This is a genomic window from Flavobacterium sp. NLM, from assembly GCF_002210235.1.
GTDB classification, from domain to species: Bacteria; Bacteroidota; Bacteroidia; order Flavobacteriales; family Flavobacteriaceae; genus Flavobacterium; species Flavobacterium panici.
On sequence record NZ_LIAC01000027.1, the window covers coordinates 1 to 57671 of the forward strand.

General features: G+C 34.5%; 44 protein-coding genes, 1 pseudogene and 1 riboswitch (1 of these 46 running past the window's edge). Of the genes and pseudogenes, 15 read left to right on the top strand and 30 right to left on the bottom strand.

The genetic code is table 11. The annotated features are described in order from the left end of the window. Positions 1-484 precede the first annotated feature (484 nt). The 5 genes from APR43_RS23485 to APR43_RS23505 form a co-directional block, all read right to left on the bottom strand. A complete protein-coding gene (locus tag APR43_RS23485) occupies positions 485-2077 on the bottom strand; it encodes a solute:sodium symporter family transporter (RefSeq protein WP_053474447.1) in 1593 nt (530 codons plus the stop codon). A gap of 3 nt (positions 2078-2080) precedes the next feature. Continuing rightward, complete coding sequence (locus tag APR43_RS23490; protein WP_053474448.1) at positions 2081-3097, bottom strand: GntR family transcriptional regulator; 1017 nt, start codon at positions 3095-3097, stop codon at positions 2081-2083. A 68-nt stretch (positions 3098-3165) separates the two neighbouring features. Beyond that, on the bottom strand, positions 3166-5367 hold the full coding sequence (locus APR43_RS23495) for an alpha-galactosidase (RefSeq protein WP_053474449.1): 2202 nt from the start codon (positions 5365-5367) through the stop codon (positions 3166-3168). Positions 5368-5386: 19 nt separating this feature from the next. Continuing rightward, on the bottom strand, positions 5387-7357 hold the full coding sequence (locus APR43_RS23500; RefSeq protein ID WP_053474450.1) for a sialate O-acetylesterase: 1971 nt from the start codon (positions 7355-7357) through the stop codon (positions 5387-5389). 10 nt (positions 7358-7367) lie between these two features. Continuing rightward, positions 7368-9416, bottom strand: coding sequence for an alpha-galactosidase (locus tag APR43_RS23505; RefSeq protein ID WP_053474451.1), 2049 nt, complete (start codon positions 9414-9416; stop codon positions 7368-7370). A 540-nt stretch (positions 9417-9956) separates the two neighbouring features. On the opposite strand from APR43_RS23505, the gene APR43_RS23510 reads away from it, so the two are divergent. Next, the gene (locus APR43_RS23510) at positions 9957-12638 is read left to right on the top strand and encodes a T9SS type A sorting domain-containing protein (protein ID WP_053474452.1); all 2682 of its coding nucleotides are present in this window, start codon (positions 9957-9959) and stop codon (positions 12636-12638) included. 164 nt (positions 12639-12802) lie between these two features. Then, positions 12803-13060 (top strand): hypothetical protein, encoded by a 258-nt coding sequence (locus APR43_RS23515; protein ID WP_053474453.1) that lies wholly within the window; start codon positions 12803-12805, stop codon positions 13058-13060. 67 nt (positions 13061-13127) lie between these two features. On the opposite strand, the gene APR43_RS23520 is transcribed toward APR43_RS23515, so the two are convergent. The 5 genes from APR43_RS23520 to APR43_RS23540 all read right to left on the bottom strand — a co-directional run bounded on the left by APR43_RS23520 (position 13128) and on the right by APR43_RS23540 (position 20039). After that, entirely contained in the window at positions 13128-16784 is a 3657-nt protein-coding gene (locus tag APR43_RS23520; protein ID WP_108422097.1) for a DUF2339 domain-containing protein, read from the bottom strand. Positions 16785-16972: 188 nt separating this feature from the next. After that, on the bottom strand, positions 16973-17725 hold the full coding sequence (locus APR43_RS23525; protein WP_053474455.1) for an SDR family oxidoreductase: 753 nt from the start codon (positions 17723-17725) through the stop codon (positions 16973-16975). A gap of 12 nt (positions 17726-17737) precedes the next feature. After that, the gene (locus tag APR43_RS23530) at positions 17738-18208 is read right to left on the bottom strand and encodes a DUF1097 domain-containing protein (protein WP_053474456.1); all 471 of its coding nucleotides are present in this window, start codon (positions 18206-18208) and stop codon (positions 17738-17740) included. A gap of 16 nt (positions 18209-18224) precedes the next feature. Further along, positions 18225-18965 carry an SDR family oxidoreductase gene (locus APR43_RS23535; protein WP_053474457.1) on the bottom strand — a complete coding sequence of 247 codons (741 nt, stop codon included), beginning with the start codon at positions 18963-18965 and terminating at the stop codon, positions 18225-18227. A 108-nt stretch (positions 18966-19073) separates the two neighbouring features. Next, positions 19074-20039: a helix-turn-helix domain-containing protein gene (locus tag APR43_RS23540; RefSeq protein WP_240514989.1), complete on the bottom strand. Its 966-nt coding sequence runs from the start codon at positions 20037-20039 to the stop codon at positions 19074-19076. Between the two features lie 117 nt (positions 20040-20156). Between APR43_RS23540 and APR43_RS23545 the strand changes: the two genes are divergently transcribed. The 8 genes from APR43_RS23545 (at position 20157) to APR43_RS23580 (ending at position 27860) form a co-directional block, all read left to right on the top strand. Next, positions 20157-21197, top strand: a complete 1041-nt coding sequence (locus APR43_RS23545; RefSeq protein WP_053474459.1) for an SDR family oxidoreductase — start codon at positions 20157-20159, stop codon at positions 21195-21197. A gap of 3 nt (positions 21198-21200) precedes the next feature. After that, a complete protein-coding gene (locus tag APR43_RS23550) occupies positions 21201-21848 on the top strand; it encodes an epimerase (protein WP_053474460.1) in 648 nt (215 codons plus the stop codon). A 2-nt stretch (positions 21849-21850) separates the two neighbouring features. Next, positions 21851-22987, top strand: coding sequence for an MBL fold metallo-hydrolase (locus tag APR43_RS23555; protein WP_053474461.1), 1137 nt, complete (start codon positions 21851-21853; stop codon positions 22985-22987). Positions 22988-22994: 7 nt separating this feature from the next. Further along, complete coding sequence (locus APR43_RS23560; protein WP_053474462.1) at positions 22995-23795, top strand: helix-turn-helix domain-containing protein; 801 nt, start codon at positions 22995-22997, stop codon at positions 23793-23795. A gap of 91 nt (positions 23796-23886) precedes the next feature. Beyond that, on the top strand, positions 23887-24429 hold the full coding sequence (locus APR43_RS23565; protein ID WP_053474463.1) for a DUF3592 domain-containing protein: 543 nt from the start codon (positions 23887-23889) through the stop codon (positions 24427-24429). A gap of 43 nt (positions 24430-24472) precedes the next feature. Beyond that, positions 24473-25237: a type I methionyl aminopeptidase gene (gene map / locus APR43_RS23570; protein WP_053474464.1), complete on the top strand. Its 765-nt coding sequence runs from the start codon at positions 24473-24475 to the stop codon at positions 25235-25237. 803 nt (positions 25238-26040) lie between these two features. After that, positions 26041-26856, top strand: a complete 816-nt coding sequence (locus APR43_RS23575; protein WP_053474240.1) for an SDR family oxidoreductase — start codon at positions 26041-26043, stop codon at positions 26854-26856. A gap of 92 nt (positions 26857-26948) precedes the next feature. Next, positions 26949-27860: a helix-turn-helix domain-containing protein gene (locus APR43_RS23580; RefSeq protein WP_053474239.1), complete on the top strand. Its 912-nt coding sequence runs from the start codon at positions 26949-26951 to the stop codon at positions 27858-27860. An 8-nt stretch (positions 27861-27868) separates the two neighbouring features. On the opposite strand, the gene APR43_RS23585 is transcribed toward APR43_RS23580, so the two are convergent. From APR43_RS23585 to APR43_RS23630, 10 genes and pseudogenes are all read right to left on the bottom strand, one after another. Further along, positions 27869-28330: a response regulator gene (locus APR43_RS23585; RefSeq protein WP_053474238.1), complete on the bottom strand. Its 462-nt coding sequence runs from the start codon at positions 28328-28330 to the stop codon at positions 27869-27871. 3 nt (positions 28331-28333) lie between these two features. Further along, a complete protein-coding gene (locus tag APR43_RS23590) occupies positions 28334-31024 on the bottom strand; it encodes a PAS domain S-box protein (protein ID WP_053474237.1) in 2691 nt (896 codons plus the stop codon). A 223-nt stretch (positions 31025-31247) separates the two neighbouring features. Further along, positions 31248-33533 carry a DUF5074 domain-containing protein gene (locus tag APR43_RS23595; RefSeq protein ID WP_053474236.1) on the bottom strand — a complete coding sequence of 762 codons (2286 nt, stop codon included), beginning with the start codon at positions 33531-33533 and terminating at the stop codon, positions 31248-31250. Positions 33534-33557: 24 nt separating this feature from the next. Continuing rightward, on the bottom strand, positions 33558-34775 hold the full coding sequence (locus APR43_RS23600) for a hypothetical protein (protein ID WP_053474235.1): 1218 nt from the start codon (positions 34773-34775) through the stop codon (positions 33558-33560). A gap of 25 nt (positions 34776-34800) precedes the next feature. After that, positions 34801-35946 carry a DUF5074 domain-containing protein gene (locus APR43_RS23605; RefSeq protein WP_053474234.1) on the bottom strand — a complete coding sequence of 382 codons (1146 nt, stop codon included), beginning with the start codon at positions 35944-35946 and terminating at the stop codon, positions 34801-34803. Then, entirely contained in the window at positions 35943-37991 is a 2049-nt protein-coding gene (locus APR43_RS23610; RefSeq protein WP_053474233.1) for a TonB-dependent receptor, read from the bottom strand. Before APR43_RS23610 ends, APR43_RS23605 begins: the two co-directional genes overlap by 4 nt. 103 nt (positions 37992-38094) lie before the next feature. Further along, positions 38095-38303: riboswitch (cobalamin riboswitch) on the bottom strand. Positions 38304-38389: 86 nt separating this feature from the next. Next, positions 38390-39193, bottom strand: coding sequence for a DUF2490 domain-containing protein (locus APR43_RS23615; RefSeq protein WP_240514990.1), 804 nt, complete (start codon positions 39191-39193; stop codon positions 38390-38392). 123 nt (positions 39194-39316) lie between these two features. Continuing rightward, positions 39317-39763 (bottom strand): annotated as a pseudogene (locus APR43_RS23620) (transposase); the annotation flags it as partial. A 124-nt stretch (positions 39764-39887) separates the two neighbouring features. Further along, positions 39888-40265, bottom strand: coding sequence for a hypothetical protein (locus APR43_RS23625; protein ID WP_053474230.1), 378 nt, complete (start codon positions 40263-40265; stop codon positions 39888-39890). Positions 40266-40463: 198 nt separating this feature from the next. Further along, the gene (locus APR43_RS23630; RefSeq protein ID WP_053474229.1) at positions 40464-42329 is read right to left on the bottom strand and encodes a TonB-dependent receptor plug domain-containing protein; all 1866 of its coding nucleotides are present in this window, start codon (positions 42327-42329) and stop codon (positions 40464-40466) included. 106 nt (positions 42330-42435) lie between these two features. On the opposite strand from APR43_RS23630, the gene APR43_RS23635 reads away from it, so the two are divergent. From APR43_RS23635 to APR43_RS23655, 5 genes are all read left to right on the top strand, one after another. Beyond that, positions 42436-43893 (top strand): PLP-dependent aminotransferase family protein, encoded by a 1458-nt coding sequence (locus tag APR43_RS23635; protein ID WP_240514991.1) that lies wholly within the window; start codon positions 42436-42438, stop codon positions 43891-43893. Positions 43894-43956: 63 nt separating this feature from the next. Beyond that, the gene (locus APR43_RS23640; RefSeq protein WP_053474227.1) at positions 43957-44790 is read left to right on the top strand and encodes an SDR family NAD(P)-dependent oxidoreductase; all 834 of its coding nucleotides are present in this window, start codon (positions 43957-43959) and stop codon (positions 44788-44790) included. A gap of 17 nt (positions 44791-44807) precedes the next feature. After that, complete coding sequence (locus APR43_RS23645) at positions 44808-45722, top strand: AraC family transcriptional regulator (protein ID WP_053474226.1); 915 nt, start codon at positions 44808-44810, stop codon at positions 45720-45722. 80 nt (positions 45723-45802) lie between these two features. Beyond that, the gene (locus APR43_RS23650; RefSeq protein WP_053474225.1) at positions 45803-46384 is read left to right on the top strand and encodes a TetR/AcrR family transcriptional regulator; all 582 of its coding nucleotides are present in this window, start codon (positions 45803-45805) and stop codon (positions 46382-46384) included. Between the two features lie 49 nt (positions 46385-46433). Beyond that, a complete protein-coding gene (locus APR43_RS23655; RefSeq protein ID WP_053474224.1) occupies positions 46434-47225 on the top strand; it encodes an SDR family NAD(P)-dependent oxidoreductase in 792 nt (263 codons plus the stop codon). A gap of 55 nt (positions 47226-47280) precedes the next feature. On the opposite strand, the gene APR43_RS23660 is transcribed toward APR43_RS23655, so the two are convergent. The 10 genes from APR43_RS23660 to APR43_RS23705 form a co-directional block, all read right to left on the bottom strand. Beyond that, the gene (locus tag APR43_RS23660) at positions 47281-48399 is read right to left on the bottom strand and encodes an ABC transporter permease (RefSeq protein WP_053474223.1); all 1119 of its coding nucleotides are present in this window, start codon (positions 48397-48399) and stop codon (positions 47281-47283) included. Beyond that, positions 48396-49502, bottom strand: a complete 1107-nt coding sequence (locus tag APR43_RS23665; RefSeq protein WP_053474253.1) for an ABC transporter permease — start codon at positions 49500-49502, stop codon at positions 48396-48398. Before APR43_RS23665 ends, APR43_RS23660 begins: the two co-directional genes overlap by 4 nt. Positions 49503-49698: 196 nt before the next feature. Further along, positions 49699-50439 (bottom strand): ABC transporter ATP-binding protein, encoded by a 741-nt coding sequence (locus APR43_RS23670; RefSeq protein ID WP_082356486.1) that lies wholly within the window; start codon positions 50437-50439, stop codon positions 49699-49701. Positions 50440-50697: 258 nt separating this feature from the next. Beyond that, positions 50698-51606: an ABC transporter ATP-binding protein gene (locus APR43_RS23675; protein ID WP_053474222.1), complete on the bottom strand. Its 909-nt coding sequence runs from the start codon at positions 51604-51606 to the stop codon at positions 50698-50700. After that, positions 51606-52505: an HlyD family secretion protein gene (locus APR43_RS23680; RefSeq protein ID WP_053474221.1), complete on the bottom strand. Its 900-nt coding sequence runs from the start codon at positions 52503-52505 to the stop codon at positions 51606-51608. The genes APR43_RS23675 and APR43_RS23680 overlap by 1 nt, the downstream gene beginning before the upstream one ends. A 7-nt stretch (positions 52506-52512) precedes the next feature. After that, positions 52513-53778 (bottom strand): TolC family protein, encoded by a 1266-nt coding sequence (locus APR43_RS23685; RefSeq protein WP_082356485.1) that lies wholly within the window; start codon positions 53776-53778, stop codon positions 52513-52515. Between the two features lie 65 nt (positions 53779-53843). Continuing rightward, positions 53844-54446, bottom strand: coding sequence for a TetR/AcrR family transcriptional regulator (locus APR43_RS23690; RefSeq protein ID WP_053474219.1), 603 nt, complete (start codon positions 54444-54446; stop codon positions 53844-53846). A 206-nt stretch (positions 54447-54652) separates the two neighbouring features. Beyond that, the gene (locus APR43_RS23695) at positions 54653-56023 is read right to left on the bottom strand and encodes a Gfo/Idh/MocA family protein (RefSeq protein WP_053474218.1); all 1371 of its coding nucleotides are present in this window, start codon (positions 56021-56023) and stop codon (positions 54653-54655) included. A 58-nt stretch (positions 56024-56081) separates the two neighbouring features. Beyond that, positions 56082-57179 carry an acyltransferase family protein gene (locus tag APR43_RS23700; RefSeq protein WP_053474217.1) on the bottom strand — a complete coding sequence of 366 codons (1098 nt, stop codon included), beginning with the start codon at positions 57177-57179 and terminating at the stop codon, positions 56082-56084. A 280-nt stretch (positions 57180-57459) separates the two neighbouring features. Then, positions 57460-57671 carry the 3' end of a PKD domain-containing protein gene (locus tag APR43_RS23705; protein WP_053474216.1) on the bottom strand. It continues 664 nt past the right edge of the window, so 212 of the gene's 876 nt are visible here — the last part of the coding sequence; its start codon lies off the right edge, out of view; its stop codon occupies positions 57460-57462.

Consider the following 57671-nt stretch of genomic DNA (forward strand, 5'->3'; position numbering starts at 1 on the left):
ACTGCTGTGCGTCTATACAAAAAATTGGAATGTTTGAATTGTCAATTTTATAATTAATTATATCCACAACGTATATCCGTAGAGGCGCACAGCAGTGCGTCTACGTCAAGTATATCAAATATTGTGGTTACGTTGCGCAAGACGCACTGCTGTGCGTCTCTACAAAAAATTGGAATGTTTGAATTGTCAATTTTAGAATTAATTATATCCACAACGTATATCCGTAGAGGCGCACAGCAGTGCGTCTACGTCAAGTAAATCAAATATTGTGGTTACGTTGCGCAAGACGCACTGCTGTGCGTCTCTACAGAAAATTGGGATGTTTGAATTGTCAATTTTATAATTAATTATATCCACAACGTATATCCGTAGAGGCGCACAGTAGTGCGTCTACGTCAAGTATATCAAATATTGTGGTTACGTTGCGCAAGACGCACTGCTGTGCGTCTCTACGTTAAAACCTTTGTCCCTTTGAACCTTTCCTCTAAGCTATTCCCCATTTCGAAAACAAAACAAAAATACTCACCATACCAATTATTAAAGCAGTAAAGTACCAATAGCGGTTTTTCCAAGGCGATAATTCAACCGATTCTAATTTTATTTCTACATAATTATATTTCGGATAAAACTTAGAAACCAGCAGCATACATACAGAAGTAAGCACAAATAAAAGTGCCAGCATGTGCAGATAATGTAATTTAATATCGAGTATGTAGTTAAAAGTAATATAACCTAAAATAAAAAATATCATTCCCATTTTTGCGGCCTGCGGCGGTACTTTTTTAAATACAAAACCAATCAGGATAATAGTAAAAATAGGCAGACAGAACATACCGCTCAACTGCTGTAAATAAGTATAAAAGCCAGCTTTACTGAATAATATAAACGGAGCCGAAAACATGGCCAAAGCCGATACAATGATTTCGAATTTACGCCCGGTATAAACCAAATGTTTTTCGGTTACTTCTTTATTTTTTTTCTCTAGCCACGGTTTATAAAGATTTAGCACAAATAATGTGCTGCTGCTGTTAAGTCCAGCATTAAAAGTACTTATTGCTGCTCCCAAAACAACTGCAGCCGTTAAACCAATCATAACTCCGGGCAATGTATCTTTTACAACAAGCGGGAAAACTTCGGCTGTATTTTCGAGATTTTGGTAAAGATGAACGCCAACTAATCCGGGAATATTGATGATGAAAGGACATAATAGTTTTCCTAAACAAGCAAGTCCCATTCCTTTTTGACTGTGTGATAAACTTTTTGCCGAAAGTGCCTGCTGTACAATAAACTGCTCCATTCCCCAATAATACAGATTCATGATAAACATTCCTGTAAAAATGGTACTTAACGGAATTTCATCCTGCGGTCCGCCAATAGAATTTAAATGTTCTTTATGTTCGGAAAGCAAAATATGAAGTCCTTTGAACCAGTCTCCGTTCCCTAAAAATTTAAATCCGAAGTAAGGAAACGCGATACCAATAGTCAATAAACCAATACTTAAAACCGTGTCACTAATCGATATGGCGCGTAAACCGCCTAAAACCGAATAAGCGCAGCCTGTAAGTCCTATCAGCCAAACCATAACCCAGATATTCTGCCAATAGGTTAATTCTAAAGGATACAAGAAATTGAACATTCCGGTTAGGGCAACTGCACCGCCATATAATACTGCAGGAAGTAAATTGACAATATAACTGCATAAAAATATAATCGATACGAGTCTTTTAGTCGAATCGTCATACCGTTTTCCCAGATAATCCGGAATTGTCATGGCACCTGTACGAAAATAAATGGGCAGAAAAAACTCGGCAACAAGCAGCATGGCAAGTACAGAACTTACACCCCAAGCCATAACGCTCATGTTGTTGGTGTAGATAGATTCGTTTTCGCCTATAAACTGGTTGGCGCTTATATTGCTAAGCAATAAAGCGCCTCCAACTATAAAAAAGTTATTGTTATGATCTGCAAAAAAAAGTCCGCTTGTGGTTTGTACCTTTCTTTTTCGTGTTTTTATGGCTGAAATAACAGCGACTAAACCTGTAATCAGTAAAAAACTAACAATGGATAAAACATTCATAAATTACAACGAATTTCTATCAATAAGAATTGTCGGGATAATCACTTGTGTCTTTTTTCTGTTCAGCACAAAATCAGCGGCTCTTTTTCCCATTTCAGCGAAATCTGTAGAAAATGTAGTTACGCCGTCAAAAATGATTTCTTTTACAATATCATCGTTGTGCGAAATAAAACCAATGTCGGCACCAATCTTAAGTCCTTTTATTTTAGAGTCTTTCAGCATTTCCCAAAGTTCCAGATTGTGAATCGTAAAGTATACTTTTCCTTTTTCCAGAGAACCTGCCGTGTATTCTTCTTTTATAACGCCTTTAATATCATAATCCTTCATGAATCTTTTAAATGAATTTAAAATTTCATTAGGTTCTGCAGATGATGGCTTGAAAAAGAAAACAAGTTCATCGTACTTTTTAATTTTATCTTTAAGCTGTACAAAAGCATTATAAGACGAATCTCCAAACTCTTGTGCAACATAATTATAATCTTCATCTGTTTCTATAAAACGGTCTACCAGCAATACTCTGTTTGTTGGCAATTGTTTTAAAACACCCGGTGTTTTTTTATTCGGAATCGGAGCGATAACAAACATTCCGTATTTTCCTTTTATACTTTGAATAATATTTTCGAACGTATCAAAATTATTGTGATGGAAAAAGATATCCAATTGTACATTTTTTCCAAGTCCTTTTCTGAAATTTTCATAAAACGTTTCCTGAAAAATATCAAATGCAAATATCAGCAGTGCCACTTTTAATTCTTGTTTTACATCGTTTGTAGCAACGAAATATCCAAGTCTATTTTTTGATTCGATAATTCCTCTGTGAACAAGTTCTTTATAAGCTTTGGCAATAGTTTCTCTTGCAAAACCCAATTCGCTTATAAAAGTATTTACAGATGGAAGCAGATCACCTTTTGTTACTACCTTTTCATCAATGGCATTAATTATTCCCTGAACCAGCTGCTCGTGTTTGGATAGGGAATTAATTGATTCAAGGTTTTTTATCTGTTGAATAATTTGCTTCATAAACGTTTTAATAGGTATTTATTTAGAAAATATATAGTACAAATATATACTAATGTTTGAAATTTATTTTAGGCCTTCGTGATTTTTAAAACAACGCTGTTATTTGATACTGTTACATTTGGATTAATTCCAACCTGCATTAAAAAATCTCCTGAATATACTGCTGTTTCTACAGAAGCTTTTTTATCTGGATACACGTTGATTTCTTCTACTTTGTAGTTTTGTCCTGCTTGCAATCCTTTTAATTTTATAGGAAGATGTGTTCCGGCTTCGTATCTTGAATTAACTGAGTAATTAAAGACTACAGCTTCGTTTCCGTTTTTATTCACAAACATTACCGATGCCGCGTCATTGCCCCACGGATTTTGCAGACGATATTGATCTCCCTGCCAGATTGTTCCGCTTAATGCATTGTAGTTTTTGATGGCTTGCTGTGTAAAGGCTAGGTCTTTTTCGTTTAAATCTTTCACCACAATATCAAAACCTAGTCTTCCCATCATGGCAACATCTGTACGGTATTTTATAGACTGTTTTCCCCAGTCTGTAACGTGCGCTGCAATGGTAAGTGATGGATAAAAATACGAGTATTCCCATTGCATGTATACACGCTCTAAAGGATCTGTATTATCACTTGGCCAGAATTCAGTAAAGTATTTTAAAGCTCCGTAATCTACTCTTCCGCCGCCGCCAGAGCAAAGCATCATTGGCACTTTTGGATATTTTACACGAATACGTTCCAATACTTTGTAAAGTCCGTTTACATAATCCGTGTAGAAATTATTCTGATTGTCTTTTAAGTTACCTGAATACGCGTTATAAATAACTGCGTTACAATCCCATTTGATGTAAGCCAATTCTGGATTTTGAGTAAAAAGATTATCAACAACTCCATAAACAAAATCCTGAACTTTTGGATTTGATAAATCTAAAACCAATTGGTTACGGAAATAATGTTCTGCTCTTCCCGGTTGTTTAATTACCCATTCTGGATGTTTTTTATACAAATCACTCGCCGGATTTACCATTTCAGGCTCAATCCATATTCCGAATTTTACCTGATTATCTTTGGCTGTTTTTACCAAAGTTCCAATTCCGTTTGGTAATTTCTTTTTATTAACGTCCCAATCTCCTAAAGCTGCATCATCATTGTTACGAGGATAAGTATTTCCGAACCATCCGTCATCTAATAAAAACATATCAACGCCCAGTTTTTTACTATCGGCGATAAGCACTTTTAGTTTTTCTTCGTCAAAATTAAAATAAGTCGCTTCCCAGTTATTTAAAAGAGTTAAACGATCTCCTTTTCCATCAAGGATTTTATGACTTCTTGACCAGTCGTGCAAATTACGGCTTGCAGTTCCTTTTCCTTTTGATGAAAAAGTGTACCAAAATTTAGGTGTTGTAAATACTTCGCTTTTAGCCAGTTTATAAGCTGCCGCAGCATTATTAATTCCCGAAATAACACGAAGATTATTTAAAGGATCTAATTCTAAATCGGTTCTAAAATTTCCTGACCATTCTAAACCTGCAAACAAAACTTTTCCTTCATCTTCTGAAGCCGGTTTATCTAAAGAAACCATAAATACAGATGGCTGAAATAAATTAGTACGTGATCCTAATTTAGAATCTAAAACTTTGATTCCGTGCGTTAATTTAGTTTCTTCCGGCTGCATTTCTTTTGCCCAGTCACCATGATATTGGTTCAGGTAAAAGTTATTATATCCTTTAAGATATAAATTAGCCGAAGCATATTTATTCAAAGTAATACTTGCTTTTTCATTATGCTGAATGGTTGTCCACTGCTCGATTACATCATTATCAAAATAAGACTGAATAAACAAATGAACCTCAACCGGATAAACAGGATCTTTTAGCGTAATATCAGTTTGAAAAACTCCTGTACTAATTTTGTTTGTTTCATGACTTACGTATAACAAATCAAGCGAAGTATTTCCGTCAGCGTGCGTTACGGTAATAGCAGGTTCTAACAAATTTTTAGATCCCGATGCCGTATAAGCTGCATTATAAATACCAGAGTAATCTGTTCCCTGACGAAACTGAGCTTGTATTTTTGTGTATTCTGAATCGTTTGCCAGTTTTTCTCCTAAGTAAATGGTGTTAACTTCTTTCCCGGGAGTTACTTGTAAAACCAATGCGTTGCTTTTTGTTTTTACCGTAATAATCTGCTGTGCAGTTATTGAACAATAACTCGAGAGAATAAAAAATGCTATCGCAAAAGACTGCCTTAAAGTTGTAAATTGTTTTTTCATTTTATTATGTGTTATTTTCTTATTTCTTTTTTTGTGTAATTCCTGCCCAGTTGTCTGTTCTAAAAGAGGATGCCGGTAATCCCGAAGTATTGGTTAAGTTTCCGTTTGGATTGTCTGCCCAATTGTATCGCACTGAAACCGGATTCGGAACTTCCTGTGCATATACTTCTACTTTTCCGTTGACGATTTTGGTCTCTGCCCAATAAAATTTTTGGTCAGCTCCAGCAATCGAAAATCCTTTTAGAGAATTCCCTTTTGCTCTTATATTTTCATTAAAATCAAAATCTATTGTAACTACATTTGCTTTAACAGAATACGATTTATAAAGCGGCCCCGAATAATCGATTTTAGTATTGTAAACTTTTGCCAAAGCAATATTTGCCAAACGTCCGCCTACATCTTGTTTGTTTTTTGGGTGAATGTCTTCTCCGTTTCCAATATCAGTTGTTACAGCCATTCCGGTATTTGGCAGTTTCAAAGCCATGAATTGTGCTTCTCTTAACTCTGCCCAATCTGAATTATCCGGCTGTTGTTTTTGCTGTTTATAATTAGCCAGCTGAACATAGAAAAACGGAAGATTTTTATCTTTAAATTTAGCTCTCCAGTCGTTTATCAGCAGCGGTAATAATTTTTGATATTGAAAAGCTCTTTCCGCATTGCTTTCTCCCTGATACCAGATTACTCCTTTTATTTTATAATCTAACAAAGGTGCAATCATCGCATTATAAATCGCACTTGGTCTGTTTTGTCCTTGTGCCAAATAAGGTTTTGCAGGTAAATCTTTACTGTCTGCACCAATATTATATTTCCAGTCTCCGGCTAATGAAAGAGTTTTATTTTCTGATTTTAAAGTGATTTTTTCATCGGCATAAACTCCTCCGTTTCCTGCTCCGTCAAAAACCCTAATTGTAATTGTGTTTTCTCCTTTTTTCAGAAACTTAGCCGGAATTGTATAATGACGTTCTATATTATAGCCTTTGGTTTCGCCAACATAATTGCCATTAATCCAAAGTATATCATCATCATCGGCATAATAACTCAGGTTAAAATCTTTATTGTTTTCAGAGATGGTAAACTTTTTTCTAAACCAGATTATCCCATCAAAATTGGCTAATCCGTTGCTGTCAAAAAAAGAAGGCAGTTTCATAGTTTTCCAGGATGCATCATCAAGATTTTCTGTTGCCCAAATCGCTTTTTCCTGCTGCATTCCTTTATCAGCATTTGCAACCTGCTTTTCCCAAACAGCTAAATCAGCATTGTATTTTTGCTGTAAAGCTTCTCTGTTCGTTTCAGATTTCATCGCTTCGATTTCAGTATCAAAATCATGAATTGTGCTTAACGCTCCAGAACTTGTCCAGGCTTCTATAAGTGTTCCTCCCCACGAAGAATGAATTAATCCTATCGGAATCTTTTTTTCTTTATAAATCTTTCTGGCAAAAAAATAAGCTGTTGCGCTAAAATCGGCAATGGTTTTTGGACTGCATACATTCCATCCGTCGTGCTGTACTTTTAATGTATTTAGCGGTAAAGTACCTTCAATATGTTCGGCTTGTAATAATCGGATTTGCGGATAATTAGCGTTTTGTATTTCTTCTTTATAATTGTCTATTTTTCCCCAGCCTTCAAGAGGCATTTCCATATTACTTTGTCCGGAACACAGCCAGACTTCACCAATTAAAATATTTTGAAGCGTTTTTACATCTCCGTCATTTATCGAAATAGAATAAGGTCCGCCGTAAACAGGCGTTTTTAAAACCACATTCCATTTGCCTTTTACAACATTGGCTTTAAAGTTTTTTTTATCCCAAGAAGTTGTAATCGAAACGAATTGCTTATTGCTTTCTCCCCAAAACGGAACTGCGCTTTTTTGCTGCAAAACCATATTATCTGTAAAAAAGGAAGGCAGTGTTACCGCAGCTTTCACAGCATTTGACGACAGTATCAGCAACGATACAACTAAAATGGTTTTCTTAAAAAAATGTCTTTTCATATACCTTCCATTAACGATTTATGATTTTGTACAAATGAGCATCTTTGGAACCAAGACTTACATTTATATTATTTTTTACATTAGTATTTTGATTTGTAAAAAGATTCTGCAGTTGATAATTTCCATTTTTTATGCCCAATCTTTCCAAAGGAAGTGAATAATTTTTAGGTGTACTACCATAATTTAAAACCGCTATATACCAATCGTTTCCTATTTTTTGTTCGAAAACTTCTGTAGTATGTTTTCCTGTATTTCCTTCTACCGGACGGAAAGCTACTCCGTGAGAAACAATTTTTAGCAATTCTTTATTCTGAAGCCATTCTTTTGCACGTACGCTCCAAATTCCGTCTTTACTGTAATCGTCTCCGGTAATTAAAGTACCTGTAATGACTGCCGAAATTAATCTGGCGAGGTTCTCTCCTTCTGTTACATCTGCAAAAACAACATGATCGGCATCAATATAATCATAGGAATAAGTCTGCCACCAGCCATAATTTACACTATTAAGTGTGTATTGGGTATGTTCGATTGTTTTCCAGGCATCGCATGCAATACGACGGACGTGGGCATAACGAGATGTTGCCATGTTTGGGGAAATAGCAGCATAAATAAGCATTTGTCCGTCTAATGCATTTACTAAATGTTCCATTCCCACTTTGTAAGCCTGCATTCCTGTTGTAACATTTTTATCGTAAAACGAAGTAGATTCTGCAGCAGCGTGACCTAAAAAGTCAATTTTGATCATTTTAAAACCGCACGCTTTTAGTTTATTAATTACATAATCAATACGTTTTAGCGTTCCCGGATGTGTTGGGTCAATCGCTCTTGCGCCGTCAAAATCAAAATACGTATTTCCGGTTTTCGTCCACATTTCTCCAAAAGTATAATCACTTCCTTCGGCTTTGCGGTTGGGTCCGTCTTTCCATCCCCAATCTGTAAATGGCGCCCAGTACGCTCCCGGTTCTAAACCTTTGCTTTTACAATAATCTGCGAATTCTTTTAGTTTGCTGAAATCTCCCGTAAAACCGCCTTTTACCATATTGTCCCAAAAAGAATCCAGATCGATATAAACTGTATTTCCTACTCTAAACTGCGGAATTTCTTTTGCAAAAAAGTCTGCAACCTTTGTCGTATTATCAAAATTAATTTTCTCCATCAAAACGCCCCAGCTGTTCCATCCTACGGGAGTTGGTTTATCCCACTCAAAAACATAAGGCTTTTCTACAATGCGATTCGTTTTGGCATAATCTTCCATACCATTTCGCCAATCTGAATAATAACCCACGAAAAATTTTGGAGATAAAACTTTATTGCCTTTTACGATTCCGTGTGCAATACTGTCGCGCGTAATTTCTTTTTCAGCATATCCTGCCCATGCAGAAAATAAAGCTGTCGGTTTTTTATTAGTTGTTTTTACGGCACTTTTCCAAACCGTATGTTCCAGAGAACCTATTATAAAACCATTTCTGGAAGTATTATTAAATAAAATTCCAACTTCGGCACTTGTATTATGAGAGATCGTATCTAACTTTTTTGAATTGTAACTGATAAAAGCATCATTATCATAAGGAACAAAAACGGTTTGCAAATTTTCTATTTTATCAAAACTAATTTTCCCTAAATCTAATGGCGAAATATAATTGGTCGCGATTTGCTGATTTGTGCTTAAAATTTCTACTTGAGTTATAAAATAGGACTGATTGTTATAAGTATAGAAGTTTTGGATTAGGGTTGGATTGTTTTTATCCGTATAAGTAAGCGTATATTTTGTTCCTTTTCCTAAATTATCATTCAAAGTTTCTTTTGATAAAACAGTTTCTGAATAATCACCAACCGAAATTGTTTTACCATTCACAATAACTGAAGCTTTCGCATCTGAAAAAATAATTTTTCCAGATTCGCTTACGGCAATTGTTTTTTGTTTTGCATCATACGTTATGATTCCGTTTTTCCCAAAAGTCATTTTAATGCTTTTTTGGGCTAAAGCCGAATTAAAGAAAAATGACACAAACAAAATGGAAAAAAGCATTTTTTTGAATAGAAAAAAATTGGGTTTCATTAAATGGTTATTTTGGTTATTATACTATTCTATACTACAATGATACAAATTAAAATTTATTTCGCAAGCACTTCAAAAAATATTTCATTAAATCTTCTATTCAAAAGGCATTAAAAAATAATTTATGCGATTAAAAAATTAGCTTTTAAACCTTGCTTTCTCCTTTAAAAATAAGACATATAGCTACTAATGTATTCAATTTGTCGCTAACGCAGTCAAACAAAATTTTTATTTCCCGAATAATTGTAAATTTTACAATTTTTTCAAATAATTTCAAAAAACAAGACGATTAATATCTATAATATTAGTCTTGTCTTTGGTCAAAATATTCCAACTTCAATCTTTATTTTTCATTTTTGCCTAATTGATTATTCAATTTATACATCCTTATTTTAAAGATTATTTAAAAACGAAAAACATAATTCTGGCAGCTTCAAAAATAAAATCCGTCAAATTTTTAACATTATATTATTATTTTTCTTATCATTGTAGCACAGTATAGTATAGTACTGCATTCTAACTGTTTAAACCAAAATTATTATGCAAGAAAAAATTACAAAACAAAGATTATTAATTAAGGCATTGTTTACCACTACAATGCTCTTTATAGCGTTATATACTTCAGCTCAGACGTATGAGTTCGAAAATGGTACACGTACTAATAGCGCTGACATACAAAACTGCGATTCCTGTTCTGGCAAAATTGTCGGCAATTTGGGAGGCAACAGCAGTGTATCGACAAACGTTACAGTTTCGGCTGCGGGCTGGTACAATCTTCAATTATTTTATTGTACCGGAGACCCGCGTACTATTCGATTAACGGCTGGTTCGGCGACAACAATATCTATTCCGTGTGATCCAAGCGGCGGATGGAGTACCGCAGCGTCTAAAAACTTAAGTGTATACCTAAACAGCGGAACCACAACGCTGCTTTGGGACAATACAATTTCATGGGCTCCTAATTTAGATAAGTTTGTTTTAACGCCGCTTAGTTCTTCGAGTCTTCAAACTATTGCTTTTGGTACAAACAATAGTATTGTTTACAATTTAGCTACTAAAACGTATAGTGTAAAATTTAATGGAGCAACGGTAATTACGAATGCATCTGCTTACGCGAATAGTGATCAGCAGTATTTGAGCGGTAATTTTGCTACAGCAGCTTATTCATCGGCACCTTTTACAGATAATATTGGCAGCGGAACAAAGCATATTTTTACTTTAAGCGGTAATTATACTTTGGGCATGCAGCAAATATTTTATACGTATACCAATAAAGAATATGTGGCGGTACAAGTTGTACTTACTGGAAATGGTTCGAACTGTTACAGAATGTCTCCTTTAACGAGTTATCAGGTAACGCCAAATTTTGGTACGGGCGATACAAGAGCTGTATTTGTTCCTTATGATAATGACGCCTGGATTCGCTATAATGCTTACACTTTAAACTCAGCAGATTTTACTGCTTCTGAGGTTACGAATATTTATAATAATACGAATCGTAAAGGTTTGGTTATTGGTTCTCTTGAGCATACGAAATGGAAAACGGGTATTACGGTAAGTGGCGGCGGTGCATCATCTGCTTATGTTTCGGTTATTGCAGGATGGACAAAGCAAGAGATTACAAGAGATAAACGTGGTCACGGCTGGGTAAATGTGGGTCAAACTAGCTGCCCTTCGCCTAAAGTAATGCTAAATGCGGGTGACGACTGGAGAACAGGATTTGAAGAATTTGCTCAGGCAAATGCCGCATTGCAGCCAAAATATATTTTTGACTGGACGGCTCCAAAACCTATGGGCTGGAATAGCTGGGGCGCTATGCAGACTAATATTAATTTAACTAAAGTTAAGGCTGTAGTAGATTATTTTCATGATGACTGCCCGGCATTTAAAACGCAAGACAATACTTTATTTATAGATCTTGATTCGTATTGGGATAATATGACGGATGCTCAGCTTGCACAATTTGTTACCTATGCAAAAAGCAAAGGATTTAAAGCAGGAATTTACTGGGCTCCATTTGTGGACTGGGGAAAATACAATCGTCAGGTAGAAGGAAGTTCGTACAGTTATAACCAATGCTGGACAATGGTTAACGGAGCTCCGCTTGAACTGGATGGCGCGTATGCAATGGACCCGACAAGTCCGGGAACTAAAGCCAGAATAAAATATTTTGTCAATCGTTTTAAAGCTGCGGGATTTGAAATGGTTAAAATCGACTTTTTAACTCACGCGAGTATTGAAGCCGACAGTTTTACAAATTATCAAATTCATACGGGTATGGAAGCATATCAGGAAGGTATGAAATATTTAGTGGATGAAATTAATGGAACAATGCTGGTTGAGGCTGCTATTTCTCCTAATTTGGCAACTGGTCCGTTTGCGCATATACGCCGAATTGCTTGCGATGCGTACAGCAGTATCAGCGATACTGATTATACTTTAAACAGTACGACTTATGGCTGGTGGCAAAATCAGATTTATGATTATCTGGATGCTGATAATGTTGTGTTTGGCAATGTTTCTATTGGACAAAATCGCGCGCGATTATTAAGCAGCGTGGTAACAGGAACTATTACAAGCGGTGACGATTTCTCTGTTGCCGGTACGTGGAAAGCTACAGGACAGAATCTTTTACAAAATGATGATGTTATGGATGCAGCGCGAAACGATATGCACTTTATTCCATCTGATGGCAATACAGGAAACAGTGCGGCAACGGTTTTCTATGCGACACATAATAATGTTACTTACGTTGCCGTATTTAATTACAGCAATGCTGCAACAACAAACAATATTAGTTTAAGCCGAATTGGTTTGGGTTCTGGAACTTATAACGTGAAAGAACTATATTCCGGGACAGTAAGCACGGCACAAGGTACATTAAGTGCGCAGCTTCCTCAGGCTGATGCTGCTTTGTATGCTCTTTATGACGGTCCAATTCTAAGCACTCCTGACTTTAACTGGGGAATTGCTGCTACAAACTATATTTTCCCTAACCCTGCTTCAACAACTTTCAGGATAAAATTTGATCATACGATTAGCGGACCTGCAGTTATTTTAGTTTACGATATATCAGGTAAAGAAGTATCGAAAACAGCTCTTGTTGCTGAAGATATGATTAGCTCTGAAATTCCGGTAAACAATCTTGCTAAAGGTGTTTATGTGGTAAAAGTTTCATCGGCAGATAATAAAGTTCAAAACTTCAAGTTTGTGAAAAAATAAATTATTGCTTCTTAAAAAAATCCCGATTTTCACTTCAAAATGAAAATCGGGATTTTTATTTCTGCAAAACAGAACCTCAACTTGTTATTTTAAATTATCCATATTTTTATTTATACAATTAATTACAATAACTTTGCAATTTCATTAAGCAACTTAGAAATAATATGGACATAGTTAAATTTAAAATTACATCAAAAACGATAAAAGTAGAAGTACGCAATTCGAATAATTATGTTTTTAATTTTAATACGGCCTTAGATATTGCAAAAGAAGACAAAGATGTTTTATTGAAACTATACCATGCATTAGATCTTCTATTTAAGAAAGAAACTCCTCCGGAAAATAAAAATTACATTTCCCCAAATCAAACTAATATTCTGGATCAGATTTCGGCTGTTGATAATTTAGAAAACGAAGAATAAATAAGTTCACTATAAAAAAGAAGCCCTTAAATATTTCTATTTAAGGGCTTCTTTTTTAGCATTATTTTTAATCAAATCGTTCTTTGTATTTTTTAAATAAAGTATTCATTACTAAAAGCACTACTCCAACTCCCAGTAAAACTAAGGCTCTTATAAGGAAATCGGCATTTGATAAATCGAAAAACATTAATCGAATTACGCAGACACCAACTAAGGAAAGTGAAACGTAACGGAAATATTTTTCTTTCAGAATAATTCCGAGTATCAGCAATCCTAAAGATTCTAAAATCCAGAAGAATGTCAAGATTCCTTTATCAAACGAAAGAAATAAAAACAATCCGATGCTAAAAGTAGCCGGATAAATAATAATACTATTTCTTAGTTTAAAATCTTCGATGTATTTGTAAATGATAAAAATATATAAGGCAAGCAAAGCAAATATGATCAGGTAAACGAATTCAAATTTAGCTTCGAAATAATTGAAACTCACAAAAGCCAAATGAAAGTTAGCCAGCAAATAGTAAACAATGCTGATTTCTTTTTTGTTCCCTATTTTTTTATAATAAAGCAATAAATTCACAATAGCTGTCGCCGCCCAAAATACAGGAAGCCATTTGTGTTCCAGCTGTGAGAACATAATAATAGAAAGCCAGATATTTATAGCTATTTGATAATCTAGTTGCAAGGATTTAATGAACTCTTTTTTCTTCGTCAGGAAAACTAAAACAATCAATAATACTATCGCCGAAAGTTGTAAAACCCAATCCTGCAAAGTAAAATTATTGAGTACTTTGATGCTGTAATACACAGAAGTTAAAATAGATAAAAGTCCAATAACTAATATTGATTCTGAAGCAAGTTCTATTTTTTTGTATAAAATCAAACCAAAATTAAGGATTGCCAAAAACATAAATAGTAAAGGCAGATAGACTATTTCTACCTGAATAAATAATAAAGCAATTATCCATAAGTTTTGAATTAAAGGTAAAATTGCAATAAACATTTTCCCTTCTCCTTTCTGACTCTTCATCTGCAGATAACTATAAGCGGCAGATATCAATACACTTATGGTTTGTGTGATATAAAGGATATTTTTATTCAACGCTTTATCTGCATCAAAAACAGCTAAATAAATACTTAAAAGCACGCAGCCTATCAACAGTACAAAAGAATAAATATTATAGCGTTTCATCTTTTCGGTTTTTTGGAAAATCCAAAAAGTGACCAACGCTAAACTTCCTAAATAAACCGGAATATAATCTATTTGAATACAAGAGAATCCAAAAACCAATGCATTAAAAAGAATGAATTCAGAATTCAGTGTACCGAAATTTTTCCAGTCTGAGATTTCTTCATTCGATTTATTTCTGATTTTATCTGCAAACAAAATGTAAACTTCGATAACAGAAAGCCCAACGGCGGTTAAACCAATTTCGGTATAACTTAAAAACTGTGTATTGTATAAAAACAATGCGCTTCCGAATATTGAAAAAGCAAGGCAAAAAAGATACAACAACACTTGATTATCATTAGAAAGTGTTTTTCGTTTAAACTGAATCCAAAGAAATTCGTGATTTATTAACGCAGCAGCAAATAATCCAAAAACCTGAATAATAGTATAACCGGCTAAATATTTATAAGCAAATAAAACCAACAAAGCATTTACACCAATAATTCCGATGGTTTTTATGGTATGCTCATTGGTATAAAATAATTTTACAAACCAGTTCAATGTTATTACAGCAATAATTCCTAAAGCAAAAACCAAGTCTAAATTAGATTTAGGGTTTTGGAAAATTAATACTAAACCTGCAATTATAGTTGTGTTTAAAAATAAGAATCGTCCTAAATCAAAAGTATTGGTTTTGAATTTGAATTGTAAAAAACACCACAATAAAGCAAGAAACACAAGAGGATAATAAAACGAAATTTCGATTGTATGATTCCAGCTTACAAAAAACAATGTCGAAAACAAGACAGAGAAAATTCCGTTTAAACTCAAATCTTTCTTAACAATTAAAGAATCGATTTCTAAAAACTCTTTTTTTACCGCGCAGAAAACAGGAACGATTAATGTAATTAAAGTCATAACAATCAGCGACACAAAAGTACTGGTGTTATTCGTTTGCTCAAAAGGTGCATTAACCTGTACAATAAAGAACCCAAAAATGATTAAACCTAAAATATGATTGAGGCCTAAAAATATTTTATGCAGTAAAGTTTCTCCGCTTTTGTAAACGATAAATAAACAAGTGATAACCAAAAAGTACAATACGCAGGCGATAACATCAAAACCAACTTTCCAGTCATTAAGCATAATAATACTTAATGAGAAAAGCAAAAATGAAACCATTCCGTCTAAATGGTACAGCCAGAAAATCTTTTTCTTTCTCGCAAAAAGAGCAGCAAAAAGACAAAGAATTCCCGCAGCAAACAAAACAAATATTTTGATTTTACTTCCGGTTGAATGCAAAATTAAACCCAAAGCAAATAAAATCCAGTTCGTTAGATGCGTTATAAAAGCAATTCGGTCAAAACGTGTATTCGCATAAATACTTCGGTACTGCATGTACATACAACTTACTGAAACCAAAATAATGCCCAATATGGCAAATATATTTTGTGACGGACTAAGACTATGTACTCCTTGTGTAAACCAAATATCAAATATTATAAAGGCCGAAATAACGATCAATAAATGATATTCCCATTTTTCTTTATACGATAAAATAATTCCTGCCGTTGCGGTTAAAGCTGCCAGCAAAAATGTAATTAAGAGTTTTTCGGGAATAACGCATAAAACCAAAATACTTAAAATCACATGAAGCGATAAAAAGGTTTGCTGTTTTATGATATACCCTACATATAAATTTATGGCAATTCCAACTCCAATGAGTGAATAAGCGAACGGAATACTTTCTATAAAAGTAAGTGTCGGAATTTGCGAAGCGCCAAAACATCCAAATAAAAATAAACTTGCTCCGGCACTGCGAAGCCAAAGTCCCGTTTTAAACCATTTTTCTTTTTTCTTTAAAAAGAAATAAGAACCCACTAAAACTCCGGAATAAAGCCAAAGAATTAAAACCCTAAACATTGGCGAAACTTTTAAAGCCGTATAAATGCTTAAATAACCAATTCCTAAAACCATTATGGCGGTTCCTAAAATTCCCGTCCAGTTTTCGGCAAATTGTTGTTCTAGTTTCTTTATAAAAATTGAAAAAGCACTTTCTACATAAACTTCTTCTTCCTTATGCTGACGTTCCGGCTGTATTTCAAATTCAGGAATTGACGACGTTTCGATATTTTGTATCGGCGCAGGAGTTTCTTTTTCCTCAACAATTTTGTTGGTACCGCGAACAGGAATTCCTTGTGAATCAAAGCTTAAAGCAATTTTCTCTAAAGCTTCTTCACTAATCCTATTTTGTTCATTTTCAAGAACATCATCAAAACTACTAACAGGTTCCGGAATAACTGGAGATAAAACTTCAACTACTGGTGCAGGAATTTCTTCAATTTCATTTTTTTGCGGTAAATCAACAGCCGTAAAACCAGATTGGCTTATCTGTTTTTTAATTTCACTAATTTCATTTTTTAAAGAATTGTAATCTTCTCTGCTTTTTCTATAAAGAGAATCCAGATGTTCATTTTCTTCTTTTACTTTAGAAAGACTATTAAACAAGACAACAATACAGACAAATAAGATAAAAAGTATAAAGTACTCCATAGTTTGAATTTTGATTTGGCGAATGTAAGAATTTTATACTTGTTTAATTTCTACCAAATTTCTTCCTAAAATAGAATAGATTTTTGAATTTAAGACTGTAATTAGAATTAAAATAAAAAAGTCAGGTTTTGATAAACAAAAAACCTGACTTTTTTAAAACACTTTGAAAATTCCTCAATCAAAGTTTATTATTGATTTGCCCCGCCGTTTACAAGCAAATGCTGTCCGTTTACGAAAGAAGATAAATCGCTTGCAAAAAATTCAGCAATGTTGGCTACATCTTCCACTTCTGCCAATCTTCCCATTGGGCAGCTGTCGATTAATGATTTTCTTAATTCAGGATAGCTGTTTTCATCTGCAAAAATTCCGGAATGATCTACAGCAAACGGAATAATTGTATTAACCGTAATTCCTTTATGTCCAATTTCTTTAGATAAAACATCAACCATATAACGCGGTGTAGTTTTACTTCCGCCATAAATTGCCATTCCCGGAATTGGAAAAGCCGTTGTACTCGAAGCAATATAAATTATCCTTCCTTTGTTTTCTACTTTTTTCGCCGCTTGCTGCATCGTGAAATAAGCCCCTTTTGTATTAATTGAAAATAATTTATCAAACTGAGATTCTGTAAATTCAGCAACCGGAGTTTCTACCATTTCGATTCCGGCATTGGCAACAACAATATCTATTTTTCCAAAAGCTTTAATAGCTTCTTCAAATAATCTTTCGATATCGGCAACTACACTTACGTCGGCCTGAACGGCGATTACTTTTACACCCATAGCCGTAATGTTTGACACTACTTCATCTGCAGAAGCTTTGTCTTTTGAATAATTGATTACAATATTAGCACCCAATGATGCATATCTTTCTGCAATAGCTTTTCCTAAACCTCTTGCTGAACCCGTAATTACTGCGACTTTATTATTTAATATTTTCATGATTTTTAAATTTTAATTGTTGAATGATTTTGATACGATTTGAATTGAAGAATCATTGAGCCAGGCAAATGTAAATCCTGCAATTACCGGAATCAAAAGGCTCACAATAGCCACAAATTCAAGTTCCGGATGTACTCCGAAAATGATTATCAATCCGATAAACCAAGCTGGAATACTTTTTAAACCTTCTATTTTGGATAAGAAAGCCAATGAACCAATGAATAAAAATACAGCCAGTTGAAAACCTGCAACTCCAATTATGGTTTCAAAAAATTTCGCCGATACCATTATTGCAACTCCCATCAAGATTCCGAAGATTATTTGTACGAAGACCGGAATAGAAGTTTTAATCGATTTTCCGAATAAATAATAACTTACCCAAGCCAGAAACATCGTCCAAGTTGGCCATTGTAACATGAAGGCAACGGTAACGGCAGCAGCGCCAAACAATCCTAATATTATTGCGTTTATGTATGTTTTCATAATTTTAATTTTAAGATTAAGCCATTCCACCGTTAGCACCAATATTCTGCGCATTGATCCATTTTGCCTCATCAGAAGCAAGAAATACAACAACATTTGCAATATCATCTGTTTCTCCAATTCTGTTGAAAGCTGATAATGACGCTAATCTTGCGATAACTTCTTCCGATTTTCCGTTTGTGAATAATTCTGTGTTTGTTGGTCCAGGCGAAACGGAGTTTACGTTAATTCCTCTTGAACCAATTTCTTTAGAAAAAACTCTTGTCAATTGCTCCACAGCAGATTTTGTGGCTACATAAGTGGCGTAACCCGGAAGCATAATACGATTTACAGAAGTCGAAAAGTTGATAATACTTCCATTGTCAGCCAGTTTTGTAGCTGCTTCACGCATTGTATTAAAAGTTCCTTTTACATTGATATTGAAGTGACGGTCAAAATCTTCATCTGTAGTATCTTTGATTAATTTGGTAATCATAATACCAGCGTTGTTAATCAACACATCGATTTTTCCAAAATGCGCGATACTTTCGTCAAAAAGATTTTTAACTTCCGTAGAATTGCTTACGTCTGCTTTAATGGCTAAAGCCTGACCTCCGTTAAAATTAATTTCCTGAGCCAGTTTTTCGGCAGGTTCTTTACTTCCTGCATAATTGATAATAACTTTTGCTCCGGCCTGAGATACTTTTAATGCAATTGCGGCTCCAATTCCTCTTGATGAACCTGTAATTAAAACTACTTTGTCTTTTAAATTTTCCATGATTATTTATAATTTTTGTTATGTCATTATCGACAGTACAAAATTGCAAATAGACTGGAAGGTAGTTGTTGCGAAGATTACAGATTGAAATGCAAATTTCAAAGCATACTATAAATCTGCCGACTTTCTATATTCCTCAGGTGAGGTTTTAGTGTTTTTTTTGAAGTAATTGCTAAAATGTGACGTTTCTATAAAACCTAGTTTATAGGCAATCTCTTTAATGGAAAGTGTAGAATTTTTTAAAAGTGATTTTGCTTCTGCAATCAGTTTTTCCGAAATCCAGTTACTAACCGATTTTCCGGTTTTACTCTTAATAACATTATTGAGATAATTTTCATGAAGGTTTTGTGCCAAAGCATAATCTTTTACCCGAAGCTGTTTATCCGTTTTTCCATCCAGTAATTCTCTAAAATGCTGTTCCAGATTTTTCTTGAAGTTTTTTACAATTTGAGAACTTTTGTTTCCTTCATAAATTGGGTTGTAATTGTTCCAAAAAGCTTCTTTTATCTTCAAAAGCAAAATGACCAAAAAACTGCCAATTACTTTATTTTTTATGGAAGATGTCGAAGCAAATTCTTTTTCCATTTGAAGATAAATCGTTTCAAACTCTTTAAAATCGGTTTCATTCAAGTTTCTCGGATATACCGTTTCAGACAATAAAAAAGGAAATTCCTTAAAGATATCCGTATGAACATTTTCTTTTAAAAAGCTTTCTGTAACCGTAATCAAATAAACGTCAGTAATTTCATCCCATTCAAAAGACTTGAAATGTCCCGGATTTGTAAAATATACCGTCCCCGGTTCTGTCGTAAAAGAAACATCATCTGTCGTATATTTCCCTTTCGCATCTTTTACAAATAAAAAAGAAAAATAACTCGGTCTGTATCCAATCGATTTAAAAGGCAGTACCGGATGCAGATCTTTTAAATTATTGATCGTTAAACCATCATTGTCAATAATTTCATTTACAGGAAGTCCCATATTTTTATAGGTTTCGTGTAAGTTTTTAAATAAAATTATTTCTTTAGACATGGCTTTATCTTTATAATCATAGCGAATATAAGATTTTTTCACAAAAGCCCATTTGTTTCGTTTTCAGCTTTCTGAACCTCTCAACAAAATAACTTTGGACTTTTCAACAAAATAACTTCTCTGCATTCTCCTGAAATTTGCCCTATAAAAATACAATCGATGATACAATCAAATCAAAAAGTATTAGTTACCGGCGGAACAGGCTTTGTTGCCATACACAGTATTTTGCAATTACTCAACCGCGGTTATAAAGTGAGAACAACTGTTCGCTCGCTAAAAAGCAAAGAGAAGATTTTTGAAATGCTCGAAAACGGCGGCATTACAGATTTTAGTGATTTAGAATTTATTGAAGCTGACTTAACCAGCGATACAAACTGGGCAGAAGCTATGATAGACTGCGATTACGTTTTGCACATTGCTTCGCCTATATTTTTAAGATTACCAAAAAACGAAGATGAAATGATTCGCCCTGCGGTTGACGGAACCTTGCGTGTACTAAAAGCCGCAAGAAACGCAGGTGTAAAACGTGTTGTCATGACGTCCAACTTTGGCGCTGTGGGCTACAGTCATAAAGATAAAAATTCGCTTATTACCGAAGAAAGCTGGACAAATCCTAATGAAAAAGGGCTTTCAACTTATAATAAATCTAAAGTTCTGGCAGAACAAGCAGCTTGGGATTTTATGAAAAATGAAGGCGGAACATTAGAACTTTCTGTAATTAATCCAATGGGAATTTTTGGACCTTCCTTAAGTCCCGATTTATCGAGTGGTTTTGAATTGCTTAAAAAGATATTAGACGGTTCGATGAAAGCAATTCCGGATATCAGATTAGGAATTGTCGATGTAAGAGATGTTGCCGAATTACACATTTTAGCAATGGAAAGTCCCGAAGCAAAAGGGCAACGATTTTTAGCATTATCCGGCGGGACCATGTCATTACTGGAAATAGTAAAACTGCTGAAAGAAAAAATGCCGTATGTAACCGAAAAGACATCAACAAAATCTTTGCCTACCTTTATAATACGTTTAACCGCATTATTTAATGATCAGGCCAAAGCGATTTTACCTTTGGTTGGAATTAACCGAAATGCGAGCAACGAAAAAGCAAAAACAATATTAGGCTGGAAACCCCGAAGCAATGAAGAAGCGATAACAGCCACAGTCATAAGTTTAATAAAATGGAAATCTCTTAAAATATAAAAGATGAAAGTAATTATAACTGGTGCCACCGGAATGGTTGGCGAAGGCGTTTTAATAGAATGTCTTGAAAATAATCAAGTTGAAGCTGTATTATATGTGGGAAGAAAACCAAGCGGAAAATTGCATCCAAAATTAACGGAATATCTTGTTCCTGATTTTCTTTCGCTAAAAAGCGATGATACCAAGCTTGCTGGTTATGATGCTTGTTTTTATTGCGCGGGAATTAGCAGCGTAGGACTTGACGAAGCGCAATACACTTATATTACGTACGATACAACGATACATTTTGCAGAAGTTGTACTCAACCAAAATCCAAATCTTGTTTTCAATTTTATTTCGGGATCGCATACAGACAGTTCTGAAACCGGAAAAGTAATGTGGGCACGCGTAAAAGGAAAAACCGAAAATGCTTTGCAAAGAATGTCTTTTAAAGCGCAATACAATTTCCGTCCGGGATTAATGAAACCGGATCCAATGCAAATTCATTTAAAAGGATTTAATAAATACATCAAATTTCTGTACCCAATTATGGGATTATTTTATACAGGCTGCGAAACCAGAGAAATTGGGCGCGCCATGATTTCGACAGCACGATTCGGATTCTCTCAAAAAATACTGGAAGCAATTGATATTAAAAAAGCCGCGAACTAAAAATGAAAAAACGAATCCTAAAAATTATCAAAAGAATACTGATTGTTCTCGTAATTCTGATACTAATTCTTGGTTTCAGTATATGGTTATACATGCAAAAAGCAACATTTGGAAGTTTACCTTCAGAAGAAAGTATGGCTCGAATTGAGAAATCATCTCATTATAAAAATGGAGAATTTCAAAATAATACTTATACGCCAACATTTGCGCCCGGTTATACTTTTTGGGGCGTAATCAGAAGTCAGATTTTTGATAAAAAAGTTCCAACTGAACCTACAGGAAAAATTCCGTCTGTAAAAAGAGATTTGAAACATTTACCTGCAAATCAGAATTTATTGGTTTGGTTTGGGCATTCTTCTACCCTTTTACAAATTGATGGAAAGAAAATTTTAATCGATCCGGTTTTTAGTGATAATGCATCGCCGATCCCAAATAGTGTGACCGTTTTTGCAGGAACAAATTCGTATCATGTTGAAGATTTACCCGAAATTGATTACCTGTTAATTTCTCACGATCATTACGATCATCTTGATTATGAAACTGTTTTAGCATTAAAAGATAAAGTTAAAACTGTAATTTGTGGTTTGGGCGTTGGCGCACATTTTGAACGCTGGGGATATCCTAAAAATAAAATTGTAGAAGAAGACTGGAATGATTCCATCACAGTTGGAAAAGATTTTACGATTCATACGCTTCCGGCAAGACATAAATCCGGTCGCGGATTCACACAAAACCAATCTTTATGGGTGTCGTATTTAATTAGTTCGCCAAAAATGAAAGTTTTCTACAGCGGCGACGGCGGTTACGATACGCATTTTGCCGAAATCGGAAAGAAATTTGGCCCAATCGATGTTGCGATTATGGAAAACGGACAATACAATAAAGCGTGGCATTATATACACATGCTTCCCGAAGAAACTCTTCAAGCCGCAAAAGACCTAAACGCCAAAAGTGTTGTTCCTGTTCATAATTCGAAATTTGCACTGGCAAAACATAGATGGAACGAACCGCTGAATGAGATCACTCGTTTAAATGAAAAATATCACATTCCGCTGATTACGCCTATTATGGGAGAAATCGTTAATTTTGATAGTCCTAAAATTTTCCAACAATGGTGGAAAACTAATCCTGAAAAATAAACGCTTTATGAAATATACAGAAATCAAAAGTTGTTATATAGGTCCCGAAATATCGCCGGAACATTTTATTGCAGAACATTTCTTTTTGTATCTCGCAAAAGGCACTCTTGAAGGTTATGACGGAGTTAGCAAATACAACCTAAAACCGGGCGAATATTGTATTGCCCGAAAAAATCATCTGGCACGATACAACAAACAAAAACAAGACGGGGAATTTGAAAAAGTCGTCGTGATTTTTGATACTGCATTTTTAAAAACTTTTGCGGCAAAACATAAAACCAAAGCTCAAAAAAGTGAAGATGAAGCTGCATTTTTTGCTTTAAAGAAAACCAATCTCGTTCCAAATTTCATTCTTTCTTTAATGCCTTATTATAATGATGGCGGCGAAATCGACGAGGCTTTTTCGAATATAAAACGCGAAGAATTGCTTTTGATTCTTTTAAAAGAAAATCCGCAACTGACAGATATTTTATTTGATTTTGCACCGCCGGAAAAAATAGATTTAGAGGCTTATATGAACCGAAATTATAAGTTTAATATCAGCATGGAACGTTTTGCCTATTTAACGGGAAGAAGTATTTCGGCTTTCAAACGTGATTTTGCTTCCATTTTTTCAGATACGCCAAGCCGCTGGCTCATTCAACGAAGACTGAAAGAAGGTTATTTTTTAATGGAAAAGAAAGGCAAAAAACCTTCGGACATTTATCTTGATCTTGGTTTTGAAGATCTCTCCCATTTTTCTTTTGCTTTTAAAAAAAAATACGGGTTTTCTCCTTCGGATGTTTTGAAATTGGCGAATAAAGTCTAGAATTCTGAAATATTTATTACAAAGCTCTTGAACATTGATGGCGTTTAATTAATACTTTTAATTTAAGTTTTATATTAGCGTCAAAAAAAACATGAATTCAGAGAAAACAATACGAGAAAAAATAATAACAAATAAGTTTTTTCCATTACTATTAATGGTTCTGAATTTGTCATTTTTCTTTTATTTTATTCCAGAACATATTGCAGATGAATATTCAATATCCTTAGCTATAATTGGCGGATTAATTACTTTGGTTTTATCTTTTTGGATATTTTTTATGGTGACACCAAAATTATATGATCAAATTCCAATACCAATGGGATTATTTGGAATTAGTACACTATTCATTTTTGGTTACTTTTTTCTGGTGAAAACCACTTCTTTTAGTTCTGATCAATTATCAAAACACGGTATCTTAACTGAAGCCGTAATTGTTGACAAAACACAGTATTACGGAAAAAGAGGAAGAACAATACAAAATATGGATGTTCAATTTACCACGAATGACGGAAAGGAAGTAATCGCAAATATTATATTGTCCGAGAATGAATATGAAATGTATTATGAAGGAATGCCAATAAAAATTATTTATTCTTCACAATACCCAAATATTGCGCGAATTTCATACAAATAGTATAACTCATATTAGTTTTCTTTATTTTAAAAAACAAAATACCATGTCAATAACAACAGAAGCAGAATTAATCGGAATGAAAAAGGCAAGCGAAGCTGTAGCTTATGCTTTGAGAGAAATGAGGAATTATGCCAAACCCGGAATTTCAACAAAAGAATTAGACGATTACGGCGGAAAAATCCTGAATGATTTAGGCGCAAAATCGGCTCCGTATGTAACGTATGGATTTCCGGGCTGGACTTGTATCAGCGTCAATAAAGAATTCTGCCACGGAATTCCTTCTGATAAAAGAATACTTAAAGAAGGCGACTTAATCAATATTGATGTTTCGGCAGAATTAAATGGTTTCTTTTCAGATAACGGCGGTTCGTTTGTTATTGGAGAAGATTTAAACCGTCATCAAAAATTGATTGAAGCTTCAAAGGAAATTCTGCACAAAGCAATTCACAATATAAAAGGCGGCGTTCGGATTTCTGATATCGGTTTTATAATGGAAACCGAAGCTAAAAAAAGAGGTTATAAAGTCATCAAAAATTTAACCGGTCACGGCATTGGAAGAGGGCTGCACGAAGCACCTCACGAAATCGCCAATTACAGAGATAAATTTAACTTAACCAGATTTAAGAAAAACTCCGTTGTGGCAATTGAAACTTTTATCTCAACAACTTCTACAATTGCCGAAACTTTACAAGACGGCTGGACAATGGTTGGCAATAAAGGTGGTTTTATGGCGCAGCACGAACATACGATTATTGTTACTGATGGAAAGCCAATTATTTTGACAGAAATGAATGAAATTTGGAATTAAAAATCCTGAAACATATAACTTAAAAAGCGTTATCCAGTTATCATTCCGTTAGGAATGTTTCATAGGTAGAAAAAATAGAATTTCGCCACATTAACGTTCCATAGGAACGTTTCATCGGTAGAAAAAAAATAACGATTGACGGCATTTTACGTTCCGTAGGAACGTTTGATATATTAGATTATTAAAAACGATGTCAAAATCAAACGTTCCTACGAACGTAAACGATGATAACAATATAATTTTTCTACCGACGAAATGTTCCTACGGAACAGAGAAAACTTGTTACTTTTTGATATCCCGTTATCATTCCGTTAGGAATGTTTCATCGGTAGAAAAAAATAACGATTCACCGCATTTACGTTCCGTAGGAACGTTTGATTTTGACATCGTTTTTAATAATCTGGCATATCAAACGTTCATACGGAACGTAAATGTGGCTGACCTTTATTTTATCTACCAACGAAACATTCCTATGGAATGATAACGGGATATCAAAAAACAACAAGTTATATCTCTTTGTTCCGTAGGAACATTTTATTGGTAGAAAAATTATATTGTTATAATCGTTTACGTTCTGTAGGAACGTTGATTTTTGCATAGTTTTTTAATAATCTGGCATTTCAAACGTTCCTACGCAACGTAAATGTGGCTGACTTTTATTTTTATCTACCAACGAAACATTCCTAATGGAATGAAACAGTAATTCCAAAATCCGTAAAAAGAATACAAATTGCCCGAATTAGTATTATTCGTAACAGCTCTTCTGTTTAGACCTTTACACTATTAATTTAATAGCTAAAAAAATGGACAAAACAATTTTAATTACAGGAGCAAGCAGCGGAATTGGAAAAGAAACTGCAAAATTATTTCAATCAAAAGGATGGAACGTTATCGCGACAATGCGTAATCCTGAAAATGAAACAGAATTAAAAGCATTACAGAATGTTTTTGTTACTAACCTTGATGTATTGAACTTACAATCTATCGAAAATGCGATAAAAGCCGGGATCTCTAAATTTGGTAAAATTGATGTATTATTAAATAATGCCGGATATGGTGCTTATGGAACTTTAGAATCTTTTTCAAGAGAAAAAATTGTACGTCAGTTTGATACGAATGTTATTGGGCTTCTTGATGTTACAAAAGCATTATTACCTCACTTTCGTGAAAATAAAAATGGAATTATCATCAATATTTCTTCAATTGGAGGTAAAATGACTTTTCCACTTGGCGCTTTATATCACGGAACTAAATTTGCTGTTGAAGGCATTTCTGAATCCTTAAGTTTTGAAGTGGAACAATTTGGAGGAAAAGTAAAAATTATTGAACCGGGCGCAATTGCAACTGATTTTGCCGGACGTTCGTTTGACTTTAGCAACGACGAAAATTTTACTGAATATCAAAATATGGTTGGAAAAGTAATGGAAGCACTGCCGGCTTTATTTGATACTGCTTCACCTGCAAGTTTAGTGGCCGAAGTAATTTACGAAGCGGCTACAGACAGTTCAAATAAACTAAGATATCACGCCGGAGAAGATGCAAAAGTCATTATTGAAAACCGTAAGCAATTTGATGATGAAACATTTATTGGCGGAATGAAAGCACAATTCGGACTTTAAATTTTAAACTGTTAAACCTATAAGAATCATCAGAACGTGGTGATTCTTATAGGTCTTTTAAAAATTGGTATCTTTACATTAATGATTCTGTTATGAGCGCATTTATACATTTACAAACGATTTCAGATTTGTTCCGTTTTTTTCATCTGGAAACTCCTATTCTGCATCCTCTTATTGCCGTGGTAGATTTTAGTGAGGTAAAAGAGCAGATTACGGAAGACACTAAAATTTCTCCAGATTTCTACGGATTGATATTCAAAAACTACAATAGAAATAATATCAAATACGGACGAAAAATCATTGATTTTCAAGATGGAAGTTTGATTTGTGTGGCTCCAAATCAAGTTCTCGAAATGGACGAGGATATTGAGGTTTCACCAGCTATGATGGGCTGGGGATTATTTTTTCATCCGGACCTCATCAGGGCAACTTCTTTAAATAATAAATTAAAGGATTATAGTTTTTTTTCATACGACATGTCTGAAGCACTTCATATGTCAGAGAAAGAAAAACAAATTTTATACGATTGTGTGCTTAAAATTGAAGGAGAATTAAAAGAAAACATCGATATACACAGTCAGGACATTATCGTTTCGACAATTGAACTGCTGTTGAATTATTGTTCCCGTTTTTACGGAAGACAGTTTATTACGCGAAAAAGTTCGAATAATTCTGTAGTTACTGAAATCGAAAAAATACTGACCGGATATTTTAATGCAAAAAGCAATACCGAAAAAGGATTACCAACTGTAAAATTTCTGGCAGAACAAGTACATCTTTCACCAAGTTATTTAAGTGATCTGCTCAAAAAAGAAACGGGCAAAAATACTCAGGACCATATTCATTTTTATTTAATTGAAGAAGCCAAAAACATTTTATTAAACAGTAATAAATCGGTCAGCGAAATCGCTTATTCATTAGGGTTTGAATATCCGCAGTATTTCAATAAACTGTTCAAGCAAAAAACAGGAAAAACACCAATAGAATTTAGAAGTCTGAATTAAATTCGTAATCAATTATCGCTGCAGGTAAAAATATGTTTGGAACCTTTGCTGAGTGAATTAACGATTGCATCCTTTAAGCCGGATCCTAAATTAGAGGTAATCACCCTTAATATTTCTTTTAAATCATTAAAATTATTTGGCTTGACAAAATAGCAAATCGAACCTAAACTTGCTGCTGCTTCCATATCCTTTTTATGCGACGATGTCGAAATCATAATTACGGGTATATCCTGATACGCCGGATCTTTTTTTAATAATTCCAAACAGTTCCAGCCATTCATAATCGGCATATTGAGATCCAGAAAAATAAGTTCCGGTTTTTCATCAATTGTCTTTAATATTTCAAATATTTCTACACCATTAACGGCACAATGACATACAACATTTTCATTTACATCTTCTAATGCCTCACAAAACATTTCTGTATCATCGATATCATCATCAGCCAATAAAATTATTTTCTTTTCCATAATCTAAATATCATTTTCATTTTGTTTTAAAGGGAGTGTTACAATAAAAGCGGCACCTTTTGTATTACCTTCTGCAACAATATTTCCTCCATGCCGTTCTGCTATTTTTTTACAAAGTGATAATCCTAATCCGGTTCCTTCGTAACTATCTTTGGAATTGAGACGCGTAAAAGTTTCAAATATCCGCTCTGCCTGTGCAGATTCAAAGCCAATTCCGTTATCTTCCACTGTAATTACAGCAAAACTTTTATCCTCCTGAGCAACTATTTTTGATGATAATATAATTTCAGGCGGCGTTTCATTTTTAGCAAACTTAATAGAATTATTAATAAGATTATAAAAAAGCTGATAAAGAAGTACCAAAGCTCCTTCAATTGTTGGGAGATCGTGATAATGAATTTTCCCGCCTGTTTTTTGCAAAATGATTTCTAAATCAATTTCAATATTTTTTATAACCTTATTGAGATCAACCAAAGTTGGTTTCTGCAAATCGGCATTGATTTTAGAATATGCCAAAACGCCATCAATCATATTGTACATACGATCTGTCGCAACGTGAATTCTCTCTATAAACCTGCTTGCAGATTCGTCTAACTTTCCATCAAGATGATCTTCCAGCCTGCTTGTAAATGTTTTAATTTTTCTTACCGGTTCTTTTAAATCATGAGAAGCCACATGTGCAAACTGCTGTAAATCTTCGTTGGAACGTTTTAATTCTTTCGTTCTGTTTTCAACCAGAACTTCCAGTTTTTCAGTAATCGTTTTTTGTTCATGAATATCGGTGCAGGTACCAAACCATTTGACAATCGCTCCCGATCCATCTTTTATAGGTACTGCTTTACTTAAAAACCATCTGAATTCTCCTGTATCTCCATTTTTTAATCGCAGTTCAATTTGATATGCAGTACCTTTTTGAACGCTTTGATACCAATATCCCAATACCAGATCAACATCATCCGGATGCAGGAAAGGAGTCCAGCTTGTATCTCCAAATTCATTTTCTTCAAAACCGGTATATTCATACCAGCGTTTATTATAATAATCGACAAAACCATCCGGTTGTCCGGTCCAGATAATTTGCGGTACCAAATCTGCAAGAAGTCTGAATTTTTCTTCGCTTTCCTTAATAATCTGCTCTACCTCTTTTTGCGAAGTAATATCACTTGCTGCACCAAACCATTCAATTATATTATTTTCATGGTCTAATATTGGGATTGCCCTTGAAAAAGTCCACCCTAATGATCCATCTGCGTTTAAAACTCTGTATTCTAATTCAAAAACACTTTTGTTTGCTATTGATTCCTTAATATGGCTCAGCACTTTTTGCTTATCATCCGGATGAATGTATTTATCAAACCAATTTATAGTTGGTTCTTCAACATCAGATAAAAATCTGCTTCCTTCCATGGTTCGCATTATTGTCCAGTCTGCATTCATGCTGTAAACCATATCAGATGAAGCATTAACCAAAGCGCGAAAACGGGTTTCACTTTCTTCCATCTTTTTTCGGGCCACTACCTGCTGTGTAACATCAACCGCTACCTGAATCATACCGGTTATTTTTCCATCTTCCACTAAAGGCCGATAGGCCAGATTATAGTAATAATCGACCATTATACCTGTACGGTTATGCTGAACCAGGACTTCACTCTGGTCAAAAGAAATTCCTTTATTATAAACATTTTGAACCTGAGTCCAAACGTACTGCCCTTTTAATTCGGGCAAAACTTCAATCAGCGGCATGCCTATTATTTCCTCGTCGCGACCAATCAGGGTGAGCATATGTTTGTTAATCTGCTCGATTACCAAATTGTCACCCATTAACACCAAAGTTGGAGACGGCGTTTGATCGATCATAGATTTTAATCGGGCTTCGCTTTCTTCTATTTTTTTTCGGGATAAAAACTGCTGTTCCTCTGCCAGTTTTATTTCAGTAATATCACGCGTCGTGCCTGCAATAGCTTCTACTTCTCCTTTTTCATTTAAAACCGGGGCAAAAATGTAGTCGTAAATTCTTTTGCCCAGTTCTGCATGCGGAAAAGAAACTGTTCCCCTAATAGATTTTTTAGAAGCAACAACTTCGTCAATTTCTCTTTCATGCATTGCAGCATGCCATTCTTCATATCCATTTTCTCTTAAACCTTTTCCAATGGCATCTTCTGCTGATTTCCCCCACATGGTAAGCAAGGCTTTATTGGCATATGTAAACTTGTATGATAAATCAAAAACATAGACCAAATCCGGAGTTGTACTTGTGATGGAGTCGTAAAGTCTTTTTTGTTTTTCTGCAGCTGTTAAAGCATTGTTGAGTGTAATTTCTGCTTTTTTTCTTTCGGTTATATCTTCTGTGGTTACAATGAGTAATTCATCTTGTTTTACAGCCGTAAACCGAAACCAAAGCTGTATTCCCTCTCCATCATACCAGCGTTCAAAATTAGCTGTTACTCCGGTTTGGGCTGCTTCAATAAATCTTTCCAGAATACCATTTTTTTTTATCGTGGGAAAAACAGCACTGAAGCGTTTGTTTTTGTATTCGATATCGCCAATCCATTTTTTGGTATAAGTATTAAAAAGTAGTATAGAAAAGTCTTCTATTTCGCCTTTATCGTTATACAAAGACTTTATAACTGCGATTCCGTTTGCAGCAGAATTAAAAACAGTTTCAAAAAAATCATTATTTTCTGTTAATTCCATCGCAGCATTTTAGTGTAATGAATATTTTTTATTGCTATGCTAATGCTAATATAATTAATTTTATGGCATAAATAAAGTAATTATTTATGATTCATTCCGCTTTATAATTTCACACTAAATGCTGTATTTTTTTCAATCTTCATTATAAGGATTAAAATGATTTAAATTAAAAAACCCCTTTATTGAATTCATAAAGGGGTTCGATTTTTGTTTTATTCAAAGATTAATTTTTAATAAACTTTTGTACATAACTAGCTTTATCAGTTACAACATTTATAATGTATAATCCTTTTATTAAAGAACTTACGTTAATTTGTTTATTATTAACCTCAGCATTAATTGCTTTTCCTGAAATATCATAAACATTCACGCCTAATACTTCATCTTCTGTTTGAATATTCAGGATTTCAGCAACCGGATTAGGATAAACTGCCAGTTTTACTTTTGTAAATTCCTCTGTTCCTAAATTAATTGATGCTTTAACAGTAATTGATTTTTCAACGAATTTACCATTCGAATTAAAACTGATTACAACTGTAGCATTTCCAGTCTTTTTTGGTGTTAAAACCAACTCGTCTTTTTCATTTATTACCGCTGTAACAATTTGTGCATCACTATTTGATTTTACCGATTTTGCAATGGCTAGAGATAAATTATCTGCATCCGAAACAATATTTTTTAAATCAATTACGGTTGCATTTTTCACCGAAACTTCTGAAGGCAACGTCGCACTTATTACTGGCGAAGCATTATCCGGAAAAACAGTCATAGCAGGAAACCAGTAATAATCATCTAAAATTTTAGTGTTTGTTAAAACTCCTTTGTTATCAAAAGTATGAATCCAGTTTTTTTGGTAATGCGCTCCAAATCCGCTTTCTGTTGTATTCAGAATTAATTTATCAGAAACCGGATCAATACGCAATGCTGCGCCGTAAGGAATTTGTTTAAAAGTTCCTGTCTGTCCCGGAATTACTGCAAAATTCTCATTGAACGTTTTTGTGGCAACATCAAACTTTACAATTTGTGTTCCTGAATTAAAACTGTTTATAGAATTTATCCAATACAAAGCATTTTGCTGATTGCTATAAGTAAAACTTCCTGCATTCCATGCGCCCCAAGATCCTAAATATTTCGTAGTTGGGATTGCATATTCTGTTAGGGCAAAAGTCGTTTCATTTATATTGATTAATTTCTGATTTTGGATTCCCCAAACACTTCCATCTTTCGCCTGAACTACAGAATGAAATGCTCCGGTAATAGTACTTTTTACACTATTTGTCGCCGGATCAATAACCAGAATTCCTGCATTTTGTTTTACAGCAAATACATAATGAGAAGTACGAATCATGTTTCCTATTTGTCCGGAATACTGACTTCCGCCACCTGTTCCTGTTACTAGGCTTCCCACTTTTAGATTGGCAATATCAAAAATAAAAACTCCGTTTGAAGCACCAATATAACCCGTCTTTTCGTCAACACCTACAAACGAACGTCCGTCGCCTCCGCCAATATCATTGAATCCGGCGATTTTCTTCATCGTTTTCGCATTGGCAACAACCAATCGTCCGCCCGGAGTATATTGACTGTCACCACCGTCTGAAGCTTGCTTTGAAATAAAGTAAAACTTATCGCCGTAAATTGTTCCATACTGCGTTGTTGCTCCAAACGCCTGACTACTGTTTGTCGCACTGTAAACACGATAACTAACGTTTCCGTCAGCATTCACAAAATTTACAGATCCATTCGTATGACCAAACCATTCTTCGTTTACTAAAAAATAACCCGCAGTAAAATCTGTTGTCGCAACGTATGGCGTTACCGCAGTAAAAGTTGACGCAATATCAAACGAATTAAATCCCGGATTATAATTCCAAACATCCCACGAACCGTTTTCTAAAACACGGCTGCTTGCTCCTAAACCAGAATAACCAAATTCAGTATCCGTTGGATTTTTTACCCAATACGACCAATATCCGTTACTTGTCCAGCCAGACTGCCAGTGATCTGCAGCATCAATTGGCGTATATAAATCAAAATCGTATTCTGTAGTATTTACAATTCCGTTTACCGGATAATATGGATACGTTACATTTTTATCTTTATAAAGTCCGTTTGTGTTAGCTCCATTCAAATCAAAACCCAATCCGCCAATTGCAGATCCAAACTGAGTTCCCTGATATAAAAGAGTAAAAAAACGGCGATCTGCTTTTGCAATTGCTTTCAGCATATCCTCACCCGTTGCATCTCCATCCCATCTAAAACCCCAAACTAAAGCATCGGCATTTTTCTCGTCATTCCATTGTACCACAAAAGCTGCTTGATTTGCGCCTGTTCCAACCCAATATTTAATTTGAGCAAAATCTGCAGCACTAACCGTTTTTTTACTTGTCAGTTTTTTAACAGCTGATTTTTGCTGAATATCATTTCGGGGTACACCTTGCACCGATACCTGTGCATTGGTAAAGAATGCAAAAAATAATAGTAGTATTAAAAAGTAATTTTTCTTCATATTATAGTTGATTTAAAAAAATTATTAGTTTAGGTATAAGTCGTAAGCCCCTGCTACTTCTGTGGAAACTTCTCCCAGCCAGCCCGCTTCCTGATTGATTGCTGTATGTATTTTGATGAAATCTATTCCGGGAAGTTTTACATAATTTCCGTTTTTATCTACGGCCCAGGCAATGTCAATATTTGAGGCTTCGTCGTTATTGGGAGCATTATCGGCATAGCCAAAATCAAAAGATTTCCCTACCCAGTAATTTCCTGCGCCGCTTTGATCGTAAAAATTGTTTGCTATTTTTGTTCCTTTCAGCGTATAAGAAGCCTCAGAAATCCAAAGCGGATAATAACTTTGTTCGTGAAATATGTTTTTAGATTTATAGCCGGAATTCCCCAAATTATCCTGCCATTTAATATATTCAGAATCAAGTTGCCAGGATTCATTTCCTTCAGCTACAATTGGAGTTTTGTTGGGATCTGGTTTAAAATAAGTAATGCTGAAATTCTTTAACGTTGTATTTTTAAAGTATTCACTTCCTGCAATTTCGTACCATTCGTCTTCATCGGGCTTTCCGTTTTTATTTTTGTCGTAAGCGACTGAAATAATTCCGGCCTCGCAAGATCCTGAACGTGCTTCATTTGCCTGATTTCCCCAAAATGCATTTCCTAAAACTTTAAAATCTCGTCCGGCCATATTCGGGATTGTATGATCAAATCCAAAAACAACATATCCGCCAAAACCGCCTAATGAAATCATTGTTGTATTTGAACCAACAAGAGCTTTTTTTGCCTCACTGATAAGATTACTTTGCGTATTTCCAGTCACATATTCCGGAATTGTATTCGTAAACTGACCAGCTGCCGGACGAAAATCAAATACATTCGAAATATATTTGCTGTAAGCTTTTGTCTCTTGTACAACATTGATAGTTGATGTATAGGTTTTTACAGCTCCGTTAATTTCAACTTTTAAAGTCAGTTTATAATTTTTTAAATACGGACTAATAAAATCCAGCTGAGAATTCTGCGAAATCAAAGAATCTTCATTTGCAATCCACGTTAACTTTGAATTCGCTGGCAGATTTGGCGCAATATTCAGCACTTTAAATCGGTCAATTGAATAAGATTCTTTTAGTACTTCTGCGGGAATTTCAACATTGTCTTCTTCCTTATCGGTTTCACAAGCAATGAATCCCAAAAAGAGAATTGACAGCAACGTGGTTTTTAAAATTTTAAAAGGAATTGTTTTCATTTTATGATAATTAGTTTTTTACACTTTACTTCTTAGTTATAAAAGCGATATGCGCCGGAATATTTCCAGCCGTTGTTTTCCACTTTAATTTACCTTCTGGCGTAAAGCAATAGATATAACCTGTTACGACATAATTCTGGGCATCGGTGATATAAATTTCTTTCGTTTCTGGATTTACCTGAAGTCCGTACGGAATCATAATTTGCTTTTCAGTTCCGTCTGTAATGATTTTATCCGTGATTATTTGTTTGGTTTTCGTGTCGAGGATTCCGTAAATAATTTTGTTGCTATTGGTTAAATAACTCCACGATACGCTGTAGAAATAAAGTAAATCATCGACCAGACAAGTATCTGAAACCGGAATATCTAACTGCATTTTTTTCTCATCGGTTTTGGTATCAATTACAAAAAGATTCGAAGGCGTGTTGTAATAATCCCCTCTGGAACTCACATAAATATCACCGCGGCTGTCAATCTGCATGCTGTACAAATTGATTCCCACATCTATTTTTTTGATTTCTTTGAATGTTTCCAAATCAATTACAGAAACAGTTCGGTCATAATTTGGAACTCTGTAACCTCCGGAATTTGCTACATACAATTTTCCGTTATGAACTACCATTTGTTCAGGCTGATAGCCAACAGTTACTTTTCTTTTTATTTCTAATGATGTTGTATCAATTTCGGCAACAAAACCAATTTCTGCATTTGGATCAATGGCAACTGGACCAGAATACGAACTCACATACGCTTTGTCTTTATAAAAAGTCACGTAACGACAATTGGGAATATCAATTTTTTTGATGCGTTTTGCTGTCCATTTTTCTATGACCTCAACTTTGTTGGAACAATTGATTACAGCGTAGACTTTATTCCCATAAATTTTAATATCGTTTCCTACGTCGCCTAATTCTTTTACAACAGTTGGATTTCGTTCCGAATAAATATCCGTAGTATAATTTCCGGTTCTGTAATTAAAAACGTCAATACTGGCGCGGTTCATTCCCATATTTCCTTCGTTCAGAAGATAAAAACCTTCGATATTTCCGTCGCTTCTTGGTGCAGCAACACTTTTATCTGTTGACGGAAAAATAATTTCGTCTTCTCTGCAGGAAGCAAAAGCCAGAATGATACATAAACTGAGAATTATTTTTGCGGTTATCTTTTTCATAGCTCAATACTTATTATAAATTTCACTGTGCGGCCCGGCATTGGATAATTGTATATCACTTCATAATTTTGGTTGAGAACATTGTTGAGTTCTACTGCGCCTTTTAATTTGTAATTATGAAATGCAAATGATTTTTGAACGGCTAAATCATGCGTATACCACGGCTGAACTTCATTAATTTTTATGTTATTGACATTTCCGTTATAGCGTTTTCCAACATAAATAAAACTGTAGTTGAAATTCCAGGTTTCATAATCGGCATTTAGAATTCCTGAACCGCTGTGCCACGGCGTGTACGGAATTTGGTCTCCGTAAGAGGATAATTCAAGACCGCCAAATTTGGTATAATCTTTACTTTCAGAATAGGTATAAGTAAGATTTGCAGCAAGATTTACTTTGCCAAAATGCGTTCCCATATTCAAAACAGATTCTATTCCTTTTCCTTTTACCTGACCAATATTCGTCATCATCCAGCGGAAAAGATTTCCGGTTGGCGCGGCGATTATTTTATCTTTTGTATTGGTATAATAACCGTCTAACTGAAAAGAGAATTTGTCGAAAAACCCTTTATTCTGAGGAAAGTTATACGTGAGTCCAATATCGTATTGGTTCATATATTCTGGTCGCAAAGTACTTGAACCAATCATGGTATAATACAAATCGTTGAAAGTGGGCATTCTGAAAATTCGTTTTGCAAATGCTCTCAGGTTAAAATCGTAACTTTTAAATGGTGTATAGCCTAAAAATAAGGCCGGAGTAAATTCTGTTTTATCTGGAGCTTTTGCGTTGTAGCGAACTTCTTCCTGAACATTGGTTCCAATAACACTTCCTAAAGCTTTAAAACCGCCAATTCTATAAGTGCTGGCTAAAGAAATTAATGTAGTATAACGCTGCGGGTAAGAGAATTGAGTCTGGATTCCTCTTCTTGTAGCGTTTAATCGGTTGTATTGAAAATCTGTAGACAAGGAAACATCCCAATTGGATAAAATGCTGTACATATTGACTGCGGAGATATAATATTCCTGCTGATAATAACTATCGTCAGACTGTGCGCCTTCGGTTACGGTTTCGCCTAATATGTTTGTGGTATCTCTGGCAACGTAATGTGTATAATCGTAAGCGAATTTTGCTCTTGCCTGAAATTTATATTTTTCGGTAAAGTCTTTTACCAAAAATGCCTGAGTGAAAAAATTCTTGTCGTATTGCCTGAAACCGTCTGAGAATTTGTTTTCCACAATCGCACCCGGCGCTCCTCTGTCTGAATCATAATAATACACTTTGGCATCCCAGGAACCTTTATTTATTTTTCCGTAAAGTCCGGATTCTACCCTTAAAGCTTCAATATCACTATTATGTCTCGTGGCTGTGGTATCGTAAGCAACCGTTCCGTCGAGATTGTTTCTTTTGTATCTGAATTTATATTCTCCGTTCGATTTTATGTATTCAGAACTAAAACTCATGCTGACTTTGTCGCTTAATTTTTGTTCCCATCTAAAAGACGGATCAAAATAATTAATGGACATTGTCTTGAAACGTACTAAGAGATTTGTTTTTTTATCGCCAATAAAAACCGGACGTTTTGTTCTCAAATAAATTGTAGAAGCCGCCGCAAAATCTTTTGCTGATTGGAATATTTCGCTTTTCTGTCCGTTATACATCGTTAGTGATTCCATGTCGTCGAGGGAATATTTTCCTAAATCGGTGACGCCGTTTTGTGCATTTCCTAATTGTATTCCGTCATAAAAAACACCAACGTGATGTGTTCCCATGTTACGAACGTCGACGGTTTTAAGACCGCCAAGTCCGCCATAATCTTTTATTTGAGTTCCGGCAAAATACCGAAGCGCATCGGCAACATTATGGCTCGCTAAATTTTCGAGTAATTTTCCCGAAAGTGTCTGCACCGGAATAACTTCCTGATAAGGTTTTCCTTTTAAGATTACTTCTTTTAAAACCCGCAAACTATCAGTTTCTACTTGCGAATGAAGTACAAACGGAGCAAAAAGTATGAAAACGAATAAGAGTATTTTTTTTCTATAATACATCACCAATTAATTAAATAAACTTCGGGATGTAATAGCAAAAAGAGATAATCCTGCTATGTAAATAACAGGTCAATTCTTGTTGTTAACTTTATTCCACGAAAGTCTTAAACTATGTGATTGTGGCAGGTCTCCTGACTTGTTCCATCTTTAAAACAGCCTTCTCATCCGCAAAATCGGGACAATGGCAATAGTAGTGTTTAAAGACTTATATAGAACTTACAGTAGCGGGTCTGTTCAGGATTTACACCTGATTCCCTTTTAACTGTTTTTTCATTAAATTTGAAAAAACAGACCAAAATCTGGCGCAAAGATAGAACTATCCTGAAAAAAATGATGCAGGAATTGGTAAAATAAGTTTATTTAAAAAATTAAGAAGTCTTTTCGAGAACTAAATTAAATTAATCAGCACCGCCGTCGACGCTGTCAAAAGTTTCTCTTTCTTTAGGTGTGATACTGTATTTTACAGAAACCATTGGCCCGTAATACACATCAAACTGATTTCCGTTGGCACGCAGCTGCATCTGACCAATGATGCCAGCCAGAAAATGGATATTGGGCGTTATACCTGCCGTGTAGTAAACTGATAATCGAAAAATATCAAAATGCTCTTCGGCATAATCTTTTGAAGCAAACTTTAGCATCAATTCTGTATAATAGCCAATGTTTGGTGCTAAAAATATAGGTTTTTCTTTAGTTTGACGCAGAAAATGATTCACACCAAATCTTGCTCTTAATCGCGGAATTGTCTGCGGAACTCCGTTTCTGTCATCAAAAAATTTGGTTTCAAAACGCACTTGTTCAAAAATAGAGCCTTTTGGCATATCCTGAGAAAAAGTTCCCATTACAATAAGTCTGTTTTCTAAGGTTTCATAATTTCCTGCTTCTTCTACGGCATATTTTTGATTGTGAGCATAACCCAGCCACAGTTTTATATTTTTAAATCCGGAATAAATTAGCCACGGCCTAACTACAACACGCTGTGTATAAGCAAAAGGATTTCCATTGGTATATGCACCTTGCGTCACCAATTGAAAATCGGCCTGTCCGCTTAAATGCCATTTTTCATAAATTGGGAAAGCAATATCTCCTTCTTCAATTGATGCGGGAATAAAACCAATAGAATATGGAGCATCCTGCGCTTTTACAATTTGTATAAACGCAGTACAAAATAATAGCAGAAAACCTTTTTTAATCGTACTCATAAATCTTAGTTTACTTATTTAAAATAAAGCCTAAACAGGAGTATAACAAAGATAAAAAGGCTGTGCGTTATGCTTAAAGGATTTAATGTTGCAGATTATAATATGAAACCAAGTTTTACTTTATTTCTTTTTTGAAAAAGTAAGTTTTTCAATTTCCCTTAGAAATTCAGAATCAAACTCAGAATAAGCACGTAACATATATTTTTCGTCTCGTTTATGCATCACCAAACGGATTTTCTGAACCATCAGCCAAATAGGTTCGTAGCGTTTGTGTCCTAAAAGATATTGCAATTGTAAAATGGAGAATTTCTTTTTAGAAAGTGTCATTAATTCAATACAAATCATCCAGTATCTAAAGGGTAAATTGGAGTTTTCCATCACGGTTCCGGATCGAAGACTGATTCTGTTTTTGCATTTTTTACATTGAAATTTTAAATCGACTGTTCTGAAAGAATGGGAATTATGCCCGCACTTTTTACAAACCAAACCGTTTTCCAGTCGTTTGTTTTTAAATTCCTCAATGCAGGTTTCTTCGTCATTGTATTTTTCGAAATATTGCCGTAATTCCATTAAAAAAAAATCTCTTTTCAGAAACTAAATATAAACTAAATCTTTGCTTACAAAAAACGATTTTCAATAAAAAAGAGGAAATTCAAATTAGAAAATCCTCTTTTAAAATTATAAAAAAATGCAATTACAGTTTGTGGGCTATTTCTTTTTTATACTTATTCAATATAGATTTTGTCATACCCAAATTTGCTTTGGTCGAATCTACTGCTAAATAAATAAAATACTCTCCGTTATCAGAAACATCAATAATATGAATTTGAGAAGTAAGCGTAATCATAACGTTATCAACAACCTGACCTTGTAATTTTAAAGCTCTTATGGCGTTCATTTCTGCTTTGACGACTTCAAGATTATAGGCAGATGCGAGTTCCGGATCAAAATCGCTAAAAGCTGATTGTGAATAATAAGACATTCCGCTTTTGATTTCTGCTACAGAAACTGCGATAAAACCAGGTACGTTCTTTTTAAGATCTTCTCCAAATTGTTTTAAAAAATCAGACATATGTTTTGGGTTTAATAGGATTCTAAAATGTTATTTCTTGTGGTACTTGACACAAATTTATAGATCTGATTTTATTTAATTATCCGTAATGCGTACCTTTTTTTATTTTTTTTCTTACTTTTTTACAAAAGAAAAAGGACACAAAAAAAGGGGAAAGATATCGAATACCTTTCCCCTTTTTATAACTAACCTTTGTATTTAAAAAGTAACAAATTTTGCACCTAAACTGAACCATCTTGCCGGCAAAGGAAATGCTCCAATTTCATAATAAGTAGTATTGAAAATGTTTTGTGCATCAATAAAAATGGTAAACTTTTTAATAGACTGACTAATTCTGGCGTCATTAATCCAGTAAGAAGCTCCGGTAACTCTTTCGTTAAAACGGGTTGCCAATAAAACGGAGAAATCTTTATGCTGAAAATCTATCGTATTGGTTACCTGATGTTTTAAAGACGAAATCAAATATTTAGAATACGGTTCGTCGCGGGTATCTTTAAATTTAGAATCTAAGTAAGAATATCCTAAAGTGAAATTCATTTTCGAATCATCAGAAAAATTAAAACTGTATGATCCACGCATATTGATTCCGTTAGTAATTAAATCACCGTAGTTTTGACTTTGCCACGGCACCGTTGTCACCATTCTGGTCCAGTCAATATAATTGCTTATTTCTCTGTAAAAATAATTCACATTTAAGTTTAAAGATTTTCTGTTGAATTTAAACCCGAATTCACTTTGAAAAGCATTTTCTGATTCCAAATCAGGATTTCCAATATTTCCCGGACGCTGATTCAAGTACAAGTCTGTAAACGAAGGAATCCTTTGACTAGTCCCCACATTAGCAATAACCTTAAACTCGTCTGTCAACTCGTAACTTGCATCAAGCCCTGGATAAATCTGCCATTTATAATCTGAATTATAATTAAGATAAGTTCCTAAATTCACGTTCAGTTTTTCAAACAAATACGTTTTGTATTCTGCATAAATCCCCACATTTTCACGATCGTGATCGCCAATGTTTGAGGAATGAATATCTTCATTTCTGAATTCTGCACCAAAACCAATTTCACCTTTTTCAGTTTTGATAGAAGAATTTAATTCTGCCGCAATAGAATTAGTATAATGCTGACTTCTTCCTGCATTCAGGTTGTTATTTCCTAAATATCTGTAATCATCATAATTGTATCTGTACGTAACTCTTGGCATAATTTTCCAGTTTTCCGTAATCGAATGTTTCGACTGAATATTAGCAAAAGTTGTCTGTACTATTTCTGTAGAATTTTTATCGCCCGGTGCAGCGTAAAATCCGTTAGCACCAAATCCGTTTTTTACATAACCAAACGAACCTAAAATTTCGTTCGAATCATTCACCTGAACATTTCCCTGATACAAGATTTTATTGTTTTCAAAACCTGTATTATAGCGGTATCCGTTGCTTTTATCGTGCGATGCAAAAATCGAATGCTGCTGTTTTTCTTTTCCTAAAACAGCTCCAACCTGAACTCCTGTTCCAAAAAAAGTATCTCCAGAATCATCAGAATCTTTCTCAAAATTAGAACCCGCATAAGTGCTCAATAAAACGCCTGATTTTGTTGGCTTTTTAGTAATAATATTAATTGCTCCGGTTAAACTGTTGATTCCGAAGATTCTCGCAGCCGGACCACGCAAAATTTCGATTCTTTCAATTGCTTCAACCGGAAGCGGCAGATTAAGCATATTGTGAGCCGTTTGAGAGTCAATTATTTTCGCACCATTTAACAAAACAACAGTCTGCTCAAAACTTCCTCCGTCTACACTTATATCGGCCTGTCCTCCAAAAGGTCCTCTTTGTCTAATGTCAACTCCGTTTGCATATTGTAAAACTTCCTGAAGTGTTCTTCCCGGTAATTTTTTAATCGTTTCGTTACTAATAACATAAACGTTTCTGTTCTGTTTTGAAATTGGCGTGCTTAATCGGTTTTCATGAATAATTACCTCATCAATTTCTATAATCGAATCCTTTTTTGTCTGGGCATAAAAGTTGGTACATATTAATGCTGTAACAGCAAAATAGATTTTTTTCATTCTGGTTTTAATTTTTTTGCAAAAGTAGTACCTTGCCGTACTAATAAAGTATACCAGTTTTGTAATTATGAGTGGTCCGGTTCAAATTCCTTTTAAAAGCTTTATCTTGCTTAAGCCAGAAGAAAGCACGGCAATTTACCTGCAGATCGTTTTTGAATTTATAAAAGCGATACAAACGGGATTTCTTCCAGAAGGAACAAAACTTCCGGGAACACGCATTTTATGTAAACTTTTAGCCGTAAACCGAAACACTTTAATAAAAGCTTTTCAGGATTTAGAATCGCAGGGCTGGATTGAAACGCTTCCTAATAAAGGAACTTTTATCCTTTCTCAGCACAAAGAAAAAAGTAATGCCGAATTTATAGTTCCAAAGGAAAATAAAACGCAGGAAATCAATATTGGTTTTGAATTCAAACGTTCGACCATTCTTGAAAACCCTACCGAAACCAGTAATCTTCCGTATCAGTTTAATGACGGAATGCCGGATTTAAGATTGGTTCAAAATGATATTTTGGCGCGACTTTATGTTTCAAAATTAAAAAGACAGAAAACATCCAAAACATACGAACAGATTCAAATTAGGTCGCATTTAAATTTTAAAACACATTTCTCAAATTATTTAAATCTTACTCGCGGATTGCGAATTGCGACTTCAAACTTACTCACAACGAGCAGTCACGAAATTAGTTTGTACCTCGTTACAAAAGTTTTGATTTCTCCCGGCGATAAAGTGGTTGTGGCTTCTCCCGGATATTATATTTCGAACATGACTTTGACGAATACCGGAGCGCAGATTATTACGATTCCAGTTGATCAGCACGGAATTGATACGAATCGCTTAAAAGAGATTTGTGAAGAAACCAAAATCAGGGTTTTATATCTGACTTCCAATTATAATTATCCAACGACAATTTCTTTAAGTGCCAAAAGAAGAAAGGAATTACTGGAACTTGCCAATCAATACGGTTTTGTGATTTTGGAAGATGATTACGATTTTGATTTCCATTATGATAATAATCCTATTTTGCCTTTAGCGGCTTTTGATTCCAATCAAAAAGTGGTTTATATTGGTTCGTTTGGAAGATCGCTTCCGTCTGGATTTAGTTATGGTTTTGTGGCCGCTCCGCCCGAATTTATTTCTGAATTAGAAAAACACCAAAACATTCTGGAACCCGGAATTGACGTTTTAAAAGAACAGGTTTTAACCGAATGGATTAACGAAGGCGAAGTACATCGACTTTCCAAGAAAAATAAAAAGATCTACAAAGAACGCCGGGATTATTTCGTTTCCTTATTGAATGAAAAACTGAAAGGCAAAATTAAATTTAAAGTTCCTGCGCGGGGTTTAGCAGTTTGGATTGAATGGCTTGATAAATTCAATTTGATTACGCTGCAAAAAGAATGTGCCAAAAATGATTTGTTTCTGCCTAAAACTATTTTATACCAAACAAAAGATGTAACCGCCACAAGATTAGGTTTTGGACATTTAGAAAAAGAAGAAATGGAAAAAGCGGTTTCTATTTTATGCCTGTCAATTGAAGCGATTGGAACACAAAAGTCCTGAATTTGAACACTTTTTAAAGTTATTCTTTTTTGAATTTTGCTTGATAATTAAACACAAAAAATTATGAGCAGTCAAAAAGTATGGTTTATAACCGGAGCATCAAAAGGAATGGGACTTGAAGCCGTAAATGCAGTTTTAAAAAATGGCGATAAAGTAGCCGCAACTTCCCGAAATTTAAAAGAATTAATCCACCAAATTGGAAATCAAAACGAAAACTTTCTTCCGCTTCAGGTTGATATTACCAATGATGAAGCAGTAAAAAACGCGATTCAAACCACAATTGATACTTTCGGAAAAATTGATGTTGTCCTGAACAATGCCGGTTATTATTTAGTGGGAAGTATGGAAGAAATAAGCGACGAAGAATTCCGTAAAACAATCGATGTCAATTTATTTGGAACTGTAAATATTATCCGAAATGTGATGCCGTTTCTGCGTCAGCAAAAATCAGGGCATATTTTGAATATTGCTTCTAATATGGGCTATATTGGTTATGCGAATACGGGAAGTTATAATGCCGCAAAATTTGCCGTTATCGGACTTTCTGAAGCTTTGGCACAAGAAGCAAAACAATTCGACATTAAAGTTACTGCGATTGCGCCGGGAATGTTTAGAACGAGTTTTATGAGCGACAGCACTTTGGCGCAGGCCAAAAATAAAATTGCCGTTTACAATGTAGAGCAGCACGTAAATATGCTGAAAAGTTTTGACGGAAACCAGCCCGGCGACCCAAAGAAACTGGCTAAAATATTAATTAATATTACAGATTTACAAAATCCGCCTGTGCATCTTCCTTTAGGAAATGACAGTTTTAACTCGATTATTGAACATCGAAAAACCGAAGCCGAAGAAATGGAATCATGGAAACATCTTTCGTTTGCGACTAATTTCGATTAATTTGTAAATTTGTTTAGATGAAAAAATCGGTTCCACATAAAATCAAAAGTATTTCTGAACTGCATCAGTTATTTGCGCTTCCTAAACCGGATCATCCTTTGGTCAGCGTGATTGATTTTGCTTTACTGAGTTATAAACACAGCGATATTTGGGAACATTTTTCGAATGATTTTTATTGCATTACTTTGAAAAAAGGCGTTAACGGAAAATTTAAATACGGACAGCGTGATTATGATTTTGATGAAGGAATGATAACGCTCACAAAGCCAGATCAGATATTTTCGGTTACGCAGACCAATGATAATCCTGTTACGGGTTTTATGCTGGTTTTTAAAACTGATTTAATCCGAAATTATCCTTTAGGAAAAACGATTAATAATTACGGATTTTTTTCTTATTCCATTGCAGAGGCATTACATCTTTCTGATAAGGAAGATGTAATTATTTCAGGGCTTTTAAAGCAAATGCAGGACGAACTGAAAAACAATATTGATCATTACAGCCAGGATTTGATTGTGGCGCATCTGGACTTGATTCTTAATTATATTAACCGATTTTACGGCAGGCAGTTTATTACCCGAAAAACCGCTGCACACGATTTATTAAGCAGATTAGAGGAATTATTATTTGATTATTTTGAGAAAGAAAATCCTATTGAAAAAGGACTTCCTACAGTGCAGTATTTATCGCAGGAATTAAATATTTCTGCCAGTTATTTAACCGATTTACTTCGAAATATTACGGGTTTAAATACCCAGCAATATATTCAGAATCATATTATTGAAAAATCAAAACAATTGCTTTCGACAACGAGTTTAAGTGTAAATGAAATTGCCTTTTCATTAGGTTTTGAATATTCGCAGTCGTTTAGCAAACTCTTTAAAAAGAAAACCAATTTAACGCCGCTTCAATTCAAAAAATCTCTTAACTGATTTTAAAAAATCATTCAAAATTTTGAATTCAGCTTATTTTTTATATAATTTTGTACCGATCATTACAAAATAAATCTGCGATGCGAGGAAGACCGACAATTTACGAAGACGCTAATATTATAAAGAAAGCTCAGGAAGTTTTTTGGCAAAAAGGATACAGTGCCACTTCACTGAGCGATTTGCAAAAAGCAACCGGAGCCGGAGCCGGAAGTTTTTATAATACGTTTAAAGGCGGTAAAAAAGAGGTTTTTCAAAAAGCCATTGAAGAACGCCGATTAGCTTTTGACGCTTTTAAAATTGAATTAAATAAAAGTGATTCTCCTTTAGAATTGATTAAGGATTTTTTTAGAAGTATCGCTTCCGCAGATGAAAAAGAGCATCTTAAAGGCTGTATTATTGCCAATACGGTTGTAGAAATGACTTTTATTGATGAAAAACTAGAAGCCAATGCGGTGCAGATTTTAAAAGAAGTTGAAGAAATGTTTACGCAGGCAATAAAGCTTGAACAGGCAAATGGAACTTTACAAACAAAAACGGCTCCCGAAATATTAGGGAAATATTTGATCACTTTTTGGTGTGGATTAAATACGCTGCGCCGAATGTACCCCGACAAAAATGTCTTAAAAAATCAAATCGAAATGCAATTAGCTGTTCTCAGCTAATTTTTTTGATTATTTATGTATCAATCATTACAAAATTAAAACAATAAAAATGAATTTAAAATTAGAAGGAAAAAAGGCTTTTATAAGCGGTTCAACTCAGGGAATTGGTTTTGCAATTGCGCAACAGTTATTAAATGAAAAAGCAGAAGTTATCATTAACGGCAGAAATGAAGAAAAAACGAATCTTGCCGTACAAAAATTAAAAGCTGAATTTCCCGATGCAATTGTTTCTGGAATAAAAGCTGATTTTAGCAATAAAGAAGAAGTTTCAAATTTATTGAGCAAATTAGACAATATCGATATCTTGATTAATAATGTCGGCATTTTTGAATTAAAGGCTTTTGAAGATATTCAAGAGGAAGATTGGTACAAAATTTTTGATATTAATGTGATGAGCGGTATTCTTCTTTCACAAAAACTTTTACCGAAAATGCTGGAGAAAAATTCAGGACGAATTATTTTTATCAGCAGTGAATCTGGAGTGAATATCCCCGGAAATATGATTCATTACGGAATGACAAAAGCATCTATGATGGCTGTAAGTAATGGTTTGTCCAAATTAACAAAGGGAACAGAAGTTACAGTAAATACCATTCTCGGCGGGCCAACTTATTCTGACGGCGTTGCGGCTACCATTGAACATATTGCTTCATTACAAAATATAGAAGTCGAGCAAATGAAAAGTGCTATTATTCAGCAGACAAATCCGGATTCTTTATTGCAGCGTTTTATAAATCCAGACGAAATTTCTTCTCTTGCGGCTTATCTTTCAAGTCCGCTTTCGATTGCAACAAATGGTTCTTGTTTACGCGCTGATGGCGGGGTTTTAAAAACTGTTTAATCTAAATATTCTAAAGCCTTGACAATAAAAATCAAGGCTTTAGTTTTTAATTTATTTAAGATGTTTTTCGATAATTTAAAACGGCGGCAATATTCAAAACAATAGCAAAACCTATAATGACTAAAATGTGTTTTTGAACATCTTTAAAACCGCTTCCTTTTATTACAACCATTCGCATTACATCAATAAAATAACTTATTGGATTAAATTTTGAAACTGTTTTTGCCCAATCCGGCATACTGTCTATTGGTGTAAATAAACCGCCCATTAAAACAAATATCATTACAAAAAAGAACATAATAAGCATGGCTTGCTGCTGTGTGTCGCAGATTGTGGAAACCAATAACCCGAAACCTAAAATAGCCAGCAAATAAACGGCGATAAAAGCGTATAAAACCAACAGATTTCCCAGCGGAATTATTCCGTAAAAAATCCAGCCAACTAATAATCCTAATGTAAAAACTACATTGCCAAGAATCCAGAACGGAATTAATTTCCCTAAAATGAAATGGTATTTTTTGACCGGAGAAACATTAATTTGTTCGATTGTTCCGGCTTCTTTTTCTTTTACAATATTTAATGCCGAAAGAAATCCGCCAACAAGTGTCACCAAAATAGCCAGAATTCCCGGAACCATATACAATTGATAATTTAAATGCGGATTGTACCAGTTTGATGATGTAATTTCAATTACCGGCATAGCATTAAAACTTGTTGGAACATTCATTTTTTTACGCAAACCATTATTGTATTCTCTTATAATATCGCTGATGTAACCAGCGCCTAATCCGGCTTTTGTTCCGTTAATGGCGTTTACACCAATAAAAAGCTGCTGTTTGTTTTCTTTTATAAGATCTTCTTCAAATCCATGTGGAATTTCCAGAATTAAATCGGCATTGTCTTCTTCTAATTGTGTGAACGCTTGTTTATACGAATCGTTATAAGTTCTTAATTTGAAATAACCGGAAGCAATAACCTGATTGATTAAATCTCTGGAATAATCAGATCGGTCGTTGTCCACCACAGCCAGATTGATATTTTTGATTTCATAATTGGCTGCAAGCGGCAAAATAATAAGCTGCATAACTGGCATTACCATGATCACGGCTAAAATGGCGCGATTACGAAATATTTGTTTGAACTCTTTGATAAGTAAAAATTTGATGATTCTCATGATAAACGTATTTTAAAGCTTTTAAGGCTTATAATCAATAAGAAAATAGTGATTCCGAAGAGGATTAAGGTTTCTTTCCAGACATAGGAAAATCCTAATCCTTTTATCATAATTCCTTTTACAATAATGTAATACCATTTTGAAGGCACAACATTTGAAAACCACTGCAAAGGCAAAGGCATATTTTCGATAGGAAACATGAATCCGCTGAAAAGTAAGGTTGGTAAAAGCATTCCTAATAACGAAATCAACATGGCGGTTTGCTGCGAATCGGTTTTAACCGAAATAAAAATTCCTAAAGTCAAGCAGGTTATGATAAACAAGGTGCTTTCTGCAAAAAGTAAAAGTATGTTTCCTGCAATGGGTAAATCGAGCACAAATACGCTCAATAATAATATCGAAACTACATTTACCATTGAAAGTAAAAGATACGGAACTGCTTTTGAAAGTATAACCATTAAAGGTTTAAATGGTGAAACCAAAAGAATTTCCATGGTTCCGGTTTCTTTTTCTTTTACAATAGCAATTGCCGTCATCATTACGCAGACTAACATTAAAACCAAAGCCATAACGCCGGGAACAAAATTTGGCGCGCCTTTTAACTGCGGATTGTATAGCATTTTTACTTCTGGTTTTATTTGCAACGGCACTGCATTTTCCTTATTCAAATCTGCCTGATAATCGTTTATAATCGACGTAACATAATTGGTTAAAGTTGTCGCATTATTTGGATCTGATGCATCGGCCAAAACCTGAATCTGGGCTTTATTTTGATGCAAAAGCTGGTTATTAAATCCTTCCGGAAATATTATGGCCATTTTGATTTCTCCGGTTCTAAAAGCGGCTTCCAGTTCTTTACTTCCGGCAAGGGTTTTTCTAATTTCAAAATAACGGCTTGCTTCTATTTTGGTAATGATTTCTTGTGAGGCAATATCTTTGGCATAATCAACGACTACTATTTGGGAGTTTTTTACTTCATTGGTTAAAGCAAAACCAAAAATAAGAATCTGCACTACCGGCATTCCAAAGAGAATCAGCAGTGTTTTTTTGTCACGCAACACGTGCAAAAATTCTTTTTTTACGAATGTTAGAAACTGTTTCATATTCGGATTATTTTTCTTTTTTTTTCGAACTTGATCTTCTCCTGCAAGGTTTTCAAAACCTTGTAGGTATGCTATTATTCGGTGCACTTTATATTTAGACCTACAAGGTTTTGAAAACCTTGCAGGATGGAATTCGTTTAGAATATGGTCTATTCTTAATACCTACAAGGTTTTGAAAACCTTGCAGGACGAACAACTATTCTCCGCGTTTGGCTTCTCTGGCAAGATGATAAAATACCTCATCCATTGTGGTTACGCTAAATTGTTTTTTTAGGTTTGTAGGCGTATCGAGTGCTTCTACTTTTCCGTCGACCATTATCGAAACTCTGTTACAATATTCGGCTTCGTCCATATAATGTGTGGTTACAAAAATGGTAATTCCGTTTCCGGATGCTTCGTAAATCAAATCCCAAAACTGTCTGCGTGTTGCAGGATCGACGCCGCCTGTTGGTTCATCCAGAAACACAATTTCTGGTTTATGAATAATCGCGGTTGAAAAAGCCAATTTTTGTTTCCATCCTAACGGAAGTGAACTTACTCTTTTGTCTGCCTGATCTTCCATTCCTAATTGTTTCAAAAGTGCGGCACTGTTTTCTTTAATGGCTTTATCACTTAAACCATAAATTCCGGCAAAAAAGGTAATGTTTTCCTGAACCGTCAAATCATCGTACAACGAGAATTTCTGGCTCATATATCCTATACTTTTCTTTATTTTTTCGGTTTCTTTATAAATATCAAAACCTGCAATTTTTGCTTCGCCGGATGTTGGGTTCGATAAACCGCAAAGCATTCTCATTGCGGTTGTTTTACCTGCGCCGTTAGCGCCCAGAAATCCGAAAATTTCTCCTTTTTCTACTTCAAAAGTGATGGCATCTACGGCGGTAAAATCTCCAAATCGTTTGGTTAATGCTTTGCACGAAATTACTTTCTCGTTCATATTTTTTTCTGTTGCTTAATTTTTTAAACACATAGGAACATAGATATTATTTGAGTTGAAAAGGCGTTTCACTTGTTTAAACAAACATAGATAGAGATGTTTTAAAATGACATTATATTTAATATAGCCAGTGGTTTCAACCACTGGGACGCTGGATAATCACGATGCGTTTCCAGTGGTTGAAACCACTGGCTATGTTTAAAAAAATGAGTAAAATGAAAATTCAATATCTATGTTCCTATGTGTTTAAAAACCATACTAACTTAAGAGCTTAATAAAACTGTCTTCAATCGTTACGGCAGCTTCTTTTATCTCTATATTTTTAATTCCTTTTGTTTCCAAAAACTGTAATAAATCTGCTTTGTCTGGGTTTTCTTTGAAAGAAAAATGAGCAAATTCTCCAAAAGCATAACTCATTAACCGATTTGGATATATTGCCAAAGCTTTTAAAAGCGAATACATATTATCTGCTTTTACGGCAAAAAGTGCATCTGGATAATTCTGGATTATATTTTTCGGACTGTCGATTGAAAGAATTTTTCCGTCCTGAATCAATGCAATACGGTCACAAAGATTGGCTTCATCCATATATGGTGTCGAAACAATAATCGTAATATCCTGTTTTTTCAGTTTTTGGAGCATTTCCCAAAATTCCTTTCTGGAAACAGGATCAACTCCGGTTGTAGGTTCGTCCAGAAACAAAACATTTGGTTTATGGATTAAGGCACAGCACAAAGCTAGTTTTTGTTTCATTCCGCCGGATAATTTTCCTGCTCTTCGGGTTTTAAAAGGCTCAATCTGAACATAAATATCTTTGATCAAATTGTAATTTTCCTCAATGGTAGTTCCGAATAATGTGGCGAAAAAATTCAGGTTTTCTTCGACTGTTAAATCCTGATACAAAGAAAATTTTCCCGGCATATAACCAATTGTATTTCTGATGGATTTAAACTCTTTTACCACATCCAATCCGTCAATTGAAGCCGAACCGCTATCTGCTAGTAAAACCGTGGTCAGGATTCTGAAAATACTGGTTTTCCCAGCGCCATCGGGACCGATTAATCCAAAAAGCTCGCCTTTGTTTACCGAAAATGAAGCATCATTTACGGCAACCTTTTTTTCCTTTCCGTAGGTTTTGGTAATATTTTTTACAACAACGGATTCCATTATTTTGAAAGTTTGAGTTTAATTTCACCATACATTCCAATTTTTAAATAACCATCATTTTTAACTCTCACTTTAACGGCATAAACCAAATTGGCACGTTCGTCTTTTGTTTGAATTGTTTTTGGCGTAAACTCCGCTTTATCGCTAATCCATTCAACCACACCGCTGTATTCTTTATAAGTTTTGTTTGTATCGTCTACAAAAACTTTTACATTGTCGTTTAATTTTACGCCCGGTAATTGATCTCCGGTAATATAAACCCTTAAGTTTATGGTTGATAAATCGGCGATTTTATAAAGCGGTTTACCAATTGTTGCCATCTCTCCTACTTCTGCGTATTTTGTCAAAACTGTTCCGTTCGTTTTATTGACAATTTTCGATTTAGCCAGCTGATCTTGAATTTGACTTATCTGAACTTTTAAGGTTTGGGTTTCATCGTCAATTCCGGTTGTGCTGATATTAAGCTGCGTTTGTAAAGCGGTAATTTGTTTTTGAATCACCGAAACTTTTGTCGTTGCATCATCAAGTTGTTTTCTTGTTGCGGCATCGGCTTTTACGAGATTCTGCATGCGCTGCTGATCTAATTTTGCTTGTTTTAATTCTTCTCTGTAAACATCTAACTGCGAATTGATATCTGGTTTTTTACTCTGCGTTGCTTTAATTTGTGCCAAAAGCTGATCACGTTTCAGCGAAAGCTGTATGGTATCAATATAACCTACGACTTGGTTTTCTTTTAAAATATTCCCTTCTTCCACTTTTAATTCTTTGATTATACCGCCCGCTTCTGCCGGAATAATGGTTTCTACTGCTTCAAAAGTTCCTGTTGCATCAAATTCGTTCTTATTATCAGAACATGATATTGCTGTTGCTGTTATTAGTATAAATGCTATTTTTTTCATCTTATGCTTAATTACCGGTTATTAATTTTTGTCTGTATTTTGCCAAAAGCAAATCTGTTTCATGAATAATTTTGTTTTGCGTTGCTGCGTTTTCTTCGTTTACTTCACGCAGATAATCGCTGGAATCAATTACGCCATTGTCTAATTGTGCCAATGCGGCTTTTTTGACATTGTTTCTCAGTGTTATAATTTCATTGTCAGAAACCAGATATTCTTCGAGTTTTGTTATTTCTGCGCTTTGTTGTTTTATGGATTGATTGGTATTGAAAAGAAAAACTTCTTTGTCGACTTCGAGCTGCTGTTTATTAATGTCGATAATTTGTTTCTGTTTTTTATTTGTATAAAGTCCCGTTAAAGACCAGTTTAGTCGTACTCCGCCAATGTAATAGGATTTCCACCCAACTTCGAGCATATTAAGTCCCGGATTTCCGTAACCGCCCTGCACGAAAAAATTGAACTTTGGAAGATTAGCAATATCAACCGCTTTTTTACCTAATTCCAGACTTTCGTTTCTATAATTAAAAAGCTGTAATTCAGGACGGTTTATTTCAATTGAATTTACAATATTTTCAGGTGTTTCTAATTTTGTGTCTGCAGATAATTCTGAATTGATAAAAAGCCCCAGCATATCTAAATAGGCTTTTTTGTAATTGCGAATTCCAATTGCGGTTTGGTCGGCTTTTAGATATTCTGCTTTAAGCAAATCTAAACTGCTTCTGTATGCGGTTCCGTTATTTAATTGTGCCTGAACGGTTTTGATTCCGATATTGATGTCGTTTTTTAGTAAATCATTTTGGTGCAGCTGTTCCTCAAAAACTAAAATTCCAAAATAAAGTTCGGTTACTTTTTGTTTTACAGCGTATAAATCAACCTGAAGCTGCTGTTCTGAAACTTTGGTTTGTTTTTCTGCAACTTCTTTCTGCTGTTTTAAATTTCCTCCGTCATAAAGCAGCTGATTTACTTCTGCGTAAGCGCGATACTGATCTTTGTTTAAAATGGGAACCTCAACGCCGGGAAGACTAATTGGCATTTTGGTAACATCAGATTGATACGTTGCCTGACCAAAAATGTCGAATTTGGGATAATATCCTTTGGCAATATTATCAATCGTGAATTCGCCGCTTTTGGCAATTAAATCTCTTTTTTTAGATAACGGATAATTTTCTTCTGCTAATGCGTAACAATCCTGCAGTCGTAACAACTTTTCATTTTGCTGTGCATAAAAATGAAATACGGGTATAAAAACCAATATAACTACTAATAACCTTTTCATATTCAACTTTTTAATTTTTAATATTTCGTTTTAATCATTTGATTAAATTTAGTCCAAAAAAATAGCTAGGAGTGCATCATAGCTTTAAACCATTGTACAATCAGTGTTTTTCTTTCTTCTGCAAAATCATTCATTTGACTTGGTGTCATAACTCCGGCTGATTCTAAAACCGGTTTAGCTATAAAAGGAAAAATACACATTGATAATAGATTGATCATAAAATGCAGCGGATTAATATCCGGTTTTCTTTCTTGCAATTGTTTTACAAAAATGGATTCGGTCAATAATTTTCCGGCTTGTACTTTGTTCCCAAAATGTTCGGGATTATTTCTTATTTCGCTTAAAACAAATAAAGGCAAACCAGGATTTTGAATCAGCATCGAGATATAATTATCGGCTATCAACGTTACTTTTTCTTCTATAGAAGTTGTATCGCCATTCACTATTGGGGCAATTACACCAAATAATTTTGCCACTTTCTCTGACATTACCAATTCAAAAAGTTTTTCTTTACTTCTGAAATAATAATTTAAAAGTGCCAGATTAATTCCTGCTTCTTCGGCAATATCACGAGTACGTGTGGCAGAATATCCCTTTTGGGTAAATACTATTCGTGCTGCTTCTTTTATCTTTTCTTCGGTACTTGCGTCTTTGTTTTTTGGGGTCATAATTTTGTAAATGTTCGGCAAATATATAAATGTTTTTTAATTAAACAATAGATTTAATCAAATGATTAAAAAATATTTTTAACCTAATAATAAGTCATTGAATCATTTATACAAAAAATGCCTGCAAATTGTGGATTTACAGGCATTGTAGATAACTAACAAATATTAACAATAAAAACTAAATGCTCACTAAAAAGTAGTTTAGTTTATTTCGAAAATTCAACTGTATTTAGTTTTTTCCAGCTTCCGCGGGTAAAATCCGGGATTTCTACCGGAGCTGAATTATGGTCTAAGGAGATTTCGGTTAACGGACTTAAACAAGACCATTCGGCTAAATCGTAAACATCCATATCAAGCGGAAGTCCTTTTTGCAGACAATAAAACATTCTGTAATCCATTATAAAATCCATTCCGCCGTGGCCGCCGACTTTTTTAGCCAGTTCTTCGATATCTTTTACGATTGGGTTTTTATATTTTTCCATTAAAATCTTTTTCACATCTTCCGAAACATATTCTTCGGCGTTTAGATTTTGATAGTTTTTAGAAATTTCTGCTCCAACTTCTTTGGCATCAATTGCATAACCTTCTACCGGATATTTATTAGCAAATCCTTTTGTTCCGGATAATTGGTACATTCTGCTGTAAGGTCTTGGGCTTGTAACATCATGCTGAATCTGGATTGTTTTTCCCATTTCGGTACGAATCATTGTCATCGTGTGATCTCCATTTCTAAAGTCAGTTACGACTTCGCCTGTTTTTTCTTTTATGAAGGCAGGATTTCCAACTGCTTTTGTATCCATCGAAACCAGGAAATTCATTTTATCACCTCTATGAATATTTAATGCTAAACAAGCCGGGCCCATTCCGTGAGTTGGGTAAATATCACCTCTGTGTTTACGGTTGTAATCCATTCTCCAGTTGTTCCAATAATTTCCCCAATATGGCTGAAGTCCGTGAATATAAGAACCTTCTGCATGAAGAATTTCTCCGAATACGCCTTGTTGTGCCATGTTTAATGTTGTTAATTCGAAGAAATCATACACACAGTTTTCCAGCATCATACAATGTTTACGTGTTTTTTCTGAAGTATCGATTATATCCCAGATTTCGTTCATGGTTAAAGCTCCCGGAACTTCTACAGCTACATGCTTTCCATCTTTCATGGCTTGCACGGCAATATTTGCGTGATGTTTCCAGTCGGTTACAATATAAACCAAATCAACGTTTTCTAATTTTGTTACTTTTTTCCAGGCATCTTCTCCAAAAAATTCCTGTGCTTTTGGTGCTCCAAGTTTGGCTAAAGTATCGTTTGCTGCTTTTGTTCTTTCTTCGAGCATATCGCATAAGGCTACAATTTCTACTCCGGGAACATGCGGAATACGTCCTACGGCGCCAGTACCGCGCATTCCAAGACCAATAACTGCTACACGAACGTGCGGAATTGCAGGAGTTGCTAAACGCAAAACATCTGTTTGTCCTTTGTCTCTTTTTGGTGCTTTGGTTTTAATAAGCTGCGCTGATGTGTCGCAGACTTTGAATAGCAAAAGTGCTATTAGTAAAAATCTTAAACTTTTCATTTTTTTTATTTTAGTGATATTTTTGTTTGAACGTTTTTATTTGTAACATTTTGTTTTATTACACTTTTATATAGGTTTTGTTTTTGTGCATGTACCAAAGTATGAAATAGAGAATTCCGAATCCGGCTAAATCGCAAAAGGCGTCATAATATGCTCCTGTAAATTGCTCAAAACCAAAGAAAATTTGTTTGGCGATTAAAGAGAAATTAAAAACATGCGATCCAACATAAGCGGCGATGGCGTTTAAACCAATTACTCTAAACGGATAAGCCCATTTTGTATAACCCTGAACGTCGACAAGCCAATAGAATAAAGCTAATAAAACAAAGCTGATTCCTGATGAAAAAATTACAAATGAACTTGTCCATATTTTTTTAATAATGGGATGCCAAATACCAATTATTAATGAAAGGATAATTGCGGTTACTCCGATTAGGAAAAGATATTGTGCTATTTTTTTTCTTGAAAGAGAAGATAAAAGTAATTCTCCTGCAAACAATCCTGATAATGTTGTGGCTGTAAATCCTAAACCTGTTAAAAGCCAGGAATACTGTGTTTGATCGTAAAACGATCCAAAAACCTGCTGATCGATAAATATGGGAAGATTTTTTTCTGGTAATAATTCAAAAGTGTGACCAAAGTAACTTGGAATTGATAATAGTACGGCATACAAAACAAGACAAACTACAAAGAAGATGTATCTTCCTTTTTGGCTCAAATTTAAATATGCAATACAGGAAAATAAATATCCAACTGCAATAGCCTGAAGTGTATTACTAAAGATGTGAAACTTTGAAATATTCAGTTCCAGAAGATTTCCCTGCACGATCCATCCTAATATAAACAGTACTACAAATCGTTTTAAAATATGTCTGTATAATTTAAAATCTGAATACGTTTCTTTGCTTCTGTTTCCTAAAGAAAACGGAATTACAACGCCTACAACAAATAAAAATAAGGGCATTATGACATCATACAAATGAAAACCAATCCATTCCGGATGTTCGAACTGGTCGGCCAGCGTTTTTGTTAAACTGGTATTTGCCGCTGTATTCAAATTATAGAAAAATCGGTCTGCTACTATAATCATCAAAAGATCAAATCCTCGCAGTACATCTACAGACATTAATCGGTTATTGGCAATTGTTTTAGTCATTTACTTCTTTTTAAAAATTGTTCTAACACATAGGAACATAGTTTCTTTTAATGGGTAAAGGCGTTTCACTTGTTTAAATAAACATAGACTATGCGAAAAATCCTGATTTTATTTATATCTCTGGTTAAGCCTTAAAATCTATGTTTCTATGTGTTAAAAAAATTGCGCTCAACAGAGCTAATTTATATTTACTCGATAGCTTATGCCATTTGGCTTAAAAAATTAATCTCCAAAAAACTCTTCGCCAAATGGCACATTTTGACCGGCTATCAATGACAAACTACAATTGTAATGTAGAGAACTTAGGTGCTTCCGGGAAGTTGGCAACTAATCCCCAGCCTCCATTCATTTCTGTAATGGCAATACCTATTGAACTTCCTAATGTTCCTAACTGTGATTTTGGGATGCTGAATTCGATCGCATTTGTGGTGTCGTTCAAACTCACAATTGGTGATGCTTTTAAATTTGCTCCAGAACCTGCAATTCCAGCCC

Excerpts from the sequence above, each read along its gene's own strand:
- APR43_RS23485 (WP_053474447.1), bottom strand. The coding sequence starts at position 2,077 with ATGAATGTTTTATCCATTGTTAGTTTTTTACTGATTACAGGTTTAGTC.
- APR43_RS23490 (WP_053474448.1), bottom strand. The coding sequence starts at position 3,097 with ATGAAGCAAATTATTCAACAGATAAAAAACCTTGAATCAATTAATTCC.
- APR43_RS23495 (WP_053474449.1), bottom strand. The coding sequence starts at position 5,367 with ATGAAAAAACAATTTACAACTTTAAGGCAGTCTTTTGCGATAGCATTT.
- APR43_RS23500 (WP_053474450.1), bottom strand. The coding sequence starts at position 7,357 with ATGAAAAGACATTTTTTTAAGAAAACCATTTTAGTTGTATCGTTGCTG.
- APR43_RS23505 (WP_053474451.1), bottom strand. The coding sequence starts at position 9,416 with ATGAAACCCAATTTTTTTCTATTCAAAAAAATGCTTTTTTCCATTTTG.
- APR43_RS23510 (WP_053474452.1), top strand. The coding sequence starts at position 9,957 with ATGCAAGAAAAAATTACAAAACAAAGATTATTAATTAAGGCATTGTTT.
- APR43_RS23515 (WP_053474453.1), top strand. The coding sequence starts at position 12,803 with ATGGACATAGTTAAATTTAAAATTACATCAAAAACGATAAAAGTAGAA.
- APR43_RS23520 (WP_108422097.1), bottom strand. The coding sequence starts at position 16,784 with ATGGAGTACTTTATACTTTTTATCTTATTTGTCTGTATTGTTGTCTTG.
- APR43_RS23525 (WP_053474455.1), bottom strand. The coding sequence starts at position 17,725 with ATGAAAATATTAAATAATAAAGTCGCAGTAATTACGGGTTCAGCAAGA.
- APR43_RS23530 (WP_053474456.1), bottom strand. The coding sequence starts at position 18,208 with ATGAAAACATACATAAACGCAATAATATTAGGATTGTTTGGCGCTGCT.
- APR43_RS23535 (WP_053474457.1), bottom strand. The coding sequence starts at position 18,965 with ATGGAAAATTTAAAAGACAAAGTAGTTTTAATTACAGGTTCATCAAGA.
- APR43_RS23545 (WP_053474459.1), top strand. The coding sequence starts at position 20,157 with ATGATACAATCAAATCAAAAAGTATTAGTTACCGGCGGAACAGGCTTT.
- APR43_RS23550 (WP_053474460.1), top strand. The coding sequence starts at position 21,201 with ATGAAAGTAATTATAACTGGTGCCACCGGAATGGTTGGCGAAGGCGTT.
- APR43_RS23555 (WP_053474461.1), top strand. The coding sequence starts at position 21,851 with ATGAAAAAACGAATCCTAAAAATTATCAAAAGAATACTGATTGTTCTC.
- APR43_RS23560 (WP_053474462.1), top strand. The coding sequence starts at position 22,995 with ATGAAATATACAGAAATCAAAAGTTGTTATATAGGTCCCGAAATATCG.
- APR43_RS23565 (WP_053474463.1), top strand. The coding sequence starts at position 23,887 with ATGAATTCAGAGAAAACAATACGAGAAAAAATAATAACAAATAAGTTT.
- map (WP_053474464.1), top strand. The coding sequence starts at position 24,473 with ATGTCAATAACAACAGAAGCAGAATTAATCGGAATGAAAAAGGCAAGC.
- APR43_RS23575 (WP_053474240.1), top strand. The coding sequence starts at position 26,041 with ATGGACAAAACAATTTTAATTACAGGAGCAAGCAGCGGAATTGGAAAA.
- APR43_RS23580 (WP_053474239.1), top strand. The coding sequence starts at position 26,949 with ATGAGCGCATTTATACATTTACAAACGATTTCAGATTTGTTCCGTTTT.
- APR43_RS23585 (WP_053474238.1), bottom strand. The coding sequence starts at position 28,330 with ATGGAAAAGAAAATAATTTTATTGGCTGATGATGATATCGATGATACA.
- APR43_RS23590 (WP_053474237.1), bottom strand. The coding sequence starts at position 31,024 with ATGGAATTAACAGAAAATAATGATTTTTTTGAAACTGTTTTTAATTCT.
- APR43_RS23595 (WP_053474236.1), bottom strand. The coding sequence starts at position 33,533 with ATGAAGAAAAATTACTTTTTAATACTACTATTATTTTTTGCATTCTTT.
- APR43_RS23600 (WP_053474235.1), bottom strand. The coding sequence starts at position 34,775 with ATGAAAACAATTCCTTTTAAAATTTTAAAAACCACGTTGCTGTCAATT.
- APR43_RS23605 (WP_053474234.1), bottom strand. The coding sequence starts at position 35,946 with ATGAAAAAGATAACCGCAAAAATAATTCTCAGTTTATGTATCATTCTG.
- APR43_RS23610 (WP_053474233.1), bottom strand. The coding sequence starts at position 37,991 with ATGTATTATAGAAAAAAAATACTCTTATTCGTTTTCATACTTTTTGCT.
- APR43_RS23615 (WP_240514990.1), bottom strand. The coding sequence starts at position 39,193 with ATGAGTACGATTAAAAAAGGTTTTCTGCTATTATTTTGTACTGCGTTT.
- APR43_RS23625 (WP_053474230.1), bottom strand. The coding sequence starts at position 40,265 with ATGTCTGATTTTTTAAAACAATTTGGAGAAGATCTTAAAAAGAACGTA.
- APR43_RS23630 (WP_053474229.1), bottom strand. The coding sequence starts at position 42,329 with ATGAAAAAAATCTATTTTGCTGTTACAGCATTAATATGTACCAACTTT.
- APR43_RS23640 (WP_053474227.1), top strand. The coding sequence starts at position 43,957 with ATGAGCAGTCAAAAAGTATGGTTTATAACCGGAGCATCAAAAGGAATG.
- APR43_RS23645 (WP_053474226.1), top strand. The coding sequence starts at position 44,808 with ATGAAAAAATCGGTTCCACATAAAATCAAAAGTATTTCTGAACTGCAT.
- APR43_RS23650 (WP_053474225.1), top strand. The coding sequence starts at position 45,803 with ATGCGAGGAAGACCGACAATTTACGAAGACGCTAATATTATAAAGAAA.
- APR43_RS23655 (WP_053474224.1), top strand. The coding sequence starts at position 46,434 with ATGAATTTAAAATTAGAAGGAAAAAAGGCTTTTATAAGCGGTTCAACT.
- APR43_RS23660 (WP_053474223.1), bottom strand. The coding sequence starts at position 48,399 with ATGAGAATCATCAAATTTTTACTTATCAAAGAGTTCAAACAAATATTT.
- APR43_RS23665 (WP_053474253.1), bottom strand. The coding sequence starts at position 49,502 with ATGAAACAGTTTCTAACATTCGTAAAAAAAGAATTTTTGCACGTGTTG.
- APR43_RS23670 (WP_082356486.1), bottom strand. The coding sequence starts at position 50,439 with ATGAACGAGAAAGTAATTTCGTGCAAAGCATTAACCAAACGATTTGGA.
- APR43_RS23675 (WP_053474222.1), bottom strand. The coding sequence starts at position 51,606 with ATGGAATCCGTTGTTGTAAAAAATATTACCAAAACCTACGGAAAGGAA.
- APR43_RS23680 (WP_053474221.1), bottom strand. The coding sequence starts at position 52,505 with ATGAAAAAAATAGCATTTATACTAATAACAGCAACAGCAATATCATGT.
- APR43_RS23685 (WP_082356485.1), bottom strand. The coding sequence starts at position 53,778 with ATGAAAAGGTTATTAGTAGTTATATTGGTTTTTATACCCGTATTTCAT.
- APR43_RS23690 (WP_053474219.1), bottom strand. The coding sequence starts at position 54,446 with ATGACCCCAAAAAACAAAGACGCAAGTACCGAAGAAAAGATAAAAGAA.
- APR43_RS23695 (WP_053474218.1), bottom strand. The coding sequence starts at position 56,023 with ATGAAAAGTTTAAGATTTTTACTAATAGCACTTTTGCTATTCAAAGTC.
- APR43_RS23700 (WP_053474217.1), bottom strand. The coding sequence starts at position 57,179 with ATGACTAAAACAATTGCCAATAACCGATTAATGTCTGTAGATGTACTG.